We start from the raw sequence: 55,724 nt of genomic DNA on the forward strand, positions 1-55,724 counted from the left end.
GGAGGAAGCCACCCCGGCAGCCGAGGTCGACACCGACGCTGCTGCCGACGAGGCCGGCGACACGCCGCGCCGCGGCTGGTGGCAGCGCACCTTCGGCGCCTGATCCCCACTCCCCCTCCCTCCATGGGAGGGGGAGCGCAGATGACCATTTGAAGTTGCGCGACGGCATTTATATCTCCGTCATGCCGAACTTGATCCGGCATCCCGCTTCTCCGCACCGTCGGAAGAAGCGGGACCCCAGCGCAAGGCCGGGGTGACGGGGTGGTTTTGGAAAACCGTCCGAAGCATGCAGACGGCCATAGGCGATAGGCCTACCCCAGGAGGGATCAGATAGGGACGTAAGTGTAAGTCCCTCACGTTCCAAACCGCCCCGTCACCCCGGACTTGTTCCGGGGTCCACTCGGCGGCGAGGAGAAAGGCTCGATTTGACCATTCCCTCGCGGCCCGGTGGACCCCGGAACGAGTCCGGGGTGACGAACCTAGTGAGGAAATCGATCGAGCCTCATCACCATAGCCATAGGCGATAGCCCCGCCCGCCATGGAGGGAAGAACCCGTTCGGGGTAACCTCCAACATTCCCGTCACCCCGGCCTTGCGCCGGGGTCCCGCTTCTTCCCGCCACCACGAAAGGAACGGGACCGCGCACCAAGGCCCCGTGACGACCGCTAAACGGCCTGCCAGAGCCTCCAAACCACACCGCACCCGTACCGGACCAAATTGGACGTTTGACGAACACCGTCCGTCCCCCGATAGCGACCCTTCCACTCCGCTGAGGTCCGTGTCATTTCCGCCGTCGCTCCAGAACAGTCGGCGTCTCGCTGGCCGAGCCTGCTCCTCCTCACCCTCGCCGCCTTCGCCATCCGGGGATGGCAGTTCGGCAATCCGGTCATCCAGATCGACGAGCAATTCTATCTGCTGGTCGGCGATCGGCTCTGGCACGGCCTCGGCCTGCCCTTCATCGACTTCTGGGATCGCAAGCCGTTCGGCCTGTTCCTGATCTATGCCGCGATCCGCGCCTTCGGCGGTGACGGCATCCTCGCCTATCAGGTCGTCGCCACGGTCTTCGCCGCACTGACCGCATGGTGCGTCGCCCGTATCGCGCGCCACGTCGCGCCGCCCGGCGCGGCGATGCTCGCCGGCCTCGTCTACATCGTCTACCTCTCCGTCAACGCCGGCGACGGCGGCCAGAGCCCGGTCTTCTACAACCTGCCCGTCGCGCTCGCGGCATGGTGCGTCGTCGGCGCCTATCGCCGCCGCAGCTTCGACCGCGTCGCCTACGCCCGGTCGTGCCTTGCCATGGCCCTGCTCGGCATCGCGTTGCAGATCAAATATTCGGTGCTGTTCGAAGGCACGTTCTTCGGCCTCGCGCTCGTCGTCCGCGCGCTGCGCACCGGCGCAAGCCTGCCGGCCGCGGCGCTCGCGGCGCTGTCATGGTGCCTGATCGCCTTGCTGCCGACCGCCGCCGTCGTCGCCTTCTACTGGCATATCGGCGCGATCGACACGTTGTTGTTCGCCAATTTCCAATCGGTGTTCCTCCGCCAGCCCCCCGACGCCGCGCTGATGATCGCGCGGCTCGCGCTGATCGGCGCGCATCTCCTGCCGATCGCGATCGTCGCGGCGTTCGCGGTTCCGGGGTTATGCAGGATACGGCCGATCGGTCCGCTGCTCGCCGGCTGGACCGCCGCGGCGATCGTCGGCCTGCTCGTGTTCGGGACCTATTTCGATCATTACGCGCTCCCGCTCGTCCTGCCGCTGTCGATCCTCGCCGCGCCACTGCTCGCGCGACGGATCGGCAGGGTACCGGTCGTCGTGCCCGTGCTGCTGATCGGTCTCGCCTATGTCGCGATCAACACCGCGATCCTGCGCACCACCCGCGGCGATGGCGCGGGCGTCCGCCGCCTCGCGGCGCGGATCGGCCAGTCACCCGCGGGGTGCCTGTTCGTCTTCCAGGGCGATCCGATCCTCTACCAGCTCACCCGCTCCTGCGTCCCGACCGCTTATGCCTTCCCGACCTTCCTCAGCGAGCGGGGTGACAACCGGACGACCGGCATCGACCCGCACGCCGAACTGCGGCGGGTGATGGCGCGACGCCCGGCCTATGTCGTGATCAGCAGCGTCGATCCCGCCGTCACCGATCGCGCCGCCTATGAATTCATGGCGCGCGAACTCGATCGGCACTATCGGCTGGTCGACCGCTCGGTGCTGAGCGAGCGCGTCGACCGCCTCTACGCCCGCGCCATGGATTAGAGACGCACCAGCATCTTCCCCATGTTCCCGCCCGAGAACAGGCCGAGGAACGCCTCGGGCATCGTCTCCAGCCCTTCGAACACCGTCTCGTTGCGCTTGAGCTTGCCGTCCTTCAGCCAGCCGCCCATGTCGCGATAGAAGTCGGCGGAGCGATCCTTGAAGTCGCTGACGATGAACCCCTGGATGCGGATACGATTGCCGATCAGCCGCGCGAGGTAGCGCAATTCGGTCGGCTTGCTGCTGTTGTAGACGTCGATCATCCCGCACACCGCGAACCGTGCGTGCAAATTGGCATGCGCCAGCGCCGCATCGAGATGCTCGCCACCGACATTGTCGAAATAGACGTCGATCCCGTTCCGCGCGACCTCGCCGAGCGCCTTCACCACCGGCGTACCGCTCTTGTAATCGATCACCGCATCGGCGCCGAGCGACTCCACCCAGGCGCATTTCTCCGCGCCGCCCGCCGAGCCGATCACCCGCAGCCCCTTGGCCTTGGCGATCTGCACCACGGTCGATCCGACCGCACCCGCCGCGGCGGAGACGAACACCGTATCGCCCTCCTTCGCGCCGGCGACCTCGAGCAAGCCGAAATAGGCGGTCATCCCCGGCATGCCGAGCTGGCCAAGATAGGCCTGCGGATCGACGTCGAGTTCGGGCAGGGGCTGGACCTGGTCGGCGGGGAGCACCGCCTCGTCGCGCCAGCCGGCGAAATGCTGGACGGTGTCGCCTTCCTTGAACCGGTCCGAGCGGCTCTCGACCACCGTGCCGATCGCGCCGCCGTCCATCGGCTTGCCGATCTCGAACGGCGGCGTGTAGCTCTTCACGTCGTTCATCCGCCCGCGCATATACGGATCGACCGACAGCCAGCTATTGGCGATCCGCACCTCGCCCTCGCCAAGGTCGCGGCGATCGAGATCGATCAGCGCGAAATTGTCGCTGGTCGGCAGGCCCTGCGGCCGCGACGTCAGGCTCCACGCTCGTGCCATCGTTTCATTCTCCTCAAAATCCGGCCGACCAGTCTGGGCCGATCCGTTGCAGATCGCAACGCAAAAGGCCCGGGACAAGCCCGGGCCTTCGCGTGGGTCTTCGATCGGGCTCAATAGGTGCCCGAGAAGCTCCGGTTCAGCGTCTTGTCGCCGTCGGTGCCGGTCGTGCCGCTGCTGCTGGCGCTCGCCGACGAGGTCGAGCGCGTGCCGTCCGCCTGCGTCTGCGTCGCGGCCGAACGGCCCGTCGCATAGGGTTCGCGGCGCGCCCCGTCGTCATCGTCGCCGAACAGCGCCTGGTTGCGCTCCTCGTCGCGCCACGCTTTCTTGGCGTCCGCCGCAGTCTTGCCCAGCGTCACCTTGCCGTCGACCGACTGCAGCCAGCTCGACGGGATCGAGTGATGGCGACCGCCGGCGTCGGCGTCGTTCTTGGTCAGCACGATGCGGTCACCACGCACCTTGTCGACGGTGCCGACATGCTCGCCGTCCGAGCCGACGACGTCCGCATGCTCCTCGACCTTGTTGAGCAGGTCGCGCTGCGACTGGCGGTTGGTGCGCCACGAGCTGAACTCATTCTCGAACTTCGAGCGATGCTCGCGGCGATATTCGTCATAGTCGCGGTCGAGCGACTGGATCTGACCGCGACGCCAGCTGTGATAGTCGTTGTCGCGATCGTTATAGGCGCGCTCGTCGAGCCGCGAATCGAAGTCGCGACGGCGCTCCGCTTCCTCGTCGCCGAACCACGAGCGCACCTCGTCGCCGGCGCGTGCGAAGAAGCCGCGATCCTCATAGTCATAGCCCTGCGGCTGACGCCCATAGCCCTGCCGGCCCTGACCCTGATCCCGGCCGCCGCGGGCGCGATTGCGGTAATCGTCGTCGTCGGCATGACGATACGGGCCGAAATCCTCGAACCGGTGGCCGCCCGACCCGTAGCTGCCGTGATATTCGCGTTCGCCACGATCGCGGCCGGCGTCGGCGCCGTAGCGGCTGCGCTCGCCATAGCGATAGTCGGACTGCCGGTCCTGATCGGAGCGGCCGTGGCTGTCGCGCCCGTCGTTGGCGTAGCGATCATAGCCGCCGCGCGTCGCGCCGTACTCGTCGCGTCCGCGGCTCTGATCGTATCGATCGTAGCGCTGGTTACCATAGTCGCGCGCGCCATAGCCCTGGCGATCGCCATCGAGCCGGCCGGCCGCCTGATATTCGCGTGCGCTCGAATAGCTATAGTCCCGGCCCGAGCCATAGTCGCGGCCGTAGCCCTGACCGTCGTCGCGCCCGTACGTGTCACCCGGTGCGTTGCTGCGGGGATTGCGTTCGTAGACCATGATCGTCTCCTTGTAGGATAGCTCCTGCGGGTGCCGGTCGCGTCGTTGCTGCGCGACCGTGCTCCTGATCCAGATAAAGATCAGGTCTCGCCTTCGTTCCTGAAGTTACGGCAGGGCAACGATTTTGCGTCGCACGCAGAGATCGGTCCGTCGCATGGGAATTTTCGGATCGGTCGATCGGGCCTGTTGCATCGCCCGCAAGGGGCGGCTAATGGCGTCGCTCTCGGGCTCGCCCGAGCCGGGGTGCGGGGCTGTAGCTCAGATGGGAGAGCGCTGCAATCGCACTGCAGAGGTCAGGGGTTCGATTCCCCTCAGCTCCACCACCACCCCGCTATCCCTCCACCGATCCCCGACAGTGCCGGCGCTACCAACGGCCCGCTGCCGCGTTACACCGGTCTATGGCCAGTGCACCGATCCCCGCCGCGACGCTCGTCGTCTTCCGTGACCGTCGCGATGCGCCGCCGGACCTGCTGATGGTCGAGCGGGCCAAGGCGATGGTCTTCGCCGGCGGTGCGATGGTGTTTCCCGGCGGCCGGATCGATCCCGGCGACCACGCGCTCGCCGCGACGATCGGTGCGGGCGACGACGGCGCCGCGCGCATCGCCGCGATCCGCGAGACGATCGAGGAAGCCGGCCTCGCCATCGGCCTCCACCCCGTTCCCCCGGCGGCGACGCTGGCGGCGATCCGCGCGCGGCTGCACGGCGGCGCGCCATTCGCCGCGATCCTCGCCGACGCGGGGCTGACGCTCGACCTCGACGCCTTGGTGCCGTTCGCGCGCTGGCTGCCCGATCATCGGACGACGCGGATTTTTGATACGTTGTTCTTCCTCGCCCGTGCACCGGAAGGCGCCGCGGCGACCGTCGACGCGACCGAGAACGTCCGCCTCGTCTGGACCGGCGCCGCCGCTTTGCTCGGCGAGGCGGATGCCGGCCGCGCGACGATCATCTACCCCACGCGCCGCACGCTCGAACGGCTCGCGCTATTCGCCGATCACGACGCCGCGGTCGCGCAGGCGCGCGCCTATCCGATCCGCACCATCACGCCCTTCGTCGAGACGCGCGACGGCGTGCCGCACCTCTGCATTCCCGACGACCTCGGCTATCCCGTCACCGGCGAGGCGATGACGCGGGCGCAGCGCGGCTGATGCGTGCCTTGCGTCGGGCAATCGGCTGGATCGCGGCGCTGCTCGCGCTCGGCGCGGCGGCGCTGCTGCTGTGGGCGATCGCGCGCGGGCGGCCGCAGGACATGCCGTGGACCCCGCTCGACCTCGGTGCGCCGACCGGATTGTTCACCGGCCGCAAGCTCACCGCACTCACCCGCGACTTTCCGCAATGCCGCGCGCTGCTCGACCACGCCGGCGTCCGCTATACCGTGCTGCCGCCGCGTCGCGGCGCGGGGGATTGCGGGTATGACGACGGCATCCGCCTGACCGCGGGCGGCGCGCGGACGATCGGCTTCAGCCCCGCCGGCCTCGGCGTCGCCTGTCCGGTCGCCGCCGCGCTCGCCACGTGGGAATGGAACGTCGTCCAGCCCGCCGCACAACGCCATTTCGGTAGCCGCGTCGTGACGATCGACCATTTCGGCAGCTATTCCTGCCGCCGCATCTACGGCCGCGATGCCGGCACGTGGAGCGAACACGCGACTGCCGACGCGGTCGACGTCGCCGGCTTCCGCCTCGCCGACGGCCGCCGCATCACCGTCGTCGGCGACTGGCGCGGCGCGGGCGCGAAGGCTGCGTTCCTGCACGAGGTCCGCGACGGCGCCTGTCAGCTGTTCGCGACGACGCTGTCCCCCGATTACAATGCCGCCCACCGCGATCACCTCCACCTCGACCAGGCGGACCGGGCCGCGGGGTGGCGCGCCTGTCGATGACGCGGCGTCCCCCGCTCAGTGCGGCAGGGCCGCCCCGGTATCGACCTTCTCCACCCAATGCGGAAAGAACACCGGCTGCCGGTTCGACCAGCCCGACGCGGTCGCCGCCGCCTCGCTGATCGACTGGAGCAACTTGCGCCGTACCTCGGGGTGCAGGTGCGGCAGCGCCGCCGCCGCGCAGAATGCGCTCGGCAGCCACGGCCGCGCCGACGCGCCGATCAGCCGCTCGTACAGGAAGCGGAACGCCGAGAAGCTGGTCAGCCGCCCCTGCCCCAGATCGAACCCCACCAATGTCACCAGCGGCGCCAGAAACGGCTCGACCGCGGCGAGATCGGCATCGTCGGGTACCAATTGGCGCAGTTCGGGCAGCGCGCGATACAGCCGCGCCTGCGCGCGGATGCTCGCCGCCTCGACGATGTCGCGCGACCAGCGCGTCATCGCATCGTCGCGGTCGAGCCCGATATCGAGGCTGCGCCGGATGTACCGCTGCGTCGAGCTCGGAAACCCCGCGAATTCCTTCATTTCCGCCAGCGTCATCGCGCCTTCGGCCGGTCTGTTCTTGGCACCCATGATCGTCACCCACCCCGCCAGAGAAGTCGGGCCGATCCTGCGCCACGATGGTTAACAGCATCCTTAACGCGGGACCGTCCGACGTAACAAAAGCATCACGAAAGCTGTTGCAGCGCAACATCCGTTGCGACGAGCGGAGTGCATTTGGTCGCAAAGGCGCTCGCGGCGGCTATGGCGGTCGGCCGCCACATCCAATCCGTCACCCCGGACCCGTTCCGGGGTCCACCCCGCGGCGAGGAGAAAGGCTTAAGGCGAGACCGCACGCCTGCTGCCCCGTGGACCCCGGAACAAGTCCGGGGTGACGGGTCGTTCTAGGAACCGGAACGCCCGCATCCAGTCTCCACACAGCAAAACGGCGGCCCCTCGCGGAACCGCCGTTCGCTCCATTCCGCGCGAAGCCTCAACCCTGCCGGTTGCGCTCCGCATCCTCGTCATAGCCCGACGAGGGCGCCGGATCGTGATCGTGACCCGGCTGCGTCAGCGACGGCGGATCGCTAGCATCCATCGATTCGTCCAGACCGGCATCGAGCCGCGCATCCGCGCTGCCGGGGTTCTTCTCGAGACGCTTGTTGATCGACTTGTCCTGTCCGGCATCCTGGCGCGGGTCGCGCTCCTGGTTGCTGGCCGACGGCGCGACCGACAGGCTGTCCAGAGCCTTTTCGTCGATTCCGGTCATGTGACACCCTCCTGAGTTTACGAAGGAGCAACGATTGCTGGATCGTTTCCGTTCCTACCGGTCAGGCAATCAGCCCGCGGTCACCTGCACCCGCTGGTTGACGAACTGGGCGATGCCGAACACCGTCATGAAGGCGATGTCGGTTGCATCGCGGCCGACGCAGACGCGCGCGATCGTCTCGGCCGGCGCCATCCGCGTCGCGTCGATCATCCGCCACGCGCCGTCGAGCCACAATTCGGCGACCGCATGGAAATCGGGCGGATCGACGCCCGGCGCATAGGCAGCGACGCAGCGCGCCGGAATCTCCCCCGCCCGCGCCAGCGCGACCAGCAGATGCGCGTAATCGCGGCACACGCCCGAGCGGCTGGCGAAGGTATCGATCGCCGTCGTCTCGCCGCTGCTGGTATTGGCGCGATACTCCAACGCATCCGCCACCCAGTCGGTCAGCGCCACCGCCAGCGCGCCGCCGCCCATGCCGCCGAATTCGCGGCGCACGAAGCCCTCCAGCCGGTCCGACTGGCAATAGCGGCTCGGCAACAGATAGGGCACCAGCGCGCCGTCGAGCGCCCGCGCCGGCGTCGCCGGCAGGCGCGCGAGATCGACCGGCTGCCGGTCGATTTCGACGACCGCGCGATATTCCGCCTTCAGCCAGTTCTCGGCGCGGATCCAGCAGCGTTGGCCGATGCCCTCCTCGCCACGCACCGCGACCACCGGCGTGTCGCTCCACACCGTCAGCGCCTCCGAGACGATACGCTGGTCGGCCATCGCCGCCGCCTCGATCTGCAGCAAGACGTCGGTCGGCGGCCCCATGATGGCATAATCGAGGTCGACTTCGATCGAGATCCGCATCGGCCATTCCTTCGGGACAAACGAAAGAGCCCGGCGGCATCGGCCACCGGGCTCCCGATATGACGATCGAACGTCGGTCTTAGTTGCGCTGTGCGCCGAACAGGCGAAGCACGAACAGGAACATGTTGATGAAGTCGAGGTACAGCGACAGTGCCGACATGATCACGGCCTTGCCGACCATGTCCGACCCTGCGACCTGGAAGTACAGGCTCTTGGTGCGCTGCGTGTCATAAGCGGTGAGGCCCGCGAACAGCAGCACGCCGACGATGCTGATGACCAGCTCCATCACGCTCGACTGCAGGAACAGGTTGATCAGGCTCGCGACGATCAGGCCGACGAGGCCGATCAGCAGGAAGGTGCCGAACGCCGACAGGTCCTTCTTGGTCGTATAGCCGTAGAGGCTGAGACCGGCGAAACCCGCCGCGGTCGAGAAGAACGCACCCGCGATCGACGTACCGCTATAGACCAGGAAGATGGTCGACAGCGAGAGGCCCATCAACACCGCGAACGCCCAGAACAGCATCTGCAACGTCGAGGTCTGCATGCGCCCCTGTCCGAAGCTCATCGCGAAGACGACGCCGAGCGGCGCGAACATCAGCACGTAACGCAGGATGCCGCCACCCATGAACACCTGTGCGGCCGGCGACGACGCCCCGCCCCAGGCGAACAGCAGCGCGACGATGCCCGTCAGCAGCACGCCCGATCCCATATAATTGTAGACCGACAGCATGTACGAGCGCAGACCCGCGTCATAGGCACCGCTGCGCGCTGCGTCGGTGCGCGAGGCCCCGAACGGCGCGGCGCTCGGCCGGGGGTCAGACCAGTTAGCCATGGTATCCAAAACTCCTTTACCGACCAGATGTCGGATGACCGAAATATCGGCCTGCCGCGGTCCCTTTTCAAGCGAAACCGGCTAAGCCTCGGTTCCGAAGCAACAGAACTTTACAAAGAGCCGCCGGTCCCGCCATGCGCCTGTTCGTCGCCCTGCGTCCGCCCCCCGCGATCCGCGAATCGCTGCTCGCCGCGACCGGCGGGGTGCCGCACGCCCGCTGGCAGGACGACGCGCAACTTCACTGCACCCTGCGTTTCATCGGCGACGTCGACCGGCCGCAGGCGGAGGATGTCGCCGCCGCGCTCGCCGGCCTGTACGCACCCGCGCCGCTAGTCAGGATCGCCGGCGTCGGCCGCTTCGCGCACAAGGGCCGCACCGACACCCTGTGGGCCGGGCTCGCACCGGGCGACGCGCTCCACCATCTCGCCCGCAAGGTCGATCAGGCCTGCGTCCGCGCCGGCCTGCCGCCCGAACGGCGCGCCTATCGGCCGCACGTCACGCTCGCCCGCCTGCCGCGCAGCGCCGGCGCCGCGCCGGAGATCGACGGCTGGCTCGCGGTCCATGCCGGCCTCGCCAGCCCCGCCTTCACCATGCCGCATCTGATCCTCTACGAAAGCCATCTCGGCGGCGAGGGCGCCAGCTATGCGCCGGTGATGCGCTGGCCCCTTGCGCCGCCCGCGGAACCGCCGCAGGTCATGCCGGGTTCGTAAGGAAACCTCGGGAGACCTTTGATGCGCGCTATCCTCATCCTCGCCGGCCTGTCCTCGCTGGCGCTGGCCGCCTGCACCCAGAAGGAGGAGGTCGCAGTCGGCAGCCCCACCGCCGGCGGTGCCCGCGCCACCGCATCGCTGCGCACCGCCACCGGCCTCGACGCCGGCCGCGCCACCGCCACCGAAGTCGCCGGCGGCATCCGCTACACCGTCGACGTCAAGGGCCTCCCCGCCGGTACGCACGGCGCGCACATCCACACCACCGGCCGCTGCGACGCGCCCGACTTCACCACCGCCGGCGGCCATTGGAACCCGACGACGATGAAGCACGGCAGCATGAACCCGCAGGGTCCGCACGAGGGCGATCTGCCCAACCTGATCGTCGGCACCGACGGCCGCGGCACGCTCGGCGTGACGGTGCCCGGCGCGACGATGGCCGGTCTGCTCGACACCGACGGCGCCGCGATCGTCATCCACGCCGGCCCCGACGACCTGATGACCGACCCCGCCGGCAACAGCGGCGGCCGCATCGCCTGCGGCGTCTTCGGCGCCGCCTAAGCCGCGCCGTTCACGAAGGCCCGAGTGGGGAGCGCCCACTCCGGCATCGCCGGCAGGAGTCCCCCTAAACCACTTCCCCCACCGCCCGCGCCCGTGCCTCGCGCGAGGCCTCCGCCGCCGGCACCAGCCGGTATGCCGCCACCGCGCAGCCCAGGGTCAGCGGCACCACCGCGAGCAGCGACAGCATCCCCACCGACAAACTCCCCGACAGCGTCGAGATCCGCCCCGCCAGATACGGCCCCATCGCCAGCCCGAGCAATGTCGTCCCGATGAAGAAGGTCGCGGTCGCCGTCCCCCGCATCCGCGGCAGCACTAGATCCTGCGTCGTCGCCGCCGCCGAGCCCAGCGCGCCGCTGGCGGTGATCCCGGCGAGGAACAGGCACGGATAGAAGATCCAGACATCGCTCGCGGTGAACGCCGCGATGAGGAACGGCACCGGCACGCAGGCGCCGACCATCACCACGATCAGCCGCCCCGCCGGATTGCCCCGCCGCAGCCGGTCGGCGACCACCCCGCCGATCGTCACCCCCAGGAAGCCGGCGAGCGCGCCGCTGCTGCCGAGCAACAGCCCCGCCCGCGCCGGCGTCTCGCCGAGCGTACGCAAGGCATAAGGCGCCGCCCAGAAGTTCGCCGCATAGCTCAGGAAGGCGTTGAGCCCATAAGCCACCACCGTGCACAGGAACGCCGGCGTCCCGACGATCAGCGCGAAGGTCGCCGGATCGCGCCGCCGCAGCGCGCACCCCCACGAGAACACCGCATAGACGCCCGTCCCCACCGCCAGCCATTGCGGCTTCGGCTCGCCCAGCGCGATCAGCAGCGCCACCACGCCGACCACCACCGTCAGCCCGGCCAGATTGACGAGCAGCGCCCGCAGCCCGCCCCGCGCCGCACCGATCAGCGTCAGCGGCGGGATGATCGTCAGCAACTCCGCGAAGAAGGCTTGGAACGGCGCCGGATGCCGCTCCGGCTCGGGCAGCCCCTCGACCAGCCCGCGGACCGGCTCGCGCAGCGTCGCGATCCACCCGGCGACGACCAGCCCCGGCAGCCCGACGGCGAGGAACGCCGCCTGCCAGCCGACCAGTCCCAGCGGCCCGCCGCCCGGCCATGCCCGGTTCCAGCCCTGGACGATCAACCCGCCGATGAACAGCGACACGCCGCCACCGACGTACAGCCCCGCGGAATAGATCGACAGCGCCGTCGCGCGCAGCCGCTTGGGGAAATAGTCCGAGATCAGCGAGTAGGCCGACGGCGACGCGGTCGCCTCCCCGACCCCGACGCCGATCCGCGCCAGCGCCAATTGCCCGCCGGTACGCGAGAAGCCCGACAGCGCGGTCATCGTCGACCACAGGGCAAGCCCGACCGTCATCAGCCGCACCCGATGCCAGCTATCCGCCAGCCGCCCGAGCGGGATCCCGAACAGCGCATAGAAGACGCCGAACGCGGTCCCGTAGAGGAAGCCGAGATCCTCGTCCTTGAGGTGGAGATCGCGCTTGATGTCCTCGGCGAGGATCGAGATCACCTGCCGATCGATGAAGTTGAGCACGTAGACGACGAACAGGATACCGAGCACGTACCAGGCGTAGCGCGACGCCTGCTGCTCCCCACCGCCCGCTTCCGCCACCGTCCCGGCCATCGCCCTCTCCCGCGCGTTTCGCCGGAGGCTAACAGAGGCAGGACGGTTCGATAAGCCCGAAAACGATACCCGATATTCTAAGCGGCGCCGCAGCTAGGCGCGCAAGCGTCGCCGGGTGCTGCGCTCCAGCCGGTCGAGCAGCGACTCGATCGACGGCACTTCGATGGGTGCGGGCGGCGCTTCAGGCTCGGCCGCCGTCTCCGCGACGAGGTCCGGGGCTTCCGCGGGCTCCTCGACGGTCACCACCACCGGCGGCCGCAGCGGCAGCACCGGGCGCACCGGTTCGCGCGGCACTTCGGGCAAGGCGTCGGGGTGGAAGGCGGCGAGCGGCAGGTCGAGATCGGCCGGGATCGACCGCTCCTCGGGCAACGCCGCGTCGCTCGTCGACGCACCCTCCTGCGCCACCGTCGCCGCGTCGCTCGCCGGCGGTGCCGGCGGCGGCAGCGGCGTACCGAGGTCGGCGGCGGACATCGGCCGGCGTGCCGGCGCGTCGGGATGCGCGTCGGCCCGGCGCAGCACCGGTACGCCGCCGTCCGCCGCCGGCCTCGGTGCGAACAGTCCGCCTGCACCGAACAGCAGGAACAAGGCCGACCACGTCACCGCCGCCGCCAGCCCGCCGCCGGCCAGCGCGAGCACCGCACGCGCCGTGTCGCCGAGCGGCGGCGCCGCCACCGCGATCAGCGCGGGCAAGCCGCTCTGCCATACCCGATCCTCCAGCGTCGTCTGCGGCAGCAGCAGGAACAGCGCCGCTACGGCGAGCCCGGCGAGCGCGCCACCCGCGGGCGCGATCCATGCGGTGACGTGAGACCGCTTCATATACCGGCCGGGGAACGCTGCCATGATCCATCCACTGTCGCGGCCGCCGTCAGCCGCTGGTAAATCGGTTCGTAACGACAAATGTTTGACGACCAGTTACGCTCCTGCTCGACGAACGCCCGCGCCACCGCGCGGCGCCGGTCCCAGCCGCTGCGGTCGGCGAGCAGCCCGGCGAGCGCGCCAGCGATCGCCGCCGGATCGTCGGGCGCGAACAAGGTGCCCGTCTCGCCGTCGCGGATCAACTCGCGATGCCCGCCGACGTCCGAGGCGGCGACCAATTTGCCCTGCGCCATCGCCTCCAGCGGCTTGAGCGGCGTCACCAGCTCGGTCAGGCGCATCGCCTTGCGCGGATAGGCGAGCACGTCGACCAGCGCATAATAGCGCTCCACCTCGGTATGCGGCACGCGGCCGACGAAGCGGATCGCCGCCGCCGCGGGCGACGCCGCCGCCTGCGCGCGCAGTGCCGCCTCCATCGGGCCGCCGCCGACCAGCAGCAGCCGCGCACGGGGCCGTGCGGCGACCAGCGCCGGCATCGCCGCGATCAGATCGTCGAGGCCCTCGTAATCGTAGAAGCTGCCGATGAAACCGATCGTCTCCGCGTCGTCCAGCCCCAGTTCCGCCGCCAGCGCCGGATCGCGCGCCACCGGTGCGCCGAACACCGTCAGGTCGACGCCATTGGGCGATACGACGATCTTGTCGCCGTCGATGCCGCGCGCGATCAGATCGCCGCGCAGCCCCTCGCAGATCACCGCCACCGCATCGGCGCGCCGCACCGCCCAGGTCTCCAGCGCCCGCGTCGCGCGATACCGCGCCGATCCGTCGCGCCCAGTGCCGTTGCCGACCGCGGCATCCTCCCAGAAGGCGCGGATCTCATAGACCAGGGGCAATCCCCGCCGCCGCGCGACGCGCAGCGCCGCGAGCGCGTCGAGCACCGGCGAATGCGCGTGGAGCACGTCGGGCCGGAACGAATCGACCGCCGCCGCGATGCGCCGCGCGAACGCCGCAATCCCCGCCAGCTCGCCGACGACACCGCCTTTCAACGCCGCCTGCGTGCGATGGAAGGTGAGCCCGTCGACCGCCTCGACCGCATCCGCCACCGCACCCTGCCGCGGCCCGGTCACCGCCGCCACCTGCCAGCCGCGCTGCTCCTGCGCCTTCAGGATCGCGCGCGTACGGAAGGTATAGCCGCTCTGGAGCGGCAGACCGTGATCGAGGACGTGGAGGATACGCATCACCCGCGCTTATGCCACAGCGGCTTAAGGACGCGTCAATCCGCGTGGCGTCCCTTTGGGTTCGGGCGACCCCGCCGACACCTTCGTGTAAGAAGAAGATATGTTCGCGCAGAGGCGCGGAGGCGCGGAGATGGAGCGCGCGATGAGGCCCGGCCCGCTCTCTCGGCTGGATGGAGATCGCCACGGCGCCGACACACGCAACACCTCCGCGCCTCCGCGCCTCTGCGCGAACCACCCTTCTTCCCCTCGCCCGAAACGTGCCGCCGCCGCTCTGCTGCATACCCCGGCGCAGGCGAACTGTTGAAAAAGCCTTGGCACGCCTTTCACAGTGTTCCTGCGAACGCAGGAACCTAGAGCCAAGCAGAACAACGGCTTACAGCGTCCGGAACTCCTGGGCTCCTGCGTCCGCAGGAGCACTGGCAGAGTTTTGCATCAGGAACGCCGGCCTTTCCTAACCCACCCCCGTCACCCCGGACTTGTTCCGGGGTCCACGCCGCGGCGAGGAGAAAGGCTTGAGCCTCATGCCGTTTCCCTGCGGACCGGTGGACCCCGGAACGAGTCCGGGGTGACGAATACGATGGGGAAGCGGCTCGCACGCCATCATTGCAGCGATACAAAGCACCCCCGGCCGGCCGCCCGCCCCAAACCCGGCAACCCGCAACGCACTTAACGTGGCATCAACCCCCACCATCCCATAGGCTTGGCGGATGACCGCAGACGCCCCGACCCGATGATCGACAATCTGTCGCTGGCGCTCACCCATGGGCTGATGCTGCTCGCCGCATGGCTGCTGCTCAAGCGCACCGATCTCGATTCGGAAGCGCCGCCGCCCCGCCACTGGCGCGCCCGCGGCAATCCCCCCCAAAACCCGCCCGAGGACGACCGGCCCGGTGCGTGACCTCGTCTTCGTCGCCTTCCTCGCCGCGATCTTCGGCATGGGGCTGCGGCGGCCGTTCATCCTCGTCCTCGCCTACGTCTATATCGACATCGTCTCGCCGCAGCGACTGACCTACATCCTGCTCAACACCGTGCCGATCTCGCTGATCGCGGTGGCGCTGGCGGTCGGCGGCTGGCTGCTGATGGACGACAAAAGCGACAGCCGCTTCACGCCCCGGCAAGGATTGATCGTCGCGCTGCTGCTCTATTGCTGGGCGACCACGCTCGGCGCCGACTTTCCGCTCGATGCGAAGGACAAATGGGACTGGGTGTGGAAATGCCTCGCCTTCGCCGCCTTCCTGCCGCTGACGCTGCGCACGCGGCTCCGGATCGAGGCGTTGCTGCTGTTCATGATCCTGTCCGCCGCCTCGATCATCATCGTCGGCGGCATCAAGACCGCGGCGGGCGGCGGCGGCTATGGCCAGCTCGACCTCATGGTGAACAACAATTCGGGCCTCTACGAAGGCAGCACCATTTCCACCGTCGCGATCGCGATCGTGCCGCTGATCGCGTGGTTCATGCGCTACGGCACGATTTTCCGCCCCGACTGGAAGGTGAAGGGCTTCTGCCTGTGCCTGATCTTCGCCTGCCTGCTGATCCCGATCGGCACCTCGACGCGCACCGGGCTGCTCTGCATCGTGCTCGTCGCATTGCTGTCGCTGCGCAACGCGCGCCGCAAGGTGCTCTATCTGACGATGATCGCTGCCGCCGCGGTGATCGCGGTGCCGTTCCTGCCGGCGAGCTTCACCGACCGGATGAGCACGATCAAGAGCCACGACGCCGACGAATCCGCCTCGACCCGGCTCGCGGTGTGGCAATGGACGATCGACTACGCCAAGGCGCATCCGTTCGGCGGCGGCTTCGAGGCCTATCGCGGCAACCACATCCGCTATGAGATCAAGAAGACCGACGGCGCCGGCCCCGCGCCCGCGGTGTCCGACCAGGCGGTCACCGACAAGGCGCGCGGCTATCACAGCGCCTATTTCGAGATGCTCGGCGAACAGGGCTATCTCGGCCTTGCCTTGTGGCTGGGCATCAGCCTGATCGGCATCGTCCGCATGGAGGTGCTGCGCCGCCGCTACCGCGACCCCGCCGGGCCGTTCGGCTGGGCGGGACCGCTGGCGGCGGCCTTGCAGACCGCGCACCTCGTCTATCTGCTCGGTGCCGCCTTCATCGCGATCGCCTTCCAGCCCTTCGTCTACATGCTGATCGGCGCGCAGATCGGCCTCGATTCCTACCTCGCCCGGCGCCGCGCGGAGACGGCGCAGGCACCGATGCGGCGGCCGCGCGCGGCAGGGTCGGTGACGGCGTGACCCGTCCCCTGCGCTGGCCGGACCGAGCCCAATCCGTCATCCCGGACCCGTGCGAAACCTCGGTGAACGTCCCGACTACCGGCAGACCAACCCAGTGCTCCTGCGAAAGCAGGAGCCCAGGAGTCCCGAACGCCATAAGACGTTTCTTTGCTTGGCTCTGGGCTCCTGCTTGCGCAGGAGCACTGGGCGACTTTCGCGGAGGCCTCGATCATCTCCGGGGTGACGAACCCCGTGTCGCAGCCGCGCGCACCCCATCCCGCCGATGACCGAATTGCGCGCGCTCACCAGCGTCCGCGGCATCGCGGCGTGGCTGGTCGTCCTCTATCATATCCGCGGCGGCATCGCCGGCCTGCCGCCCGCCGTCGAGGCGGTACTCGCCAAAGGCTATCTCGCGGTCGATGTCTTCTTCCTGCTGTCGGGCTTCGTCATCTGGCTGAGCTGGCACGCGCGGCTGCGCGATCCCGCCGCCATCCCGCGCTTCCTGCAAAAGCGCATCGCCCGCATCTGGCCGCTGCACGCGGTGATGCTCGCCGCCGCGGTGGCGCTCGCGCTGCTGCTCCGCACGACCGGCCGCACCGACCCCGCCTTTCCCTTCGCCGAACTGCCGCTGCACCTGCTGCTCGTCGAGAATTGGGGGGTCACCGACGCGCTGCGCTGGAACGACCCCGCCTGGTCGATCAGCTGCGAACTCGCCGCCTATCTGCTGTTCCCGCTGCTCGCGCTGGCGGCCGACTGGCGCAAGCTGCCGAGCGTCGCGCTGCTCGCGCTGGCCACCGCGCTCCTGCTCGCCCTCCACACCGCGATGCACGGCGCCGCATCCTTGGGCGAGGACATTCCCCGCCACGGCCTCACCCGCTGCCTGACGGAATTCGGCACCGGCACGCTGCTCGCCGCGCTCTACCTGCGCCAGCCACGCGCGATCTGGCCGGCATCGGCGGCGCTCACGACCGCCACCGCATGGGCGGTCGGGACGCCGGAGACGCTCGTCGCGCCCGCGACCTTTGCCGCGCTCCTGCTGCTGCTGGCCCTCACCGCCGGCCGCCCCGGCCATCCGCTCGAGGGCCGCCGCCTCCACTGGCTCGGCGAGATCAGCTACGCGACCTATCTCTCGCACTTCCTGCTGTGGAAGGCGTTCAAGCTCCCGCTCGCCGCCGCCACGCTCGCCCCGCCGCTGATCGTGCTCTACCTGCTGCTGGTACTGATCGTGTCGGCCGCCTTGTACCGCTGGATCGAACGCCCCGCGCAACACCACGTCAACCGCCTGTTCCTCCCCCGCCAGGGGGAGGAATCGCGCTGACTCACGCCTCTTCGCTTTCCTCGGCGAGCTCTTCCGCCAGCGCATCGAGGATCGCCTGGTTGAACGCGGGGATATCGTCCGGCTTGCGGCTGGTGATCAGATTGCCGTCGACCACCACCTGCTCGTCGACCACGTCGGCACCGGCATTCTCCAGATCGGTGCGCACCGACGGCCAGCTCGTCACCCGGCGTCCGTCGACCACGTCCGCCTCGACCAGCAGCCACGGCGCGTGGCAGATCGCCGCGACGATCTTGTCGTCCTCCATGAATTCGGTGACGATCTCGATCGCCCGGTCCTGCAACCGCATCTTGTCGGGGTTGCCGACGCCGCCCGGCAGCAGCAGCGCGTCGTAATCGTCGGTGTCGACGTCGTCGAGCGTCAGGTCGGGGGTGATGCTTTCCCCCTTCTCGCTGTCGTTGACGACGCCCTGGATCGGATCGGTCTTGATCGAGGCGAGGCTGATCTGCACCCCCGCGTCGAGCAGCGCCTGGCGCGGCTTGAAGAGTTCGTCCTGCTCGAAACCGTCGGTGGCGAGGATCAGCACGCGCGCTTGGGCAAGGTCGGCCATGTCATGTCTCCTGTGGGGATGCGACGCACCAACAGTCGCGCCCGCCGCACGTTCCGGAACAGACGGCGACCCCCGCGCATTTTCGGACGACCCGCACACAAGGAGCAAAGGGTGGCAGCGCGAATAGTCTATTGCGACGACTCGAAACCCGGCATCACCCGCAAGAAGGTGCGCAACGGCTGGGCCTATTTCGCCCCCGACGGCACCCGCATCACCGACCGCGACGAGATCGACCGGCTCAACGCCGTCGGCCTGCCCCCCGCCTATCGCGACGCCTGGTATTGCCCGCGCGCCAACGGCCATATCCAGGGAATCGGCTGGGACGAGAAGGGCCGCAAGCAATATCGCTACCACACCGGCTTCCGCGAGGCGCAGGAGGCGGCGAAATACGAGAAATGCGCCGATTTCGGCCTTTGCCTGCCGAAAATCCGCAAGCGGGTGGACGCCGATCTGTCCGCACGGGGCCTGGGCAAGGACCGCGCGATCGCCGCGGTCGTCCGGCTGCTCGACATCGGCCATATCCGCGTCGGCAACGAAGCCTATGCCGAGGCGAACGAGAGCTACGGCGCGACCACGCTGCGCAAGGATCACGGCAGCGTCCGCGGCGACACGCTCAAGCTGCGCTACAAGGGCAAGTCGGGCAAGGAGCGCGACATGCAGGTGACCGACAAGCGCCTCGCCGCCACCGTCAAGAAGATGCAGGATCTCGACGAACAGCATCTGTTCGCCTGGGTCGACGATGCCGGCGAGGCGCATCCGGTGACCTCGTCCGACGTCAACGACTATATCCGCCGCGCCGGCGGCGGCGACTTCACCGCCAAGCATTTCCGTACCTGGGGCGCCAGCGTCACCGCGTTCGAGGCGCTCGCCTCGGCCGAGGCCGATCTCAGCCTCAAGGCGTTGCTCGAACCCGTCGTCGCGCGGCTCGGCAACACGCCGGCGATCGCGCGCAAGAGCTACGTTCACCCCTCGCTCATCGACCTCGTGAAAAAGGGACAGAGCGCCTTCCGCAAGGCGCTCCGCCTGCCGCGCTCGGCGCGTTATCTCAGCCGCGAGGAACGCGGCCTCATCGCGTTCCTCGAAGCGGGAACGCCCGCCGCGCTGCCCGTCCTCAAGGCCGCCGCCTGAAAAGGTCCGTCATGTCTGCCAATACCACCGCCGCGGCCAAGGCGCCGATCTTCGACGCCGACACCGTCCAGAACCAGATCGGCGAGTTCTACACCGCCAGCGAGATCTGGCTGCACACCCACTGGTTGCAGATCCTCATCGCCTTCGGGATCGGCGCGGTGATCGTCATCGCGCTGCACGGCCTGCGCCGGCTCGGCAGGAAATTGTGCGGCAAGGACGTCGGCCGCCGCGGCTGGGGCACGATCCTCGGCCGCGCGATCACCCGCACCAGCAATTTCTTCATCGTCATGCTCGCCGCCAAACTGGTCGTCGGCTACGCCGGCGCGCCGAGCCAGGTCGCCACCACGGTCAATTTCCTGTGGACCGTCGCCTCGGTCTTCCAGGCGGCGATCTGGGCGCGCGAGCTGATCCTCGGCGCGATCGAGCATCGCACCAGCAGCGAACATTACAGCGGCGAGGCCCTGCTCAGCGCGATGGGCCTCATCCGCCTGCTCGTCACCGTCGCTTTGTTCGCCGTGGCGCTCGTCGTCGTGCTCGACAATCTCGGCGTCAACGTCACCGGCCTCGTCGCGGGTCTCGGCGTCGGCGGCATCGCCATCGGCCTTGCCGCCCAGGGCATCTTCGGCGACCTGTTCGCGGCGCTGGCGATCATCTTCGACCGCCCGTTCCGCCGCGGCGACAAGATCAGCTACGGCACCACCAGCGGCGTCATCGAATCGATCGGCCTCAAGAGCACCCGCATCCGCGCCTTCACCGGCGAACTCCGCGTCATCAGCAACAAGCAATTGCTGGACAAGGAGATCCAGAACACCAGCGTGCGCGACCACATCCGCATCGGCTTCACCATCGGCGCGGCTTACGAAACCCCGCCCGAAACGCTCGCGCGCATCCCGGCCCTGCTCCGCGAGATCGTCGAGGCGGAGGGCGGCACCGTCGCCCGCTCCGGCTTCGAGACGTTCGGCGCCTCCAGCCTCGACTTCGCGCTGCAATTCGACATCCCCGGCGACGATTGGGCCACCGCCCACCCGATGCGCGACCGCATCATGGTCGGCATCATGACCCGCTTCGCCGCGGAGGGGATCTCCATCCCCTATCCGACGCAGACCAACTACACTGCCGCCCCCGACGGCACATTGGTGATGCCCTATGCGGCGGCGACGGATGCGCCGGTCAGTTCGCCGGCAGCCAATCCTCGCAACGCAGACCATCCACCCTCATGAATTCGCCGAGGTTGCCGGTGACGACGATCAGGCCACGGCTGCGGGCATGGCCGGCAATCAACACGTCAAAGCTGCCGATCGACCGCCCCTCACGTTCGAGCGTGGCGCGGATATCGCCAGCGTGCGCCGCGGCCTCGGCATCGAACGCCAAGACCTCAAGTCGCGCCGCAAATCGCTCCACCGCGCGGCGGTTCTCGGCCGGACGCGCCGACTTGGCCGCGCCGTGCAGCAATTCCGTCAACACGATCGTCGAGATCGACAAGCCATCCGCTTCGGCATTGAACCGTTCGCCAACCGCCTGCGGCCGATCGCGGAGCACCCGGATGCACAAATTGGTATCGAGCATGTACCGCAGCATCACAGCGCCTCGCGCGTCTGATCCTCCGGCTGCTCGCGCTCGCCTAATTCCACCCCCGGCGCGGCGAAAAAATCGTCCCACGCCCGATCCGCCGGCACGATCACGCGCCGGACCCCGTCACGCAGGATCGTCACTTCCCGAACGCCTTCGGGAAACGCAACATCCTTGGGGAGGCGCACGGCCTGCGACCGGTTCGACTGGAACAGGGACGTACGGGTCATGCTGTATTCTCCGCCGCATACATGGGATATGCCGCAGGGATATACCACGCCGAGCGGCACCACGCGATACGTCTCGGCGCCTCCGCGTGACAAATTCTTTGTAGCTCGTTCGACCTCTGCAAAACAGCCGATGTACCCCGCCGGATGCCGGGGCCCAGTTGGGAAAGCCATCGTAAGTCATTACGAACCTTCGCCCGACAGGGCCCCGGCCTTCGCCGAGTTGCATCAGCAGGCAGGCGTCCCTCCCGTAGCGACCATCGCTATCGCGGATACATCCGGGCTCGGGGCAACCTGTTCCCGCACCCACCCCGTCACCCCGGACTCGTTCCGGGGTCCACCCCGCGGCGAGGAGGGGGGCCGGAGACGGCGCCATGCCTGTGCGGCTCGGTGGACTCCGGAACCAGTCCGGGGTGACGAACCTGATGAGAAAACCAGTCGAGCCTCATCGCCGCAGCCATATGCGATAGCTCTGCAATCCGTGGTAACGGCTCTCTCCGGCAACACCCCGCCCCTCAAATCCCCCCTTCGTCCAGCGACAGCAGCGTCGCATTCCCGCCGGCCGAGGTGGTGTCCACCGACACCGCCCGCTCCGCGCAGAAGCGGTAGAGGTAATGCGGCCCGCCCGCCTTCGGCCCGGTACCCGACAGCCCCTCGCCGCCGAACGGCTGCGACCCCACCACCGCGCCGATCATCGAGCGGTTGATGTACAGGTTGCCGACCGCCGCCGCCGCCTCGGTCACCTCGGCGGCGCGGGCGATGCGGCTGTGCAGGCCCATCGTCAGGCCATAACCCTTGGCATTGACCCGAGCGATCGTCTCCTCGAGCTTGCCCGCCTCCCAGGTCGCGACGTGCAGGATCGGCCCGAACCACTCGCGATCCAGATCCTCGATCGCATCGAGCCGCACCAGCGTCGGCGGCACGAACAATCCGTCGGCCGGCGCCGCCAGCGTCTTGACCGTCCGCTCGGTCACGCTCGCCCGATAGGCCATCAATTTGTCGTAGGAGGCGCGATCGATCACCGGCCCGACATCCGTCGCCGGATCGGCGGGATCGCCCAGCCGCAGCGTGTCCATCGCGCCGCTCAGCATCTCGATCACCGCCTCGGCGACATCCGCCTGCACCAGCAGCAGCCGCAGCGCCGAACAGCGCTGCCCCGCCGAGCGGAACGACGAGGTGACGACATCCGCCACCACCTGTTCGGGCAAGGCCGTGCTGTCGACGATCATCGCGTTGATCCCGCCCGTCTCGGCGATCAGCGGCACGATCGGCCGGTCGTCGTCGGCCACCAGCGTCCGCGCGATCCGCTTGGCGGTCGCGGTCGATCCGGTGAAGGCGACGCCGGCGACGCGCACGTCCGCGGTCAGCGCCGCGCCGACCTCCGGCCCGCCGGTCACCAGCACCAGCGCATCCTCGGGCACCCCGGCGCGATGCGCCAGTTCCACCGCGAAGCGCGCGATCTCGGGCGTCTGCGGCGCGGGCTTGGCGACGACGGTGTTGCCGGCGACCAGCGCCGCCACCGTCTGGCCGAGGAAGATCGCCAGCGGGAAGTTCCACGGCGCCACCGTCGCCCACACGCCCCGTCCCTCGATGTGCAGCGTATTGCGCTCGCCGGTCGGCCCGGGCAGGTCGACCGCGCGCAACCGGCTGCGCGCCTCGCCCGCATAATAGCGGCAGAAATCGGCGGCTTCGCGCACCTCGCCGATCGCATCGGGGATCGTCTTGAACGCCTCCTGCACGCAGATCGCCATCAACCGGTCGCGATTCTCCTCGAGCAAATCGGCGAGCCGTTCGAGGCAGGCGGCACGCGCGTCCACCGGGGTCCGCGACCATATCGGGAACGCCGCCTGCGCGCGTCCGACCGCTGCCGCTACCGCGGCACCCGCCTCCGCCGCGATCGCGGCCGGCGTATCGCCGAGCGCGAGCGGCTGCCTGACCGCCCGCACCGTCGCGTCCAGCGTCGCGACGTCGCTCAGGTCCAGCCCGCGCGAATTGCGATGCCCCGGCGCGAACAGGTCCTTGGGCAATGGGATGCTCGGATGCCGCGCGCCGCCGACCGCGGCGATCTTCGCCACCGGATCGGCGAGGATCTCGTCTTCGCTCAGCCGTGCATCGGCGAGCTGGTGGACGAAGCTCGAATTCGCGCCATTCTCCAGCAGCCGTCGCACCAGATAGGCCAGCAGATCGCGATGCCCGCCGACCGGCGCATAGATACGGCAATGATAGCCGTTCTCGCGTACCAGCCGCTCGTACAGGCCGTCACCCATGCCGTGCAGCCGCTGGAACTCGAAATCGCGCGAATTGCCCGCCCATTCGAGGATCGTCGCGACGGTCAGCGCATTGTGGCTGGCGAAGGCGGGACGGATGTTCTCCGCCGCCAGCATGTCCTTGGCCACCGCAAGATACGACACGTCGGTCGCCGCCTTGCGGGTGAACAGCGGATAGTCGGCCAGCCCCTCGACCTGCGTGCGCTTGATCTCGCTGTCCCAATAGGCGCCCTTGACCAGCCGCACGTTCATCACCCGGTCGAGCGCGTTCGCCCAGGCGACCACCGGCCGCGCGCGCTTGCCATAGGCCTGCACCGCCATGCCGAACCCGTCCCAGCCCTTCAGGCTCGGCAGCGCCGCGACCGACCCGATGATGTCGAGGCTCATCTCCAGCCGCTCGGATTCCTCGGCGTCGACGGTCAGCGGGATGCCCTTGCCCGCCGCCTGCACCGCCAGCGCCTCCAGCATCTCGGTCAGCGCCGGCACGCATTCGCTCCACCGCGCCACTTCGTAGCGGGGATGCAGCGCCGACAGCTTCACCGAGATCGAATGGCCCGCGGCCGGGTCGTTGCCCACCGCGTCGATCGCGCCGACATAGGCGTCGAAATAGCGACGGCCGTCGGCGAAGGTGCGCGCCGCCTCGCCGAGCATGTCGAAGCTCGCGGTGAAGCCCTTGTTGTCGGGCTTGCGCATCCGCCGCATCGCCTCGTCGATGGTCCGGCCCATCACGAAGATCTCGCCCATCTTCTTCATCGCCGTGCCCACCGCCTGGCGGACGAACGGCTCGCCCGCGCGGCTGATCAGCCGGCGCAGCGGCCCCGACGGCCCCTCGCCGACCAGCACGCGGCCGACGACGAGACCCCAGGTCGCGGTATTGACCAACTTGCTGTTCGACTGGCCCGCGTGCGCGCGCCAGTCGGCGTCGCCCAGTTTGTCCGCGATCAGCAGATCGGCGGTCTCCGGATCGGGCACACGCAGGAACGCCTCGGCGAGGCTGAGCAGCGCGACGCCCTCCGACGAATTGAGCCGATATTCCTGCAGGAACTGGTTCACCCAGCCGCGGTTCTGCGCCGCGCGCAGGTCGGCGAGCAGGCCAGAGGCGTGGTCGATGATCCGCCCACGCGAATCAGGCGAGGTCGCGGCGCGGTCGAGCAACGGTTTTAGAACATCGGGTTCGCTCGCCCGATACAGTTGCGACATGGTTTTGCGGGCATCGGACGTTACGGCAGAGGACATGTTCAAGCTTTCGGTCGGCCAAGGCTTGCGAGAGACACCCTCCCGCGCCTAGAGAATGCGTCGCATCTAGCGCCAAATGTCGGGCGCCAAAAGGCGGCGCTGGAAACCAACGGAGGAATTGCCGTGACGACGATCAGCGCCGACCAGATGCGGGACCGGATCGGCACCGAGACCGTCTCCGACTGGGTCGAGGTCAGCCAGGCGATGATCGACCGGTTCGCCGAGGCGACCGGCGATCGCCAGTTCATCCACGTCGATCCCGTCGCCGCCGCCGCGACGCCGTTCGGCGGCACCATCGCGCACGGCTTCCTGACGCTGTCGCTGATGCCGCTGCTCGCCGCGAGCGTGCCCGACGCGCCGCAGCTTGCGGGCGTGAAGATGGGCGTCAATTACGGGGGCAACAAGGTCCGCTTCCTCACCCCCGTCCGCTCGGGCAGCCGCGTGCGCGGCCGCTTCCGCCTGCTCGCCTTCGACGAAAAGCGGCCCGGCCAATATCAACAGACGACCGAATTCACCGTCGAGATCGAAGGCGCGGACAAGCCCGCGCTGATCGCCGAATGGATCAGCCAAGCCTTTGTTTAATATCAGTTTTCTGGATATCCACCCCACGCTTTATGCGTGAAGTTAGGGAAGTTAGCCCATGCGCTCCGCCGTCATCGTCTCCACCGCCCGCACCCCGATCGGCCGCGCCTATCGCGGCGCCTTCAACGACACCACGCCGCAGGCGCTCGCCGCCCATGCGATCAGCCACGCGGTCCAGCGCGCCGGCCTCGACGGCGCCGAAGTCGAGGACGTGGTGATCGGCGCCGCACTCCAGCAGGGCCATCAGGCCGGCAACATCGCCCGCCAGTCGGCCTTGCGCGCCGGCCTGCCGATCTCGGTGCCGGGCATGTCGCTCGACCGCCAATGCGCCAGCGGCCTGATGGCGATCGCCACCGCCGCCAAGCAGATCGTGCTCGACGGCATGGACATCGCGGTCGGCGGCGGCGTCGAGAGCGTCAGCCTCGTACAGACCCCGCAGATGCGCGTCGCCCCCGACAAGCAGCTGATCGCGATGCACGGCGACATCTACATGCCGATGCTTCAGACCGCCGAGGTCGTCGCCAAGCGCTACGGCATCAGCCGCGAGGCGCAGGACGCCTATGGCCTCCAGTCGCAGCAGCGCACCGCGGCGGCCCAGGCCGCCGGCCGCTTCGACGCCGAGATCGTGCCGCTGTCGGCGACGATGAACGTGGTCGACAAGGCGACCAAGGCGGTCAGCACCAAGGACGTCACTTTGTCGAAGGACGAGGGCAACCGTGCCGACACGACGCTGGAAGGCTTGCAGGCGCTGCAACCCGTCGTCGGCCCCGACGGCGTCATCACCGCCGGCAACGCCAGCCAGCTGTCCGACGGCGCCTCGGCCGCGGTGCTGATGGAGGAGAGCATCGCCGCCGCACGCGGCCTCACCCCGCTCGGCCGCTATGTCGGCATGGCGGTCGCCGGCACCAAGCCCGACGAAATGGGCATCGGCCCGGTCTACGCCGTCCCCAAACTGCTCGAAAAGAACGGCCTGACGATGGCCGACATCGGCCTGTGGGAACTCAACGAGGCGTTCGCAGTGCAGGTCCTCTACTGCCGCGACACGCTCGGCATCCCCGACGAACTGCTCAACGTCAACGGCGGCGCGATCTCGATCGGCCATCCCTACGGCATGTCGGGCGCGCGCATGACCGGCCATGCGCTGATCGAAGGCAAGCGCCGCGGCGCTAAGTATGTCGTCGTGACGATGTGCGTCGGCGGCGGCATGGGCGCCGCGGGCCTGTTCGAGGTGCTGTGAGGTTGAAACTCGACATCCGAAACGGTAAATAGACGTCGGCAACTTCATGGGCTGCCCTCTGTTGGAGCCCCGACCGCTGCTACGGTCGGGGCTCAATCGTTTGGGGTCCGGGCTGCCACCCGAACCCCGCCCGGCACCTTACCTTTGGCGCGCCACTTCGATGATCTTCAGGACCAAGGTCCCGAAGCTGAAGAGCACGCCTAGGATCAGGCACAGATCGGCAAGCTTCATGGGCTCACTCCTCTGTCGTGACGGCAGGAGCGCCGCCGCGGGCGATCATGACCACACCGGCCCTATCGCGCAACCAACCCCAGCGATGCTCGTTCTCCCGCCGACCCCATAGGAGAAGACGCATGGCCGATCAGCACAGCCCGCAGGAAATCGCTGCCAAGTTCCTCGAGAAGCTGCGCAGCAGCCCGTTCGTGATGATCGGCCTGATCGACGGCGAGCATTCCGAACCGATGACCGCACAGATCGACGACGATCAGCCCAACACGCTGTTCTTCTTCGCCGGTCGCGACAATCGCATCGCCAAGGGCGGCGATGCCATGGCGCAGTTCGTCGGCAAGGGGCATGATTTCTTCGCCTGCCTCGCCGGCTCGGTGACCACCGACAACGATCCCGCACAGATCGACAAGCTCTGGAACAACCAAGTCGACGCGTGGTTTCCGGGCGGTAAGCAGGACCCGAACCTGACGCTGCTGCGCTTCGACATCGACAGCGCCGAATTGTGGGAAACCGACATCTCGATCTCCGGCCGCGTCAAGATGCTCTTCGGCGGCACCATTCATGGCGATGAATCCAGCAGCCACGCCGTGGTCGGCTCGGTCGCCTGATCGAAGCCGGGGCGGCCGCGCGCCGCCCCGTCATCGCGGTCAGCCGTTGGCCGCGATCCATTCCTCGACCACCGGCGCCACCCGGCTGCGCCACTTCGAACCGTTGAAGATGCCGTAATGGCCGGCACCTTCCGCCATGTAATACCGCTTCTTCTCGTCCGGCAGGTTGGTCGCCAGCGTCAGCGCCGCCTTGGTCTGTCCCAGACCGGAAATGTCGTCGCGCTCTCCCTCGATCGCCAGGATCGCGACGTCGGTGATCGCCGCCGGATCGACCCGCCGCCCGCGGTGCATCATCTCGCCCTTCGGCAAGGCATGCTTCTGGAACACCAGCTCGACCGTCTGCAGGTAGAATTCCGCGGTCATGTCGCAGACCGAGCGATATTCCTCGTAGAAGCCTTTGGTGGCGTCGGCGCTTTCCTCGTCGCCCTGGACGAGATGTTTGAACATCTCCCAATGCGACATCATGTGGTTGCCGAGGTTCATCGACATGAAGCCGGCAAGCTGGAGAAAGCCCGGATAGACCTTCCGTCCGCCGCCCGGATACATCATCGGCACGGTCACCACCGCATTCTGCTCGAACCAGGCATGCGGCCGTTCGGTGGCCAGCGTGTTGACCGCGGTCGGCGCCTCGCGCGTGTCGACCGGACCGCCCATCATCGTCAGTGTGCGCGGACGGCTCGGGTTCCGGTCGGCGCTCATCAGCGCAACGGCGGCATAGCAGGGCACGGACGGCTGGCAGACCGCGAGCATATGCGTGCCGCCCCGTCCGTCGTTGGGCCCCATCGTCTCCAGGAACGCGATGAGATAATCGATATAATCGTCGAGATCGAAGCGGCCTTCGCTCAACGGCACCAGCTTCGCATCGCGCCAGTCGGTAATGTAGACGTCGGCGCTCGGCAGCATCCGTTCCACCGTACCGCGCAGCAACGTCGCGAAATGGCCCGACATCGGGGCGACGATCAGCAGCTTCGGTCCACCCTCGACGCCTTCGCGGCGGAAGTGCTTGAGCTGACCGAACGGCTTCTGCAGCACGATCTCCTCGGTCACCGCGACCTCGCGGCCGTCAACGGTCGTGTGCGTCAATCCGAACGCCGGCTTGCCGCGCGTCGCCGAGGCATGGGCGAACACCTCGAGCGCCGAACTGACCACCGATCCGCCATCCATATACGACCACGGATTGGCGGGATTGCGCATCCAGTCGGCACCGAAGCTGGCCATGGCACTCGCCCCGGCCAGAAGGGAGCGCTGCATTTCATAGGCATCATAGAGCATGCTGATATCTTCGCCCAAAAAGGTTGCCGTATACGTAATCCGTATCACGTTCGATGCAATCGGACCAACGATACGCTCCGATCAGTCTGAACGCCCGAGATCGCCGACGAGGCCCCTGTCCGCATCGGCCGGTGCCGTTGAGCCGCTCCCCCACGCCTGCTAGGCGCGGTAAGGATGGCCAAACCTCCGCTACCGACCACCCGCCGCCTCGGCGACCTGCGCCTCGTGTGGGATCGCGTCCTCGCCTATCCGCGCCAGCTCGCCATCGCGCTCGCCGCGCTCACCACCACGTCGGCGGCGACGATCGGAATCCCTTATGGCTTCAAGCGGGTGATCGACCGCGGCTTCACGCCCGGCGGCGAGGGCTCGGTGGCGTCCTCCTTCCATTATCTGCTGATGATCGTCGCGGTGCTCGCCATCGCCACCGCGATCCGCTTCTATTTCGTCTCATGGCTCGGCGAGCGCGTCGTCGCCGACATCCGCACGCAGGTGCAGGCGCATCTGCTCGGCCTGACGCCGCGCTTCTTCGAGGAGAACCGCCCATCGGAGATCGCGTCGCGCCTCACCTCGGACACCACGCTGATCGAGGGCGTCGTCGGCAGCACCGTGTCGATCGCGCTGCGCAACACCTTCACCGGCGTCGGCGGCATGATCTACCTGTTCGCCTTGTCGCCGAAACTCGCGGGCATGCTGCTGCTCGGCATCCCGCTCATCATCCTGCCGGTGACCGTGCTCGGCCGCCGCATCCGCAACCTGTCGCGCGCGTCGCAGGACCGCGTCGCCGACGTCGGCTCGCTCGCGACCGAGACGCTGGGCGCGATGAAGATCGTCCAGGCCTTCGGCCAGGAACCGCGCGAGGCGCAGCGCTTCACTGCCGCGGTCGACGCCACCTTCGCCGCGGCCAAGCGCCGCATCGGCCTGCGCGCGGTGATGACCGCGATCATGATCTTCCTGATCTTCGGCTCGATCACTCTGGTGCTGTGGGAGGGCGCGACCGACGTCGCCGCAGGCCGCATCACCGGCGGCGCGATCGCCGCCTTCGTGCTGACCGGCGGCATCGTCGCCGGCGCGTTCGGCGCGCTCACCGAAGTCTATGGCGATCTGCTGCGCGGCGCCGGTGCCGCCGGCCGGCTCGCCGAGCTGCTGCGCGAACAGCCCGAGATCACCCGCCCCGCCGCGCCGATCCCGCTGCCGGTGCCGGTCAGCGGCGCGCTGACCTTCGATCATGTCCGCTTCCATTATCCGACGCGGCCGGACGTCGCGGCGCTCGAGGATTTCACGCTGGCGATCCGCGCCGGCGAGACGGTGGCGGTGGTCGGTCCGTCGGGTGCGGGCAAGTCGACGCTGTTCCAGCTCGCCGAGCGCTTCTACGATCCGGCCGAGGGCCGCATCCTGCTCGACGGCGTCGACCTGCGCGAGGCCGATCCCGCCGCGGTGCGCGCCCAGATCGCGATGGTGCCGCAGGACACGGTGATCTTCGGCGCCAGCGCACGCGACAATCTGCGCTACGGCCATTGGGAGGCGACCGACGACGAGCTCTGGGCCGCCGCCGAGGTCGCCAATGCCGCCGACTTCCTGCGCGCGCTGCCTCAGGGGCTCGACACCAACCTCGGCGAGGGCGGCGCGCGGCTGTCGGGCGGCCAGCGCCAGCGCGTCACGATCGCTCGCGCGCTGCTGCGCAACGCGCCGATCCTGCTGCTCGACGAGGCGACCAGCGCGCTCGATGCGGAGAGCGAGCGGCTGGTGCAGCAGGCGCTCGACCGGCTGATGGAGAATCGCACGACGCTGGTGATCGCGCACCGGCTCGCGACCGTCCGCGCCGCGCAGCGGATCGTGGTGATGGATCAGGGCCGCATCGTCGAGGAAGGCAACCACGCCTCGCTGATCGGCCGCGGCGGGCTATATGCCCGGCTGGCGAGTTTGCAGTTCAGCGAGGCGGCGTAGCCCTCGCCTTGACCGTCATCCCCGCCTTCGCGGTGATGACGATGTGGGTGGGACAGGTCACAGTGCTCCTGCGCAAGCAGGAGCCCAGAGCCAAGCAGAACAACCGCGTATGGCGTGCGGGACTCCTGGGCTCCTGCTTTCGCAGGAGCACTGGGCGCTTTCGCAAAGGTTTCGCTTTTGCCGGCATGACGGGAGGGCGGTGAGCGAGGACGGCGGCATCTTGATCCCGCGCGCGTCCACGCCCATCACCGGTACGGACAGCAGAACAGGAGAGACCCATGCGCGACCATGACATCATCGTCTATGGCGCGACCGGCTTTACCGGCCGCCTCGTCGCCGAATATCTCGTTCAGCAGCAGGTCACGCGCTGGGCGATGGCGGGGCGCAGCCGCGCCAAGCTGGAGGAGGTGCGCGATCTGATCGGCGCGCCCGCCGACACGCCGCTGATCGTCGCCGACGCCGACGATCCCGCCTCGCTCAAGGCGATGGCCGAATCGACCCGCGTCGTCGTCACCACCGTCGGCCCCTACCAGCTCTATGGCGCAGCCCTGGTCGCCGCCTGCGTCGCCGCCGGCACCGCTTATGTCGATCTGTGCGGCGAGCCCGCGTGGATGCGCCAGATGATCGACGCGCATCACGCCGCCGCGCAGGCGAGCGGTGCGCGCATCGTCTTCTCCTGCGGTTTCGATTCGATCCCCTTCGATCTCGGGGTGCTCACCTTGCAGGAATGCGCGCGGGCGAAATACGGCCACCCCGCGCCGCGGGTGAAGGGCCGCGTCCGCGCGATGCAGGGCGGTTTCTCCGGCGGCACGGCGGCCAGCCTCAAGGCGACGCTCGCCGCAGCGGCGCGCGATCCGTCGATCCTCGGGCAGCTCGCCAACCCCTTCGCACTGACGCCGGGGTTCAGCGGCCCGCACCAGCCGACCGGACTGTTCCCCGAATTCGACGCGACGCTCAACACCTGGGTCGCGCCGTTCATCATGGCGGCGATCAACACCAAGAACGTCCATCGCACCAATTTCCTGCTCGGCCACCGCTACGGCACCGATTTCGTCTACGACGAGATGATGGTCGCCGGCCTCGGCGAGATGGGCAAGGCCGCCGCAGAGGCGATCGCCAAGCTCAATCCGCTCGCCAGCGACAAGGGCCCCAAACCCGGCGAGGGCCCGAGCAAGGCGGAGCGCGACGCGGGCCATTACGACCTGCTGTTCGTCGGCCTGATGCCGGACGGCGCACGCTTCGACGCGGTGGTCACCGGCGATCGCGATCCCGGCTACGGCTCGACCAGCAAGATGATCGCCGAGACCGCGCGCTGCCTGCTCGAGACCGAAGGCGCGGGCGGCGTGTGGACGCCGGGCGCGCTGCTCGGCACGACGCTGCGCGACCGGTTGCAGGACAAGGCAGGCCTGACTTTCACCGCCGGGTGATCGAAACCTTCACAAAAGGTCGCATCATCCGTGGTTCACCATAGTGCTCCTGCGCACGCAGGAGCCCAGGGCCAAGCAACCCGACGCCTTGTGGGGTGTGGAACTCCTGGGCTCCTGCGTTCGCAGGAGCACCGGGGGGCGTTTCCAGAGGCTTCGACTAGCTCCCGGGTGACAAAAGGGCGACGCTTCGGCGAGCATCACCCTCCCGGAATCGAAAGGATACCGAATATCGATCCGGCCTAGCGCACCAAGGTAACAAAACTATAGGCCGGTCGCTCGCCTTCGGCGGCGACGTCCTCCCGCGCCACCTCGCGCCAGTTGTCGAAGCCCGGCATCGTCACGTCGCCCTCGGCGGCGCAATGCACCTCGGTCAGCTCGATCCGGTCCGCCCGCTCGCGGAACAGCGCGAACACCTCCGCGCCGCCGATCACCGCGACGTCGTCCCCCGCCAGTGCCAGCGCGGCATCGACGTCGTGAACCACCTCGGCGCCGGCCGCCGACCAGTTGCGGTCCCGCGTCAGCACGATATGCCGCCGCCCCGGCAAGGGTGCGGGAAAGCTCTCGAACGTCTTGCGCCCCATCACCATCGGCCGCCCCAGCGTCATCGCCTTGAAGCGCTTGAGATCGGCGGGCAGCCGCCACGGCAAGCCGCCGTCGCGACCGATCACGCCATTGTCGGCGCGCGCCAGGTGGAAGCTGATCACACCGACACCGCCGCCTTGATATGCGGCTGCGCGGCATAATCGTGCAGCACGAAATCCTCATAGGCATAGGCGTCGATCGATTCGGGCCGGCGCAGGATCTCCAGCCGCGGCAGCGGCCCCGGCGTCCGCGTCAGTTGCAGCCGCGCCTGATCGAGGTGATTGGTGTAGAGATGGCAGTCGCCGCCCGTCCAGATGAACTCCCCGACCTCGAGCCCGCATTGCTGCGCAAGGATGTGGGTCAGCAACGCGTAGCTGGCGATGTTGAACGGCACGCCGAGGAAGATATCCGCCGACCGTTGATAGAGTTGCAGCGACAGCCGGCCGTTGGCGACATGCGTCTGGAACAGGCAGTGGCAGGGCGCCAGCGCCATCGCGTGGAGGTCGCCGGGGTTCCAGGCGGAGACGATCTGGCGGCGCGAGGCGGGCTGCGTCTTGATCTGCTCGACCAGTTCCGCGATCTGGTCGATGTGCCGACCGTCCGCCGCCACCCAGTCCCGCCATTGCTTGCCGTAAACGGGGCCGAGGTCGCCCGCCGCGTCTGCCCATTCGTCCCAGATGCGGACCTGCTGCTCCTGCAACCAGCGCACGTTGGTGTCACCGCGCAGGAACCAGAGCAATTCGATGATGATCGAGCGCAGGTGCAGCTTTTTGGTGGTGAGCACCGGAAAGCCCTGCGCCAGATCGAAGCGCATCTGCGCGCCGAAGACGGACAAGGTGCCGGTGCCGGTCCGGTCCATCTGCTCCGCGCCGCTGGTCAGCACGCGGTCCATGAGATCGAGATATTGCCGCATGCGCGACGCGTACCGCCTGCGGCCGATTTGGGCGAGCTTTTTGCTGCGTAGCGCGGGTGGCTGCGGCAAGGATCGCTGGTGCCGGATCTCTCTGCTCCGATCGTGATCGCCGATGCGCGCGCGGCTGCCGTCCTGCTCACCGGGCTGGCGGACGCGGCGATCGAGCGCGCGGTGGTGCTCTATCTTGATCCGCAATGGACGCTTCTCGGCCGGTCCGACTTCGTCGGGTCCGCCGATACGGTAACGCCGCCGCTGCGCACGATCATCGCCGAGGCGCTGCGACTCGACGCGACGGCGCTGGTTTTGGCGCACAACCATCCGCGCGGCAGCACCCGGCCGAGCGCCGCGGACATGGCCTATACGCGCGCGCTCGCACGGGTGGCGGACGCGCTCGATCTGGTGCTGGCGGACCATCTGATCGTCGCGGGCGCCGAGGTAATGAGCCTGCGCGACGCAGGACTGATTTAGGCGGATTCGACCGCAGGGCTTTGCGGGACAAGTCCTCCCCCTAGTAGGGCAGGGCAATCGCATATGGACGCTCGTGTGAGCCTGTCGTCTTCCAAGCCCACTCCGTCACCCCGGACTCGTTCCGGGGTCCACCCTGCGGCGAGGAGAAAGGCTTGATTCGACACCGTTCTCTCGCGGCCCGGTGGACCCCGGAACGAGTCCGGGGTGACGAGTCTAATGGGGAAATTGATTGAGCCTCATCACTGCAGCCATATGCGATAGCCCTCCCCCTGACGGGGAGGAATTCGACTGAACACGATCCCGCTCGATTCGTCCCCGCCTAGCGGAGGACGCAGGGCTTGATCGCTTCCGGCTCGGGCCGCGGGCCGACCGCGCGGAAGGTCGCCAGATAGCCGCCGGCGGAGGGCATCTCCGTCATCGACACCTGGCGATAGCCGACCGCTTCGAACTCGCAGCGGAGCAGCGCCGGCGGGGTGCCGTGGTTCTGCGTCTGGCGATTGGCGTCGACGACGACGACCAACCCGTCGGGCTTCAGCGCCGGCCGCAGCCGCCACAGGAACTCATAGGGCTGCTCGATCTCATGGTACATGTGGACCATCAGCACGCGGTCGAAGCTCGCATCGGGCAGCTTGGGGTCGGCGGGCGCGCCCAGCCGGACCGAGACGTTCTCCAGATCCTCGCGCGCGACGCGCTCGGCGAGCATGTCGCGTACGCTGGCGACGATATCCTCCGCCAGCACGCGCCCCGCCTTGCCGACGCGGCTCGCCAGACGGATCGTGTAATAGCCTTCGCCCGCACCGATGTCGGCGACGGTCATGCCCTTGGCGATACCCGCCTTGTTCATCACCTCGCTCGCCTCGTTGAGCCGGTCGCGCGCTTCCTCGTTCGACCAGCGCGCCGAGACGATATGCGCCACCGGCCGATCCGCCACGGGAAAGAGCATCGGCTGTTCGTCGCGCTTGATCAGCGGCTTGGACCCGTCGCACGCGGCCAGCGCCAGCACGGACGCGACGATCAGGGTCCGGCGCAGGCTCAATCCACGTCCTCCACCTCGACCTTTTCGCCGGTCACGCGCTGCGACAGCGCCGCCGCCATGAACGGATCGAGCGCGCCGTCGAGCACGTCGCTTGGCGCGGTCGAGGTCGTGCCGGTACGTAGGTCCTTCACCAGCTGATACGGCTGGAGCACGTAGCTGCGGATCTGATGCCCCCAGCCGATATCGGTCTTGGTCGCATTCTCGGCATTGGCCGCCTGTTCGCGGATCGCGAGTTCGCGCTCGTACAGGCGGGCGCGCAACTGGTTGTACGCCTCCGCCTTGTTCTTGTGCTGCGATCGCTGGTTTTGGCACTGGACGACGATGCCGGTCGGAATGTGCGTGATGCGCACCGCCGAATCGGTCGTGTTGATGTGCTGGCCGCCGGCGCCGCTCGCGCGATAGGTGTCGATGCGCAGGTCGCTTTCGTTATATTCGACCTGGATGTCGTCATCGATGACCGGATAGACCCAGACGCTCGAGAAACTGGTGTGGCGCCGCGCCGCGCTGTCATAGGGGCTGATCCGGACCAGCCGGTGCACGCCGCTCTCGGTCTTGGCATAGCCGTAGGCGTTCTCGCCCTTGACCAGCAACGTCGCCGACTTGATCCCCGCCTGTTCGCCGGCGTGATAGTCGATCAGCTCGACCTTCATGCCGCGGCGTTCCGCCCAGCGCGTGTACATGCGCTGCAGCATGCCCGCCCAGTCCTGGCTCTCGGTGCCGCCGGCGCCCGAGTTGATCTCGATATAGGTGTCGTTCGCGTCGGCCTCGCCGGCGAGCAGCGCCTGGATCTTGTCGCGATCGGCGCGTTCCGCCAGCGCGGCGAGCGCCTCGACGCCCTCCGCCTCCATCGCGGTGTCGCCCTCGGCCTCGGCCATCTCGATCAGCTCGACCGTGTCGTCGAGTTCGGACTGGATCGCGCGCGTCGCGGTGATCGCCTCGTCGAGGCGCCGCCGCTCGCGCATCACCTCCTGCGCGGCCTTGGGGTCGTTCCACAGCGCCTGGTCCTCGACGCGGGCGTTGAGTTCGTCGAGACGGCGGAGCGCACGGTCCCAATCGAGGAACCGGCGCAGCAATGCCAGTGCCTCTTTGATGCTGTCGACGTGGGACTGCGCTTCGGCGCGCATGGGAACTCTCCGGGTAAGCTGAATGGCGATGGAAGCGCCTATGTAGGAGCAGGCGCTAGTAGATTCCGCCTTGTCTTTGCAAGAAATCGCTGTCGCGGGGCGTATTCGCCGCGCGGGTGGGTGCGCTGGCCGCCGCCGCGGCGGCCGGTGACGGCCCGCGATGGATCGCGCGGCGCGGCTCGCTCTGCGGTTTGAACGCCTCCCAGATCACCGCCGCCTTGGGATCGGCATCGGTCGGGAAGGTACCGTAGACCGGCCGCCCGCTCGCCCGGTCGATGCGCACCATGCGGATGCCGGCGGGGGCGCGGAACGGGATCTTCTCGAGTCCCTCATACGCCTTGACCGCGAACTCCTTGAAGATCGGCGCGGCGAAGGTGCCGCCCTGCGCATAGCCGCCGAGATTGGTCGGCGTGTCGTAGCCGACGTACAGCCCGCCGATGAACTGCGGCGTACCGCCGACGAACCAGACGTCGGTCGGCCCGGTCGTCGTGCCGGTCTTGCCGAACATCGGCCGGTCGAGATCGCGCAGCACGACCGCGGTACCGCGCTGGATCACGCCCTCGGTGATATGGACCATCTGATAGGCGGTCATCGCGTCGATCACCTGCCGCGCGCGGTCGCCGGGGCGCGGCATCGCCTTGCCGTCCCAGTCGCGCGCGTTGCAGCCGTCGCAGGCGCGCCAATTCTCGGGCAGGATGACCTTGCCGTGGCGATCCTGGACGAAGTCGATCAGCGTCGGCGCGTGCGCACGGCCGTTGTTGGCCAGCGTCGCATAAGCGTTGACCATGCGGCTGACCGTGGTGACGCCGGCGCCGAGCGCATTGGCGAGATAGGGCTGATAGTCGCCCACCCCCATCCGCTTCATCACGTCGACCACCTTCGGCATGCCGGTGGTCGCGGCGGCGCGCACGGTCATCAGGTTGCGCGACTGTTCGATGCCCCAGCGCATCGTATGCGGCCCGGCGGCGCGCATATTGCCGAAGTTGCGGAAGCATTTCTGCCCGAGCCGCGCGCCCTGGTAGACGCAGAACGGCCCGTCGATGATGATCGACGCCGGCGTCATGCCATTCTCCAGCGCGGCGGAATAGACGATCGGCTTGATCGTCGAGCCGGGCTGGCGCAGCGCCTGCGTCGCGCGGTTGAACGCCTGCAACCGGCTGTCGAAGCCGCCCTGCATCGCCAGCACCCGCCCGGTCGCCGGCTCCTCGACGACGAAGCCGCCGGAGACCTTGGGGACCGAGCGCAGGCTGTATTCGCCACCCGCCGGCGCCACCGCGATGATGTCGCCCGGCTCGATCGCGCCGAAGCTCGTACCGCCCTTGCCGCGCACCGGCATTTGGGCGTTGCCGCGCGGCAGACGACCGGTCTGGCCGTCGCTGAACCCGATCTGCCACGCGTCGCCGTCGCGCGCGATCACGATGCCGGCACGCCAGTCGCTATAGTCGAGCCCGATATTGGTGTTGAGCAACGTCTGGAGCCAGTTGTCGCCGTCGACCTCCTTGTGCGCGATCGGCCCGGCCCAGCCGCGGCCGCGTTCGTAGCGCAACAGGCCATCGCGCAGCGCCTCCGCGGCAAGATCCTGCAACCGCGTGTCGAGCGAGGTGCGCACCCACAGCCCGCCCTGATAGACGCCATAGGGCCCGTCGCGCGCGGTCTCGCCGAACCTGCCGATCAGCTGGCGGCGTACCTCCTCGACGAAATAGCCGCCGACCCGCTCGAATTTCGGCGTGCGGCGCAGGATCGTGCCGAGCGGCTCGCCCGCCGCCTGGTCGTGCTGTGCCTGGGTGATGAAGCCGTTGCGCAGCATCTCGCCGAGCACGTAATTGCGCCGCGTCATCGCGCGGTCGGCGTGGCGGACGGGATCGTAGTTCGACGGCCCCTTGGGCAGGATCGCCAGATAGGCGAGCTGCGCGAGGTCGAGCTCGTCGAGCTCCTTGTCGAAATAGGCGTGGCTCGCCGCCTCGACGCCGAAGGCGTTCCGCCCCAGCGCGATCTGGTTGAGATAGAGTTCGAGGATCTGCGGCTTGGTCAGCGTATCCTCGATCTTATAGGCGAGGATCGCCTCCTTGAGCTTGCGCGTCGGCGAATAGGCGTTGCCGATCAACAGGTTCTTGGCGACCTGCTGGGTGATGGTCGAGCCGCCCTTGGCGCGCCGGCCGGTGCCGAACTTGCGCGCATAATCGATCACCGCACCGCCGAGGCCGGGATAGTCGACGCCGTGATGCTCGAAGAAGGTCTTGTCCTCCGCGGCGAGGAAGGCGCGGACGAGCATCGGCGGATATTCGGCGAAGCTCAGTTCGACGCGCCGTTCGCGGGCATAGGACTGGATCGGCGTCCCGTCGATGCCGCGCACGTTGGTGGGCAGCGGCGGTTCGTAGGTGCGCAGCTGGTCGACCGAGGGCAGGTCGCGCAGGATCGTCACCCACAGCACGCCATAGCCGATCGCGGCAAGCAGCGCGAGGATCGCCAGCCCCTTGACCCACCAGCGCCGCCAGACGCGACGCACGAGGCCGCGCAACCCGCCTTGATCGCGGAATGCGGTGAATCGGGAGGTGCGGGGAGCTTCGGACGCCATGGTTCAGGCGCCGGCGTGTAGCAGGTTCGCGCCCGGTTGCCACCCTCACCCCACCTGCCCCGTCATTCCGGCGCACGCCGGGATGGCGGGGAGAGTCGGTCGACAATTCCTCGCCCTCCACCACTCGGCATGCGCCGAGCGGTCCCCATCCCCCTTGCAGGCAGGGCTATCGCATTTGCCTAGGTTGATGAGGTTCAATCGGTTTCATCATTGGATCCGTCACCCCGGACTTGTTCCGGGGTCCACCCAGCCGCAAGAGAATGGTGTCGACTTAAGCCTTTCTCCTCGCCGCAGAGTAGACCCCGGAACCAGTCCGGGGTGACGGGGTGGGCTTGGATGTCGGCGGGTTTGGATCAAGGTTCATGTGCGATAGCCGTGCCATTGCGGGGAAGGAATTTACCGCCACTCATCCCCCGTTCAGCCCGAGGCGCGCACCGCTTTCGCCGTGACCTCCCCACGCCGCCCGCCTATACTCACGCCGTGATCTTCCGGACCGTCCCCAGCATGAAACGTCTCGCCTGCTTCGCCGCCGTCGCGGCGCTCGTCTCCGCTGCGCCCGTGCAGGCGCAATCGATCCTGCGCGATGCCGAAACCGAGTCGATGTTCAGCGACATGGCGGTGCCGCTGGTCAAGGCCGCCGGCCTGTCGCCGCGCGACGTCAAGGTCGTGCTGATCAACGACGAATCGATCAACGCCTTCGTCGCCGGCGGGCAGACGGTCTACGTCCACTCCGGCCTGTTGCAGGCGGCGGTCAACGCCAATCAGGTGCAGGGCGTCATCGCGCACGAACTCGGCCATATCGCCGACGGTCACGTCGTCCTCGCCGACAACGGCATCAAGCCGGCGATGCACATCACCTTGCTCTCGATGGTGCTCGGCCTCGCCGCGGTCGCCGCCGGCGCGGGCGAGGCCGGCGCAGGATTGATGGCGCTCGGCCAGTCCGCCGGCATGGCCAAATATCTCTCGTTCAGTCGGACGCAGGAAAACTCCGCCGACGCCGCCGGTGCGCGCTTCCTCAACGCCGCGGGGGTCACCGGCAAGGGCATGCTGAGCTTCTTCAAGACGCTACAGCAGCAGGAATATCGTTACGGCGTCGAGAATATCGATCCGTTCATGCAGACCCACCCGCTGTCCGGCGAGCGGATCGCCAATCTCACCGCGGTGCTGCAGAATTCGCCGGCGTGGAGCAAGCCGTCCGACCCGGCGCTGGAGGAGCGCTTCCGGCGCGTGAAGGCGAAACTGGAGGGCTATGTGATGACGCCCGACCGGACGCTGAAGGATTTCCCCGAGAGCGACGGCAGCATCTACGCGCATTATGCCCGCGCTTATGCCTGGCATAAGGCCGGCTATCCCGACAAGGCGGACGCCGAATCGGTCGCGCTGATCAAGGCCAAACCCGACGATCCCTATTTCCAGGAAATCCGTGGCCAGATCCTGCTCGAGGCCGGCCGCCCCGTCGACGCGATTCCGCCGCTACGCGCCGCCACCGAAGGCTCGCGCAACAATCCGTTGATCGCCACCACCTTCGGCCACGCGCTGATCGCGACCGAGAACAAGGCCAATTATCCCGAAGCGATCAAGGTGCTGCGCGTCGCGGTCGGTCGCGACGACGAGAATCCGTTCGCCTGGTATCAGCTCGGCACCGTCTATGAGTTGACCGGCGACACGCCGCGCGCCGCGCTCGCCACCGCCGAGCGTGCCAGCATGGAGGGCGACCACCGCACCGCCGCGCAGAGCGCGCGCTATGCGCTCGCCAACCTTCCCGCCAACACGTCCGATTGGATCCGCGCGCAAGACATTGCGATGGCCGCGCAGAACGACATGGACGACAATCCGAAGAAATATAAGAAACGATGAGCCGTTATACCCTGCCGCTGGTCGCGGTGCTCGGCGGCCTGATCGGCGCCGGCGCCGTGTGGAGTTCCGAGCGTTTCACCTCACCGGGGGGCGCCGATCAGGCGCGGATCGAGCGCGTTGTCCACGATTACGTTCTCTCCCATCCGGAGATCATCCCGCAGGCGATGCAGGCGTTGCAGGAGCGCCAGTCGGGCGAGACGGTCGCCGCCAATCGCGACGCGATCCTGACGCCGTTCGGCAGCGCCTGGGCTGGCAATCCCAAGGGCGACGTCACTTTGGTCGAATATTTCGATTACAATTGCGGCTATTGCCGTGCGTCGCTGCCGATGATCGCCGACCTGCTCAAGCGCGATCCGAACCTGCGCATCGTCTATCGCGACCTGCCGATCCTGTCCGAGGCGAGCCGCACCGCGGCACGCGCCAGCCTCGCAGCGGCACAGCAGGGCAAGTTCCTCGGCTTCCACGACGCGCTTTACGCGGGCGGGCCGGTGAGCGACGCCTCGATCAAGGGCGCGGCGGCGAAGGCGGGCGTGACGCTGGCGGCGCTCGACACCGGCACGATCGATGGCGAGATCGCCAAGAACATGGCGACCGCCGCCAAGCTCGGCATGAACGGCACGCCGAGCTGGGTGGTCGGCAACCGCGTACTGTCCGGCGCGCTGCCGGTCGAGGAACTGGAAAAGGCGATCGCCGCCGCGCGGGGGAAATAGGCCCCCGCTTCCCACACACTGTCATCCCCGCGAAGGCGGGGATCCATACGCGCAGGCCTCACGGCAAGAACCGCATCGTCAGCGTCTATGGATTCCCGCCTTCGCGGGAATGACAATGGTCGAGGAGGGTATCGCCACCCTTCGTCATCACTTTCGCCGGGATGACGAAAATGAACAGCAACCCCAAGGATATCACCCCCTTACCAACCGACACCCCCCGCCCTATCTCCGGCCCACTCCGGGGGACCCCAATGCCAGAACCGATTCTCGCCATCGCCGGCGTCTCCAAGACGTACAAGGGCGGTTTCACCGCGCTCCATCACGTCGACCTGACGATCAACAAGGGCGAAATCTTCGCGCTGCTCGGCCCCAATGGCGCCGGCAAGACGACGCTGATCAGCATCATCTGCGGCATCGTCACCCCCTCGACCGGCACGATCCAGGTCGCCGGTCACGACGCGATCACCGACTATAAGGCGGCCCGCCGCCGCATCGGCCTCGTGCCGCAGGAACTGTCGGTCGACATGTTCGAGACGGTGCTCGCCACCGTCACCTTCTCGCGCCGGCTGTTCGGCCGCTCGGGCCACAGCGCCTATATCGAACAGGTGCTGCGCGACCTCTCCCTGTGGGACAAGCGCGATTCCAAGATTATGGAACTCTCGGGCGGGATGAAGCGCCGCGTGCTCATCGCCAAGGCGCTGGCACACGAGCCGGAGGTCCTGTTCCTCGACGAACCCACCGCGGGCGTCGACGTCGCGCTCCGCCGCGACATGTGGAAGCTGGTCCACGGCCTGCGCGAACGCGGCGTGACGATCATCCTCACCACCCATTATATCGAGGAGGCCGAGGAGATGGCCGACCGCGTCGGCGTGATTGACAAGGGCCGGCTGCTGCTCGTCGAGGAGAAGGCGGCGCTGATGCACAAGCTCGGCAAGCGCGAGCTCGACCTGACGCTGGTCGAGCCGCTCGCCGCCGTCCCAGCGGGCCTCGAACGCTGGCAGCTCAGCCTGCAGAGCGACGGCAAGGTGCTCCGCTACGTCTTCGACGCGACCGAGGAACATACCGGCATCCCGTCGCTGCTGCGCGAACTCGCCGAGCGGCATATCGGCTTCAAGGATCTGGAGACCTCCAAATCCAGCCTCGAGGATATTTTCGTCGATCTGGTGGGACAACGCGTATGAACCTCCACGGCGTCTGGGCGATCTATCGCTTCGAAATGGCGCGCTCGCTGCGCACCCTGTGGCAGAGCCTCGTCGGGCCGGTGCTGACCACCAGCCTGTATTTCATCGTCTTCGGCGGCGCGATCGGCAGCCGCATGCAGAGCGTCGACGGCGTCGGCTACGGCAGTTTCATCGTACCGGGACTCATCATGCTGTCGCTGCTCACGCAAAGCGTCGGCAATGCCTCGATCGGCATCTATTTCCCCAAATTCACCGGCACGATCTTCGAATTGCTCTCCGCGCCGGTGTCGGCGATGGAGATGGTGCTCGGCTATGTCGGCGCGGCGGCGACCAAGTCGGTCGTGCTTGGCGTCATCATCCTCGCCACCTCGGCCTTCTTCGTGCCGATCCGCGTGCTCCATCCCGGCGCGATGATCGCCTTCCTGCTGCTCACCGCGATCGCCTTCAGCCTGTTCGGCTTCATCCTCGGCATCTGGGCGAAGAGCTTCGAACAGCTCAATTTCGTGCCGATGCTGCTGATCACGCCGCTGACCTTCCTCGGCGGCAGCTTCTATTCGATCGACATGCTGCCGCAGCCATGGCGGACGGTCAGCCTGTTCAACCCGGTCGTCTATCTGGTCAGCGGCTTCCGCTGGAGCTTCTTCGGCAAGGGCGACGTCGATATCGCGGTCAGCCTCGGCGTGACGCTCGGCTTCCTCGTCGTCTGCCTCGGCATCATCGCCTGGATCTTCAAGAGCGGCTGGCGGCTGAAGAACTGAGCCGCCGCCGCACCCGCGCCGACAGCGCCGGGCGCAGCACGAGCGCGTTGAGATCGACGAGCACGTGGACGCCCATCGGCACCCAGAGCGCGCCGGTCCCCATGTAGAGCGCGGTCAGCAGCCCGCCACCGACGAAGGTTGCCGCCATGCCTACCCGCCCCTGATAGCGGTGCATCGCGGCAAAGGCGGCAGTGGCGACGATCACCCCGGCGAGCCCCGAGCCGGTCGCCATCGCGACGATCAGCGGCAGCCAGAGGCGGTAGAACAATTCCTCCGCCGTCCCGGCGGCCAGCGCCAGCACTGCGGCGGGCCAGAGGTCGGCGTCGCTGGTCGGCATCACCGAGCGGGCGTCGCCCGCGGTCCACGGCGCCCGCCCGCGCCGCGCCCGCCACCAGGTGAGGATCAGCCCGAGCAGGCTCCCCGCGCCGAGCCCGATCGCGACGGTCTGCGCATCGATCGTGCCGGGCGGCATGCCGAGATAGAAAGCGAGCGGCAGGAATTCCGCGGGAAGCGTGCCGATACCCGACAGACGCTGCACGACGAGCAAGCCGACAAGCGCGGTAACGCCATAGCCGAGCCACAGCGTCGCCGCCCAGCGCAGATGACGCGCGCCGAACGCGATACGCCGCCACGCGAACATCCGCCCGCGTCGCAACAAGACGAGCTGATAGCCGACGGTAAGGACGAGGAGGATGGCGAGCATTCAGATCACTTCGTCACCCCGGACTTGTTCCGGGGTCCACTCCGCGGCGAGGAGAAGGGTTGGAGGCGGCACCGCTCGCCTGCGGCACTGTGGACCCCGGAACAAGTCCGGGGTGACGACCGCCTAGGATAACCGCACTCCCCGCCCCGGATCAATCCGTGCGATGTTCGCCCTTCACCCAGCGGACCGTGCCGGTCGAGGCGCGCATCACGACGCTCTCGGTGGTCATCTTGCCCTTGCGGCGCTTGACCCCCTCCAGCAGCGATCCGTCCGTGACGCCGGTCGCGGCGAAGATGCAGTCGCCCTTGGCCAGCTCTTCGAGGTCGTATTGCTTGTCGAGGTCGGCGATGCCCCATTTGCGCGCCCGCGCGCGCTCGTCGTCGTTGCGGAACAGCAGCCGGCCCTTGAATTGGCCGCCGACGCAGCGCAGCGCCGCGCAGGCCAGCACGCCCTCCGGCGCGCCGCCCGAGCCCATATAGACGTCGATCGTCGTATCGGGATCGGCCGTCGCGATCACCCCCGCGACGTCGCCGTCGCCAATTAGCATCACGCCGCAACCGATGCTGCGCAGCTCGGCGATCAGCGCCTCGTGACGCGGCCGGTCGAGTACGCAGGCGATGATCTCGTGCGGCGCGACGCCCTTGGCGGCGGCGATCGCATGGACGTTCTCCGTCGGCGTCCTGTCGAGATCGATGACGCCGGCGGGCAGGTTCGGGCCGACCGCGATCTTGTCCATATAGACGTCGGGCGCATTGAGCAGGCCGCCCTTTTCGGCGATCGCCAGCACCGCGAGGCTGTTCGGTCCCGCCTTGGCGCAGATCGTCGTGCCCTCCAGCGGATCGAGCGCGATGTCGATCGCCGGACCGTTGCCGGTGCCGACCTTCTCGCCGATGAACAGCATCGGCGCCTCGTCGCGCTCGCCTTCGCCGATCACCACGGTGCCGTCGATGTCGAGTTCGTTAAGCGCCGCGCGCATCGCCTCGACCGCGGCGGCGTCGGCGGCCTTCTCGTCGCCGCGCCCGGTCAGCGTCGAGGCGGAGATCGCCGCCGCTTCGGTGACGCGCACCATCTCGAGGACGAGGACGCGATCGAGGACCTGGCTGGCGGCTTGCATGCTATACCTCTGTTTAACGTGTATAACAGCGGTGTACCCCGGCGGAGCGGCAACGACAAGCGCCAACGCGTCTCGCGCCGGGGCGTCTTGAAGGCCGGCGTGGCTCGGCACATCAATATCCCACATACCGTCACCCCGGACTTGTTCCGGGGTCCACCGGGCCGCAGGCGCGGGCCCACGGCTCTGGTCAGTCTCCTCGCCGCGGAGTGGACCCCGGAACAAGTCCGGGGTGACGTGTTAGGGTGGAAGGGTCGCCCCCACCCCTCACAGCGTGATCGCCGCCTTCATCCCCAATACGCCGACGTCATGCGCCTCGCGCACCCCGCCGGGATGGTGGATATATTGCAGGTTGGGCCTGAGCTCGAGCCAGTCGGCGGGGTGGATGCTGTAATAGACCTCCGCGGCATATTCGGCGTGGCGCACCGGCGTTCCCGGTATCAGCCGGTCGGCGGTCGCGGCGCGGCCGTTGACGTTGGTCCGCGCCGCGGCGACACCGAGCACGTCGCCCGGCACCGCCGGCACCAGCCCCTTGTAGAACACCCCCAGCGACACCTGATTGTCTGTTACCGAAGTCGCCCGGTCCGCCTGCGTGACATTGGCGAACATCGACAGGCCGGTCAGCGCCTTGCCGTCCTTCGACGTACCGGTGAGCTGCTGCTGCATCGTCCCGTAGACGCCGTAGCGACTCGTATGCTGGAGCGGCGACAGGCCGGTGACGACGCTGGGATTGCGATTGACGTCGAGCAGCACGTCGTCGCCCCGCGCAGTGCCGAGCCATGCGCCGACCTTGTACGAACCGACCTGCCCGTCGTCACCGCCGCGCGTCCAGCCGACCTCGACCGGGATCAGCGCGCCGGTTGCACCGTGGAAGCGCCAGACGAAGAAGTCGTTGTCGAGATTGCGCGGATTGATCTCGTAGACGCCGCCCTGCACGTACAGGTCGCGCGGCAGGTCGACCCGGACCCGCGCACCCCATTGGCCGACGGGCCAATTCTGCCAATAATCGCCGACGAGATTGCCCGGCTGCGCGCCGCAGAAGCTCAAATTCATGAAATGGCACGAGAAGACCGCGAAATCCTCGCCCGGATTGGTGCGGCCGAGCTTGATCTCGACGCGCGGGCCGATCCGCTGCTCATACCATAATTGCGTCACGCGCACCGTCTGGCCGCGACCATAGACCTCCTGCACCTGCTGCAGCGAATCGATGCCGGCATCCGCGGTCAAGTTGCGCCCGCGCCGCCACGTCACCGTCGCCTGGAACGCGCCGCCCGTCAGCCCGGCGAGCTTGTCGAGGTCGAGCAGGACGCCGGCGTCGAACTGGCCGGTCTCGCGGAACAGCTTCCGGTCGCCGCCCGCGACATTGTAGCCGCTTTCCGAGGCATAACGCGCGGTGACGCCGATCCCGCGCTGGCCGAGCCGGGTGCGGATTTCCTGCCAGTCGCCGATCAGGCCCGGCGGCGGCGCACTCTGCGTGTCGCCGATCAGTGCCGAGGGCGAGGTATCGCGGGTGCGGGCGATCGCGGTGCGAGGCCGGTGCTGGGTATCGCCCTGACTGCTGTCGGGGGTCGCCTCGGCGGTGTCGGGCGGCGGCGCGGAGGCGCCGACATCGACCTGTTGGGCGTGCGCGGTGCCGGTGAGCAACATGGCAATGGAAAGGCTGGCGAATACGAAGCGTAGCGTCATCGAAGGTCCGTCAGAGCAACGCGGAGACCCGCCCCCGCAGGGTCGACAACGGACCGAACCGCCATTGGTTCGCCAGCCGAAACGATTTTGGCGATTGTGGCGGATCGGCAACGCTCGCCGCGTCGGGCCTCAGCTGCGACAGCCGATCAGGCCTGCGACCGGCACCGCGATCGCATCCTGCCCCGGCCGCTCGATCTGCATCGACCCGCTCGGCACCCGCGCCCCCGCGGTCAGCCCGTCCTGCTGGACGATCTCCATCGCCAGCCGCACGCTGAGATCGCCGCCGCGATAGTCGATCGCCTCGGCGAAGCCGAGCCGCCCCGCCCCCTCGCCGTCGCCGCTTCGTACCAGGTCGATCGTCTTGCCGCCGATCGACAGGCGCAGCGTCGCCGGATCGGCGACCGCCATCGCCACCAATTGCCGGTCCGCAGGGTTCCACAGATAGGCGGCACAGCCCTTGACCGGCAGCCGCTGCTGACCGATCGGTCCGAGTACGGACGGCGCGGCGGGGGCCGCGGGCGCGGCGGTCTGGGCGACGACGGCGAGGAACAGCGCGATCATGGCGCGATCGTTACCATGGCCAGCCACGCCGGGTAAGCCGCCACGCCGAGCAATGCGCCGAACGGCATCGCGGTGTCGCGTGCCATGCGCCGCCCGCTGAGATGCGCGAACACTGCGACCCCCAGCCCGACCAGGCTCGCGATCACCAACACCGCCGGCAGCATCCGCCAGCCGAGCCACAATCCGATCGCCCCCATCAGCTTGGGATCGCCGCCGCCCATCCCCTCGCGGCCCCGCCACGCTTTATAGCCCAGCGCGATCCCGGCGAGCGCCGCATAGCCGGCGATGCCGCCGATCAGCCGATCCGCCAGCGCGGGCGCCAGCCCCACCGCGCCGCTCGCCAGCCCGGCCAGTGCGAGCAGCGTGGTCAGCCGGTCGGGCAGCCAGAAGGCGACGATATCGAGCGCCGCGAGCGCCAGCAGCAGCCAGCCGAACACCGCCCCCGCCACGCCGGCCCAACCGGGCGCGACCGCCCCGGCCAGCAAGCCGATCGCCAGCGCCGCCAGTTCGATCCACAGATGGCCGGGATCGATCCGCGCGTCGCAGCCCCGGCACCGCCCGCGTTGCGCCACGAAACTGACGATCGGCACCAGCTCGACCGGTGCGAGCGTCCGCCCGCACGCGTCGCACGCCGACCGTCCGTCCGCGATCGACCGCCCCGCCGGCCAGCGGATCACCAGCGCCGCGATGAAGCTGCCGAAGATCGCCCCCAGCCCGCCGAGCAGCGCCGCCCAGCCGACGGCGCTCACGTCATGCCCCTTCGGTTTGCGGGTCGGGATCGCGGATCAGATAGCGGTAGACACCGAGCAGATCGATCAGCAGCAGCACGATGTTCTGCGATCCCAGCGCCCAGTCGCGCATCACCGCCGCACCGACCAGCCACGCGACCGCCGACAGGCAGAACAGCACCATCGCCCATCCGGTATCGCGCCGCCCCCAGTCCAACGCCACGACGGTCGCTGCAATCATCCCGCTGATCGACGCAAACCACCGTATAGGCTCGATAAATTCTTCCATGACGGCTGAGCGAGCGGGCGTGGAATTGTATCCCGCCGATCAATTCCTCCCCCGCCAGGGGGAGGCCTATCGCATATGGCTGCGGTGTTGAGGATCGAGCCGCTTGCCCATGTTCTTCGTCACCCCGGACTCGTTCCGGGGTCCACCGGGCCGCAAGAGAATGGTGTCGGATCATGCCTTTCTCCTCGCCGCAGAGTGGACCCCCGAACGAGTCCGGGGTGACGAGGTGGATTTGGCAGACGGCGGACCCATACAGATCTTCATATGCGATAGCCCTGCCGCCAGGGGGAGGATTGAGAACGGCCTTTCCTCCCGCGACCATTATGCCGACCGGCAGCAACGCTGGACCTGCCGTATCCCGTCATTGCCCCGCCCCCTGCCACACCCTAGATCGCCCTCAACTAGAAACACCGGAGAGCGTATGTCCACCGATCCCGTCGTCATCGTCAGTTACGCCCGCACGCCGATGGGCTCGTTCCAGGGTGCGCTCGCCGGCGCCTCGGCGACCGAGCTCGGCGCCGCCGCGGTCAAGGCCGCGGTCGACCGTGCCGGAGCCTCGGCGGAGGCGATCGAGCGTATCTACATGGGCTGCGTCCTGCCCGCCGGCCTCGGCCAGGCCCCCGCCCGCCAGGCGGCGATCGGCGCGGGTCTCGGCACGCATGTCGAGGCGACGACGGTCAACAAGATGTGCGGATCGGGCATGCAGGCGGCGATCATGGCCGCCGATGCGCTCGCCGCGGGGTCGGTCGACCTGCTCGTCGCCGGCGGGATGGAGAGCATGACCAACGCCCCCTATCTCTCGCGCAAGCATCGCGGCGGCGCGCGCATCGGCCACGATACCTTCTACGACCATATGTATCTCGACGGGCTCGAGGATGCCTATGAGCCCGGCAAGCTGATGGGCAATTTCGCCGAGGATACCGCCGCCGACTATCAGTTCACCCGCAAGGCGATGGACGATTATGCGATCGAGTCGCTGCACCGCGCGCAGCGCGCGCAGGGGTCGGGCGCGTTCGATCGCGAGATTGTGCCGGTCGAGGTGAAGGGCCGCAAGGGTTCGACCACCGTCGCGCTCGACGAACAGCCGGCCAAGGGCGACGTCGCCAAGATCCCGACGCTCAAGCCCGCTTTCTCGCGCGAGGGCACGATCACCGCCGCCAACGCCTCGTCGATCTCCGACGGTGCGGCGGCGCTGGTGATGACCCGCGCCAGCGTCGCCGAGCGGCTCGGCCTCACCCCGATCGCCCGCGTCGTCGCGCATGCCGCGCACGCGCACGATCCGGCCAAATTCACCACCGCGCCGGTGTTCGCGGTGCGCAAGGCGATGGACCGCGCCGGCTGGAGCCGCGACGACATCGACCTGTTCGAGGTCAACGAGGCGTTCGCGGTGGTGTCGATGATCGCGATCCACGATCTCGGCATCGACCCCGCCCGCCTCAACGTCCACGGCGGCGCCTGCGCTCTCGGCCATCCGATCGGCGCGAGCGGCGCGCGCATCCTCGCGACCCTGCTGTCGGCGCTCGAAACGAACGGCCAGCGCCGCGGCATGGCGTCGCTGTGCATCGGCGGCGGCGAGGCGACCGCGATGGCGGTCGAACTGATGAACTGACGCGCCTCCCCTCCCTGCACGGGAGGCTAGCGCATATGGATGCTCGATTGAGCCCGCCGTGTCCCAGGCCTACCCCGTCACCCCGGACTTGTTCCGGGGTCCACCCTGCGGCGAGGAGAAAGGCTTGATTCGTTACCGTTCTCCTGTGGCCTGGTGGACCCCGGAACGAGTCCGGGGTGACAAATCTGATGAGGCCACCGATCGAACCTCATTACCGCAGCCATATGCGATAGCCCTGCCCTGCATGGGAGGGGAGCGCCTAGCGCATCACGGCAGCCGCTCGGTCGGCTCGACACCCCACAGGCTTCCGACCTCGACGAAGCCCGCCTGCCCGCGCACGTCGAAGCGGCACCAGCCGCCGCCGCAGGCGCTCAGCCGCCCGACGACGCCCGGTGCGGCACGCCACAGCAGCTTCGCGCCGCTCGACGCGCGTTCGTGCATCTCGACCGGCTGCGCGCCGCGGACGATCGCCGTCCGCCGTTCGCTCAGCAGCGCGGCGAGCATCCAGCCCTGCGTGCCGTCGGGATCCTCGACCTTGCGCCATTGCTTGAACGTCGCGACGACGCGCACCGGCAGATCGGCGCGCTGGTACAGCCAGCTCGCCGGATAGGTCTTGTCGGGGCCGGTGCGCATCCGCGCGCGACCGGCGTTGATCGACGCATAATAAGGCAACGTCTTCTTCGCCTCGGCGGCCAGCGCGCCGCCGTCGACCGCCAGCATCGCCAGTCCCGCGACCGCTAAAGCCCAATGGCGCATCATAACATTCCTCAATCTGGATGCCCCTCTCTAGCGCGGACGCGGGCAGGAGCAACGATCCGTTGACGCGACCCACGCGCTCCGCCAAGCCGATGCCGCGATGCCAGAGCCCCGCAAGACCCCCAGGGTGATCGTCACCCGCGAGCTCGCCGACACGGTGATGGACCGGCTCGAGGCGCTGTTCGACACCACCAACAATCGCGGCGACGCGGCGATGACGCGCGACCAGCTCGCCGCGGCGATGGCGGATTGCGACGTGCTCGTCCCCACCGTCACCGACGAGATCGACGCCGCGCTGATCGAAGGCGCGGGCGAGCGGCTGCGGCTGATCGCCAATTACGGTGCCGGCGTGAACCATATCGCGCTCAAGGCCGCGCGCGCGCGCGGCATCATCGTCACCAACACGCCCGGCGTGCTGACCGAGGATACCGCCGACATGGCGATGGCGCTGATCGTCTCGGTGCCGCGCCGGCTCGCCGAGGGCGAGAAACTGGTGCGCTCGGGCGAATGGCACGGCTGGAGCCCCGGCGGCATGCTCGGCCACCGGATCGGCGGCAAGGCGCTCGGCATCGTCGGCATGGGCCGCATCGGCCAGGCGGTGGCGCGGCGCGCGCGCGCCTTCGGCCTGTCGATCCATTACCACAATCGCCGCCGCCTGCCCGCCGTCGTCGAGGCGGAGCTGGGCGCGACCTTCCATGCCGATCTCGACGACCTGCTCGGCCTCGCTGATATCGTCAGCATCCACACGCCGCTCAACGCCGACAGCCGCGACCTGATCGACCGCCGCCGCATCGGCCTGATGCGTACCCACGTCTATGTCATCAACACCTCGCGCGGCGGCATCCTCGACGAAGGCGCGCTGGTCGACGCGCTCGAGGCGGGCCGCCTCGCCGGCGCCGGGCTCGACGTGTGGGAGCACGAACCGCGCATCGATCCGCGGCTGCTCGCGCTGCCCAATGTGGTGATGACGCCGCATATGGGTTCGGCGACGCTCGAAGGCCGGCAGGCGTCGGGCGAGCGCGTCATCCAGAACATCCGCATGTGGGCGGACGGCCATCGCCCGCCCGATCAGGTGCTCGAAGGCTGGGCCTGATCGCCCCGCCGCCCGGTGACAAAATGTTGCCGGCCGGAACATCTTGCTGCGCAGCACCATTTATGCCGCTTCAGATCAGCAAGGGAAATCAACGATGAAGATCAAGCCGCTCGCCGTCTCCGCGCTCCTGCTCGGCTCCGCGATCAGCCTGTCGGCCTGTTCGACGCTCAAGGGTGCCGGCATCGGCGCCGCGGGTGGCGCGGGCGTCGCCGCGGCGACCGGCGGCAGCGTCGAAAAGGGTGCGGCGGTCGGCGGCGCCGGCGGTGCGGTCGTCGGCACCGTCGCCGACTAAACGAGGTTCGGGAGCGTCGAGCGCCTCAACCCGGCGCTCCCGTACACCGGGCAAGCAGTCGCGCCCGCACCCGGTCCTTGTCCCGCCCGAAGCGGCCGAGGATCGAGATCATCTCGTCCCGCGCCGGCACGAACAGGGTTTCGCCACCGACGGCGACCGCCACCCGCGTCGCCGGCACCAGCGCCGTCCAGCCCGCGCCTTCGGCGAGCATCAGCCCGCCCATGATCTCGACGTCGTGATCGCTCCGCTGCCAGCGCGCGAACACCTTTGATCGGAAGCGCGGATGCGCATCGCTCGCCACCAGCGCAACGCCCAATCGCGCCGCCAGCGCCCGGCCGTCGCGCTCGCCGGTCAGCAGATCGATATCGGCCACCGCGGTCTCGCCGCCGAGCAGCACCACCGCCGCGCTGCCGATGATCCACCACGGTGCAGCCGCGGCGCGCATCGCCTGCGCCACCGCGACCAATGCCGTCTCGACCGCCGCGTCCATCGCGCCGACGGTCCGCTCAGTCCCCGGTCAGGATTCGATCGACCAATTGCTTCACCGTCGGCACGAAGCCGTTCGAGTAAAACGGATCGCGCTTGAAATTATACGCCGCATGGCCGGCGAACATCAGATTCTGGTCGATGTCGCCGCCATGCGCGATATCCTGCAGCGTCTTCTGGATGCAGAAGCTGCGCGGGTCGGCGAGCCGCCCGGTCGAATTGGTGTCGGTATCCGCCCAGCTCGAGAACGAGCATTGCGACAGGCAGCCCATGCAATCCGCCTGATCCTTGCGGATGATGCCCTTCTCGACCGGCGTCACGAAAACCAACGTATTGTCCGGCGTCTTCAGCGCATCGGTATAGCCTTCGCCGAACCACTGGCGCGCGCGCAGCAGGTCGTTGCGCGTCACCCAGAAATTCTTGCCCTTCACGCCGACGTCGAGCTGGAAGACGTGATCGCCCGCCTCCTGCGTCGAAAAGGCGATCTGCCGCTCGGACCGCGCTTCCAGATTGCGCAGGAACGGATTGCGCACCGCCGACGAATAGAAGCCGGTCGGCGAAAAGCGGTGCAGCAGCACCTCGCCTTCCTCGATCTCGGTCAGCTTGGCCTTCCAGTCCTGCGGGATCGGGCTTTCCTGCGTCAGCAGCGGCCGCGTGCCATATTGGAAGGCGATCGTGCCGAGTTCCGGATTGTCGATCCAGTCGTTCCAGTCGCGCAGATACCAGACGCCGCCCGCCATCACGATCGGCGTGCTGTCGGGGATGCCGCCCTCGCGCATCACCGCGCGCAATTCGGCGACGCGCGGGAACGGGTCCTGCGGCTTCAGCGGGTCCTCGGCATTCGACAGCCCGTTGTGGCCGCCGGCGAGCCAGGGGTCTTCGTAGACCACCGCCGCCAGCCATTCCGCCGCCTTCGAATAGGCACGCTTCCACAAGGCGCGGAACGCCCGGCCCGACGACACGATCGGCAGATAGGACACGCCGTAGGAGGCGGTGATCTCGGACAGCTTGTAGGGCATGCCGGCGCCGCAGGTGACGCCCGCGACCATGCCGCGCGTCCGCTCCAGCACGCCGTGCAGGATGCGCTGGGCGCCGCCCATCTCCCACAGCACGTTGATGTTGACCGCACCCTTGCCGCCGGCGATCTCATAGGCGCGATGCACCTGCTGCACCGCGCCCTCGATGGCATATTCGACCAGCTCTTCATGCCGTTCGCGGCGGGTCAGCGCGCGATAGACCTGCGGGATGATCTTGCCTTCGGGATCGTAGCTGTCGGCATTGACCGCGGAAACCGTACCGATGCCACCGGCGGCGGCCCATGCTCCGGCAGAGGCATGGTTGGTCGCGGCAACGCCCTTGCCGCCCTCGACGAGCGGCCAGACCTCGCGGCCATTGTAGACAATCGGCTTCAGGCCCTTGAACACGGAAAAATGCACCTCATCCGGGGGTAAATACGACCGGCTATACAAGAAGGATGCCCGGAAGCGAAGAAATTGCGCGCCCGCCGCGGCCGTCCGTCCGGGCTTAGGCCGCGGTTAACCCCGTTGCGCCACACAGGCGCGATCGACGCGTCACGCGAGGGGAAGGCAATACCGATGGGGGTCCTCAATCACCTGATCGCGCCGCGGCGGGCGCCGGGCGCCTTGCTGCCGGTGCAGCCCCAGTCGCCGCTCGGCACGCTGCTGCTGCCGCAATTCGCGCAACTCGGCTGCGTCGCTGGCGCATTGCCCGATCACGGCCCAACCGGCTCGGCCTGGTCGCGCGCCTATGTCCTCGGTGCGGCCTGCGCCTCGCTCCAGCAGCATGGCGCCGCTCCGGTCAGCGATCACGCCTGTTTCGCCGCCGCACTCGACGCATTCGCGCTGACCTATGGCGAAACCGACGCCCGCGCGATCCTCGCCGCGACCATCGCCGCCGCCGAGGCGCAGGAACCCGAGGTCGAGGACGGCCTGCTGCAAGGCGCCGCCGACCTTGCGCTGGCGACCTCCGGCGGCGCCGCCGCCGCGCTCCACTTCGCCACACGGCTCGGCGAGGAACTCGCCGAGGAGGCGTGAGCCCGACGGCAGGGCCCGTGCTCCCGCGCCGGCTGAAGTACCGCGAAAGCCGCTCAGCAGGTAAAGAGCGGATTTTTTTGCAGAAGGCTCGCCTTGAGCCGAAGTGTGGCTTGGTCCCCGCAGCCCGAGAGCCCGGAGCTATCGCATATGGCTACGCCGATGAGGCTCGATCGGTTTCCCCAAGAGATTCGTCACCCCGGACTTGTTCCGGGGTCCACCCAGCCGCAAGAGAAGGGTATCCAATCCAGCCTTTCTCCCCGCCGCAGGGTGGACCCCGGAACAAGTCCGGGGTGACGGGGTGGGTTTGGGACCCGGCCGGGACAAATGAGGGTTCATAACCGACAGCCCGGCCCCGGCGACGAAGCCGCGAAACGAACGCCGGCCCCTATCCCAGCACCCCCGGCCGTCCCATCGCCGCGCCGTACAGCGCCTTGTACCGCGCGATCATCGTGGCCTCGTCGAACGCGGCGCGCGCCTGCGCCCGGTTCGCCGCGCCCACCCGCGACCGCAGCGCCGCATCGGACACCAGCGTCTGCAACGCATCGCGCAGCAGCACCTCGTCGCCGCCGGTGACAAACGGCGCATTCTCCACCGACACCATCCGCGGCACGTCGCCGACCGGCGTGCTCACCACCGGCAGGCCCGCCGCCATGCCCTCGACGACGCTGATCGGAAATTGCTCGCTCGCCGAGGACAGCGCGATGATGTCGAAATGGCCGACGAAGCGATGCGGCTCGCCGAGGAACCCCGGCATCACCACGCGATCGGCGATGCCCATCGCGCGCGCGGTCGATTCGATCGCCGCACGCTCGGGCCCCTCGCCGACGATCACCAGCCGGAACCGGCCGGCGATGCCGCCGCAGGCGCGCACCAGCAGCGGCAGGTTCTTGACCTCGCGCAGGCCGGCGAGCGCGCCGATCACCACCTCCTTGCCGTTCGGCACGAAGCCGGGGATCGCGCGCAGCTCGGGCTTCTGCGCGTAACGGGCGGTGTCGATGCCGTTGGCGATACGA

54 protein-coding genes and 1 tRNA gene (1 of these 55 running past the window's edge) are annotated in these 55,724 nt (G+C 68.3%); 25 read left to right on the forward strand and 30 right to left on the reverse strand.

Annotation, left to right across the window (positions count from 1 at the left end; translation table 11 throughout):
- Window positions 1-479 precede the first annotated feature (479 nt).
- Window positions 480-1,106 (reverse strand): hypothetical protein, encoded by a 627-nt coding sequence (locus tag FFS23_RS11625; RefSeq protein WP_137898720.1) that lies wholly within the window; start codon window positions 1,104-1,106, stop codon window positions 480-482.
- Between the two features lie 21 nt (window positions 1,107-1,127).
- On the opposite strand from FFS23_RS11625, the gene FFS23_RS11630 reads away from it, so the two are divergent.
- A complete protein-coding gene (locus FFS23_RS11630; protein ID WP_137898721.1) occupies window positions 1,128-2,246 on the forward strand; it encodes a hypothetical protein in 1,119 nt (372 codons plus the stop codon).
- On the opposite strand, the gene FFS23_RS11635 is transcribed toward FFS23_RS11630, so the two are convergent.
- Both FFS23_RS11635 and FFS23_RS11640 read right to left on the reverse strand, forming a co-directional pair.
- Complete coding sequence (locus FFS23_RS11635) at window positions 2,243-3,232, reverse strand: NADP-dependent oxidoreductase (protein ID WP_137898722.1); 990 nt, start codon at window positions 3,230-3,232, stop codon at window positions 2,243-2,245. The genes FFS23_RS11630 and FFS23_RS11635 overlap by 4 nt on opposite strands.
- A gap of 110 nt (window positions 3,233-3,342) precedes the next feature.
- Complete coding sequence (locus FFS23_RS11640) at window positions 3,343-4,551, reverse strand: DUF2171 domain-containing protein (RefSeq protein WP_137898723.1); 1,209 nt, start codon at window positions 4,549-4,551, stop codon at window positions 3,343-3,345.
- A gap of 247 nt (window positions 4,552-4,798) precedes the next feature.
- On the opposite strand from FFS23_RS11640, the gene FFS23_RS11645 reads away from it, so the two are divergent.
- The 3 genes from FFS23_RS11645 to FFS23_RS11655 all read left to right on the forward strand — a co-directional run bounded on the left by FFS23_RS11645 (window position 4,799) and on the right by FFS23_RS11655 (window position 6,424).
- A tRNA-Ala gene (locus tag FFS23_RS11645) sits at window positions 4,799-4,874 on the forward strand.
- A 75-nt stretch (window positions 4,875-4,949) separates the two neighbouring features.
- Window positions 4,950-5,696, forward strand: coding sequence for an NUDIX hydrolase (locus FFS23_RS11650; protein WP_137898724.1), 747 nt, complete (start codon window positions 4,950-4,952; stop codon window positions 5,694-5,696).
- On the forward strand, window positions 5,696-6,424 hold the full coding sequence (locus tag FFS23_RS11655; RefSeq protein ID WP_137898725.1) for an extensin-like domain-containing protein: 729 nt from the start codon (window positions 5,696-5,698) through the stop codon (window positions 6,422-6,424). The genes FFS23_RS11650 and FFS23_RS11655 overlap by 1 nt, the downstream gene beginning before the upstream one ends.
- Before the next feature lie 15 nt (window positions 6,425-6,439).
- Here the strand turns inward: FFS23_RS11655 and FFS23_RS11660 are convergent, their stop codons facing one another.
- The 4 genes from FFS23_RS11660 to FFS23_RS11675 all read right to left on the reverse strand — a co-directional run bounded on the left by FFS23_RS11660 (window position 6,440) and on the right by FFS23_RS11675 (window position 9,351).
- A complete protein-coding gene (locus FFS23_RS11660) occupies window positions 6,440-6,994 on the reverse strand; it encodes a hypothetical protein (RefSeq protein WP_038661102.1) in 555 nt (184 codons plus the stop codon).
- Between the two features lie 400 nt (window positions 6,995-7,394).
- On the reverse strand, window positions 7,395-7,670 hold the full coding sequence (locus FFS23_RS11665) for a hypothetical protein (protein ID WP_137898726.1): 276 nt from the start codon (window positions 7,668-7,670) through the stop codon (window positions 7,395-7,397).
- Between the two features lie 69 nt (window positions 7,671-7,739).
- Window positions 7,740-8,519: a transglutaminase-like domain-containing protein gene (locus FFS23_RS11670; protein WP_038661108.1), complete on the reverse strand. Its 780-nt coding sequence runs from the start codon at window positions 8,517-8,519 to the stop codon at window positions 7,740-7,742.
- 79 nt (window positions 8,520-8,598) lie between these two features.
- Window positions 8,599-9,351 carry a Bax inhibitor-1/YccA family protein gene (locus tag FFS23_RS11675; protein ID WP_038661111.1) on the reverse strand — a complete coding sequence of 251 codons (753 nt, stop codon included), beginning with the start codon at window positions 9,349-9,351 and terminating at the stop codon, window positions 8,599-8,601.
- 134 nt (window positions 9,352-9,485) lie between these two features.
- Here FFS23_RS11675 and thpR point away from each other — a divergent pair, with 134 nt between their 5' ends.
- On the forward strand, window positions 9,486-10,061 hold the full coding sequence (thpR, locus tag FFS23_RS11680) for an RNA 2',3'-cyclic phosphodiesterase (protein WP_137898727.1): 576 nt from the start codon (window positions 9,486-9,488) through the stop codon (window positions 10,059-10,061).
- A gap of 21 nt (window positions 10,062-10,082) precedes the next feature.
- On the forward strand, window positions 10,083-10,619 hold the full coding sequence (locus FFS23_RS11685; RefSeq protein ID WP_137898728.1) for a superoxide dismutase family protein: 537 nt from the start codon (window positions 10,083-10,085) through the stop codon (window positions 10,617-10,619).
- Window positions 10,620-10,683: 64 nt separating this feature from the next.
- On the opposite strand, the gene FFS23_RS11690 is transcribed toward FFS23_RS11685, so the two are convergent.
- From FFS23_RS11690 to FFS23_RS11700, 3 genes are all read right to left on the reverse strand, one after another.
- On the reverse strand, window positions 10,684-12,252 hold the full coding sequence (locus FFS23_RS11690; RefSeq protein WP_137898729.1) for a spinster family MFS transporter: 1,569 nt from the start codon (window positions 12,250-12,252) through the stop codon (window positions 10,684-10,686).
- Between the two features lie 93 nt (window positions 12,253-12,345).
- On the reverse strand, window positions 12,346-13,068 hold the full coding sequence (locus FFS23_RS11695) for a hypothetical protein (RefSeq protein WP_137898758.1): 723 nt from the start codon (window positions 13,066-13,068) through the stop codon (window positions 12,346-12,348).
- Window positions 13,065-14,300 (reverse strand): TIGR04063 family PEP-CTERM/XrtA system glycosyltransferase, encoded by a 1,236-nt coding sequence (locus FFS23_RS11700; RefSeq protein WP_137898730.1) that lies wholly within the window; start codon window positions 14,298-14,300, stop codon window positions 13,065-13,067. Before FFS23_RS11700 ends, FFS23_RS11695 begins: the two co-directional genes overlap by 4 nt.
- A gap of 730 nt (window positions 14,301-15,030) precedes the next feature.
- Between FFS23_RS11700 and FFS23_RS20110 the strand changes: the two genes are divergently transcribed.
- The 3 genes from FFS23_RS20110 to FFS23_RS11710 all read left to right on the forward strand — a co-directional run bounded on the left by FFS23_RS20110 (window position 15,031) and on the right by FFS23_RS11710 (window position 17,846).
- Window positions 15,031-15,198, forward strand: a complete 168-nt coding sequence (locus tag FFS23_RS20110) for a hypothetical protein (RefSeq protein WP_171009463.1) — start codon at window positions 15,031-15,033, stop codon at window positions 15,196-15,198.
- On the forward strand, window positions 15,191-16,549 hold the full coding sequence (locus FFS23_RS11705) for a putative O-glycosylation ligase, exosortase A system-associated (protein WP_137898731.1): 1,359 nt from the start codon (window positions 15,191-15,193) through the stop codon (window positions 16,547-16,549). The genes FFS23_RS20110 and FFS23_RS11705 overlap by 8 nt, the downstream gene beginning before the upstream one ends.
- 262 nt (window positions 16,550-16,811) lie before the next feature.
- A complete protein-coding gene (locus tag FFS23_RS11710) occupies window positions 16,812-17,846 on the forward strand; it encodes an acyltransferase family protein (RefSeq protein WP_038661128.1) in 1,035 nt (344 codons plus the stop codon).
- A 1-nt stretch (window position 17,847) separates the two neighbouring features.
- On the opposite strand, the gene FFS23_RS11715 is transcribed toward FFS23_RS11710, so the two are convergent.
- Window positions 17,848-18,414, reverse strand: coding sequence for a DJ-1/PfpI/YhbO family deglycase/protease (locus FFS23_RS11715; RefSeq protein WP_038661131.1), 567 nt, complete (start codon window positions 18,412-18,414; stop codon window positions 17,848-17,850).
- A 111-nt stretch (window positions 18,415-18,525) separates the two neighbouring features.
- Between FFS23_RS11715 and FFS23_RS11720 the strand changes: the two genes are divergently transcribed.
- Window positions 18,526-19,542: a DNA topoisomerase IB gene (locus tag FFS23_RS11720; RefSeq protein ID WP_137898732.1), complete on the forward strand. Its 1,017-nt coding sequence runs from the start codon at window positions 18,526-18,528 to the stop codon at window positions 19,540-19,542.
- Window positions 19,543-19,553: 11 nt separating this feature from the next.
- Window positions 19,554-20,762, forward strand: coding sequence for a mechanosensitive ion channel family protein (locus tag FFS23_RS11725; protein ID WP_137898733.1), 1,209 nt, complete (start codon window positions 19,554-19,556; stop codon window positions 20,760-20,762).
- Here FFS23_RS11725 and vapC read toward each other — a convergent pair.
- From vapC to putA, 3 genes are all read right to left on the reverse strand, one after another.
- Complete coding sequence (vapC, locus tag FFS23_RS11730) at window positions 20,713-21,108, reverse strand: type II toxin-antitoxin system tRNA(fMet)-specific endonuclease VapC (RefSeq protein WP_283214454.1); 396 nt, start codon at window positions 21,106-21,108, stop codon at window positions 20,713-20,715. The two genes, FFS23_RS11725 and vapC, sit on opposite strands and share 50 nt — an antisense overlap.
- Before the next feature lie 11 nt (window positions 21,109-21,119).
- Entirely contained in the window at window positions 21,120-21,341 is a 222-nt protein-coding gene (vapB, locus tag FFS23_RS11735) for a type II toxin-antitoxin system VapB family antitoxin (RefSeq protein WP_038661140.1), read from the reverse strand.
- 512 nt (window positions 21,342-21,853) lie between these two features.
- Window positions 21,854-24,805 carry a bifunctional proline dehydrogenase/L-glutamate gamma-semialdehyde dehydrogenase PutA gene (gene putA, locus FFS23_RS11740; RefSeq protein ID WP_249340643.1) on the reverse strand — a complete coding sequence of 984 codons (2,952 nt, stop codon included), beginning with the start codon at window positions 24,803-24,805 and terminating at the stop codon, window positions 21,854-21,856.
- 183 nt (window positions 24,806-24,988) lie between these two features.
- Here putA and FFS23_RS11745 point away from each other — a divergent pair, with 183 nt between their 5' ends.
- The 3 genes from FFS23_RS11745 (at window position 24,989) to FFS23_RS11755 (ending at window position 27,496) form a co-directional block, all read left to right on the forward strand.
- Window positions 24,989-25,423 carry a MaoC family dehydratase gene (locus tag FFS23_RS11745; RefSeq protein ID WP_169742563.1) on the forward strand — a complete coding sequence of 145 codons (435 nt, stop codon included), beginning with the start codon at window positions 24,989-24,991 and terminating at the stop codon, window positions 25,421-25,423.
- 58 nt (window positions 25,424-25,481) lie between these two features.
- Window positions 25,482-26,660, forward strand: a complete 1,179-nt coding sequence (locus tag FFS23_RS11750; RefSeq protein ID WP_137898736.1) for an acetyl-CoA C-acyltransferase — start codon at window positions 25,482-25,484, stop codon at window positions 26,658-26,660.
- Window positions 26,661-27,013: 353 nt separating this feature from the next.
- Window positions 27,014-27,496, forward strand: coding sequence for a pyridoxamine 5'-phosphate oxidase family protein (locus tag FFS23_RS11755; RefSeq protein ID WP_137898737.1), 483 nt, complete (start codon window positions 27,014-27,016; stop codon window positions 27,494-27,496).
- A gap of 39 nt (window positions 27,497-27,535) precedes the next feature.
- On the opposite strand, the gene FFS23_RS11760 is transcribed toward FFS23_RS11755, so the two are convergent.
- Window positions 27,536-28,768 (reverse strand): polyhydroxyalkanoate depolymerase, encoded by a 1,233-nt coding sequence (locus FFS23_RS11760; protein ID WP_137898738.1) that lies wholly within the window; start codon window positions 28,766-28,768, stop codon window positions 27,536-27,538.
- A 174-nt stretch (window positions 28,769-28,942) separates the two neighbouring features.
- On the opposite strand from FFS23_RS11760, the gene FFS23_RS11765 reads away from it, so the two are divergent.
- Window positions 28,943-30,712: an ABC transporter transmembrane domain-containing protein gene (locus FFS23_RS11765; RefSeq protein WP_137898739.1), complete on the forward strand. Its 1,770-nt coding sequence runs from the start codon at window positions 28,943-28,945 to the stop codon at window positions 30,710-30,712.
- 278 nt (window positions 30,713-30,990) lie between these two features.
- Window positions 30,991-32,139 (forward strand): saccharopine dehydrogenase family protein, encoded by a 1,149-nt coding sequence (locus FFS23_RS11770; protein WP_137898740.1) that lies wholly within the window; start codon window positions 30,991-30,993, stop codon window positions 32,137-32,139.
- Window positions 32,140-32,378: 239 nt separating this feature from the next.
- Here FFS23_RS11770 and FFS23_RS11775 read toward each other — a convergent pair whose 3' ends face one another.
- Both FFS23_RS11775 and FFS23_RS11780 read right to left on the reverse strand, forming a co-directional pair.
- Window positions 32,379-32,843, reverse strand: a complete 465-nt coding sequence (locus tag FFS23_RS11775) for a dihydrofolate reductase (RefSeq protein ID WP_137898741.1) — start codon at window positions 32,841-32,843, stop codon at window positions 32,379-32,381.
- A complete protein-coding gene (locus tag FFS23_RS11780) occupies window positions 32,840-33,634 on the reverse strand; it encodes a thymidylate synthase (protein WP_137898742.1) in 795 nt (264 codons plus the stop codon). Before FFS23_RS11780 ends, FFS23_RS11775 begins: the two co-directional genes overlap by 4 nt.
- Before the next feature lie 78 nt (window positions 33,635-33,712).
- Between FFS23_RS11780 and FFS23_RS11785 the strand changes: the two genes are divergently transcribed.
- A complete protein-coding gene (locus tag FFS23_RS11785) occupies window positions 33,713-34,102 on the forward strand; it encodes a JAB domain-containing protein (protein ID WP_249340644.1) in 390 nt (129 codons plus the stop codon).
- A 319-nt stretch (window positions 34,103-34,421) separates the two neighbouring features.
- Here the strand turns inward: FFS23_RS11785 and FFS23_RS11790 are convergent, their stop codons facing one another.
- Genes FFS23_RS11790 through FFS23_RS11800 form a run of 3 tightly spaced genes read right to left on the reverse strand, consistent with a single transcriptional unit; the run spans window position 34,422 to window position 38,837 of the window.
- Window positions 34,422-35,138: a class I SAM-dependent methyltransferase gene (locus FFS23_RS11790; protein WP_052075548.1), complete on the reverse strand. Its 717-nt coding sequence runs from the start codon at window positions 35,136-35,138 to the stop codon at window positions 34,422-34,424.
- Window positions 35,135-36,262: a peptide chain release factor 2 gene (gene prfB / locus FFS23_RS11795; RefSeq protein ID WP_038661167.1), complete on the reverse strand. Its 1,128-nt coding sequence runs from the start codon at window positions 36,260-36,262 to the stop codon at window positions 35,135-35,137. Before prfB ends, FFS23_RS11790 begins: the two co-directional genes overlap by 4 nt.
- 55 nt (window positions 36,263-36,317) lie before the next feature.
- Window positions 36,318-38,837: a penicillin-binding protein 1A gene (locus tag FFS23_RS11800; RefSeq protein WP_137898744.1), complete on the reverse strand. Its 2,520-nt coding sequence runs from the start codon at window positions 38,835-38,837 to the stop codon at window positions 36,318-36,320.
- Window positions 38,838-39,341: 504 nt separating this feature from the next.
- On the opposite strand from FFS23_RS11800, the gene FFS23_RS11805 reads away from it, so the two are divergent.
- From FFS23_RS11805 to FFS23_RS11820, 4 genes are all read left to right on the forward strand, one after another.
- Window positions 39,342-40,694, forward strand: a complete 1,353-nt coding sequence (locus tag FFS23_RS11805) for a M48 family metalloprotease (RefSeq protein WP_038661173.1) — start codon at window positions 39,342-39,344, stop codon at window positions 40,692-40,694.
- On the forward strand, window positions 40,691-41,404 hold the full coding sequence (locus FFS23_RS11810; protein ID WP_137898745.1) for a DsbA family protein: 714 nt from the start codon (window positions 40,691-40,693) through the stop codon (window positions 41,402-41,404). Before FFS23_RS11805 ends, FFS23_RS11810 begins: the two co-directional genes overlap by 4 nt.
- A 251-nt stretch (window positions 41,405-41,655) precedes the next feature.
- Entirely contained in the window at window positions 41,656-42,585 is a 930-nt protein-coding gene (locus tag FFS23_RS11815) for an ABC transporter ATP-binding protein (RefSeq protein ID WP_137898746.1), read from the forward strand.
- Window positions 42,582-43,343 (forward strand): ABC transporter permease, encoded by a 762-nt coding sequence (locus FFS23_RS11820; protein ID WP_038661182.1) that lies wholly within the window; start codon window positions 42,582-42,584, stop codon window positions 43,341-43,343. Before FFS23_RS11815 ends, FFS23_RS11820 begins: the two co-directional genes overlap by 4 nt.
- On the opposite strand, the gene FFS23_RS11825 is transcribed toward FFS23_RS11820, so the two are convergent.
- The 6 genes from FFS23_RS11825 to FFS23_RS11850 form a co-directional block, all read right to left on the reverse strand.
- The gene (locus FFS23_RS11825; RefSeq protein WP_137898747.1) at window positions 43,315-44,046 is read right to left on the reverse strand and encodes a CPBP family intramembrane glutamic endopeptidase; all 732 of its coding nucleotides are present in this window, start codon (window positions 44,044-44,046) and stop codon (window positions 43,315-43,317) included. The two genes, FFS23_RS11820 and FFS23_RS11825, sit on opposite strands and share 29 nt — an antisense overlap.
- Window positions 44,047-44,197: 151 nt before the next feature.
- Window positions 44,198-45,160, reverse strand: a complete 963-nt coding sequence (gene glpX, locus FFS23_RS11830; RefSeq protein ID WP_137898748.1) for a class II fructose-bisphosphatase — start codon at window positions 45,158-45,160, stop codon at window positions 44,198-44,200.
- A gap of 264 nt (window positions 45,161-45,424) precedes the next feature.
- Window positions 45,425-46,843, reverse strand: coding sequence for a carbohydrate porin (locus FFS23_RS11835; RefSeq protein ID WP_249340645.1), 1,419 nt, complete (start codon window positions 46,841-46,843; stop codon window positions 45,425-45,427).
- A 129-nt stretch (window positions 46,844-46,972) separates the two neighbouring features.
- On the reverse strand, window positions 46,973-47,404 hold the full coding sequence (locus FFS23_RS11840; protein WP_137898749.1) for a hypothetical protein: 432 nt from the start codon (window positions 47,402-47,404) through the stop codon (window positions 46,973-46,975).
- Window positions 47,401-48,153: a prepilin peptidase gene (locus tag FFS23_RS11845; RefSeq protein WP_137898750.1), complete on the reverse strand. Its 753-nt coding sequence runs from the start codon at window positions 48,151-48,153 to the stop codon at window positions 47,401-47,403. Before FFS23_RS11845 ends, FFS23_RS11840 begins: the two co-directional genes overlap by 4 nt.
- 1 nt (window position 48,154) lies before the next feature.
- Window positions 48,155-48,373 (reverse strand): hypothetical protein, encoded by a 219-nt coding sequence (locus FFS23_RS11850; RefSeq protein WP_137898751.1) that lies wholly within the window; start codon window positions 48,371-48,373, stop codon window positions 48,155-48,157.
- A 469-nt stretch (window positions 48,374-48,842) separates the two neighbouring features.
- On the opposite strand from FFS23_RS11850, the gene FFS23_RS11855 reads away from it, so the two are divergent.
- Window positions 48,843-50,030 (forward strand): acetyl-CoA C-acyltransferase, encoded by a 1,188-nt coding sequence (locus FFS23_RS11855; protein ID WP_137898752.1) that lies wholly within the window; start codon window positions 48,843-48,845, stop codon window positions 50,028-50,030.
- 267 nt (window positions 50,031-50,297) lie between these two features.
- Here FFS23_RS11855 and FFS23_RS11860 read toward each other — a convergent pair whose 3' ends face one another.
- Window positions 50,298-50,786, reverse strand: coding sequence for an SH3 domain-containing protein (locus tag FFS23_RS11860; protein WP_038666721.1), 489 nt, complete (start codon window positions 50,784-50,786; stop codon window positions 50,298-50,300).
- 100 nt (window positions 50,787-50,886) lie between these two features.
- Here FFS23_RS11860 and FFS23_RS11865 point away from each other — a divergent pair, with 100 nt between their 5' ends.
- Together FFS23_RS11865 and FFS23_RS11870 are read left to right on the forward strand one after the other, a co-directional pair.
- Entirely contained in the window at window positions 50,887-51,879 is a 993-nt protein-coding gene (locus FFS23_RS11865; RefSeq protein WP_137898753.1) for a 2-hydroxyacid dehydrogenase, read from the forward strand.
- Window positions 51,880-51,973: 94 nt separating this feature from the next.
- Entirely contained in the window at window positions 51,974-52,171 is a 198-nt protein-coding gene (locus FFS23_RS11870; protein ID WP_038661201.1) for a YMGG-like glycine zipper-containing protein, read from the forward strand.
- A gap of 25 nt (window positions 52,172-52,196) precedes the next feature.
- Here FFS23_RS11870 and FFS23_RS11875 read toward each other — a convergent pair whose 3' ends face one another.
- Both FFS23_RS11875 and FFS23_RS11880 read right to left on the reverse strand, forming a co-directional pair.
- Window positions 52,197-52,661, reverse strand: a complete 465-nt coding sequence (locus tag FFS23_RS11875) for a hypothetical protein (protein WP_249340646.1) — start codon at window positions 52,659-52,661, stop codon at window positions 52,197-52,199.
- A gap of 16 nt (window positions 52,662-52,677) precedes the next feature.
- Window positions 52,678-54,081, reverse strand: coding sequence for an NAD(P)H-dependent flavin oxidoreductase (locus FFS23_RS11880; protein WP_038661204.1), 1,404 nt, complete (start codon window positions 54,079-54,081; stop codon window positions 52,678-52,680).
- 171 nt (window positions 54,082-54,252) lie between these two features.
- Between FFS23_RS11880 and FFS23_RS11885 the strand changes: the two genes are divergently transcribed.
- The gene (locus FFS23_RS11885; RefSeq protein ID WP_137898754.1) at window positions 54,253-54,711 is read left to right on the forward strand and encodes a hypothetical protein; all 459 of its coding nucleotides are present in this window, start codon (window positions 54,253-54,255) and stop codon (window positions 54,709-54,711) included.
- A gap of 385 nt (window positions 54,712-55,096) precedes the next feature.
- On the opposite strand, the gene FFS23_RS11890 is transcribed toward FFS23_RS11885, so the two are convergent.
- Window positions 55,097-55,724 carry the 3' portion of a glycosyltransferase gene (locus tag FFS23_RS11890; protein WP_137898755.1) on the reverse strand. It continues 506 nt past the right edge of the window, so 628 of the gene's 1,134 nt are visible here — the last part of the coding sequence; the start codon falls outside the window, past its right edge; the stop codon is at window positions 55,097-55,099.

Source organism: Sphingomonas sp. 2SG (assembly GCF_005503285.1).
GTDB classification, from domain to species: Bacteria; Pseudomonadota; Alphaproteobacteria; order Sphingomonadales; family Sphingomonadaceae; genus Sphingomonas; species Sphingomonas taxi.

Coding starts and splice junctions, on each gene's coding strand:
- FFS23_RS11630 (WP_137898721.1), top strand. CDS start 1,128: ATGCTCGCCGGCCTCGTCTACATCGTCTACCTCTCCGTCAACGCCGGC.
- FFS23_RS11635 (WP_137898722.1), bottom strand. CDS start 3,232: ATGGCACGAGCGTGGAGCCTGACGTCGCGGCCGCAGGGCCTGCCGACC.
- FFS23_RS11640 (WP_137898723.1), bottom strand. CDS start 4,551: ATGGTCTACGAACGCAATCCCCGCAGCAACGCACCGGGTGACACGTAC.
- FFS23_RS11650 (WP_137898724.1), top strand. CDS start 4,950: ATGGCCAGTGCACCGATCCCCGCCGCGACGCTCGTCGTCTTCCGTGAC.
- FFS23_RS11655 (WP_137898725.1), top strand. CDS start 5,696: ATGCGTGCCTTGCGTCGGGCAATCGGCTGGATCGCGGCGCTGCTCGCG.
- FFS23_RS11660 (WP_038661102.1), bottom strand. CDS start 6,994: ATGGGTGCCAAGAACAGACCGGCCGAAGGCGCGATGACGCTGGCGGAA.
- FFS23_RS11665 (WP_137898726.1), bottom strand. CDS start 7,670: ATGACCGGAATCGACGAAAAGGCTCTGGACAGCCTGTCGGTCGCGCCG.
- FFS23_RS11670 (WP_038661108.1), bottom strand. CDS start 8,519: ATGCGGATCTCGATCGAAGTCGACCTCGATTATGCCATCATGGGGCCG.
- FFS23_RS11675 (WP_038661111.1), bottom strand. CDS start 9,351: ATGGCTAACTGGTCTGACCCCCGGCCGAGCGCCGCGCCGTTCGGGGCC.
- thpR (WP_137898727.1), top strand. CDS start 9,486: ATGCGCCTGTTCGTCGCCCTGCGTCCGCCCCCCGCGATCCGCGAATCG.
- FFS23_RS11685 (WP_137898728.1), top strand. CDS start 10,083: ATGCGCGCTATCCTCATCCTCGCCGGCCTGTCCTCGCTGGCGCTGGCC.
- FFS23_RS11690 (WP_137898729.1), bottom strand. CDS start 12,252: ATGGCCGGGACGGTGGCGGAAGCGGGCGGTGGGGAGCAGCAGGCGTCG.
- FFS23_RS11695 (WP_137898758.1), bottom strand. CDS start 13,068: ATGAAGCGGTCTCACGTCACCGCATGGATCGCGCCCGCGGGTGGCGCG.
- FFS23_RS11700 (WP_137898730.1), bottom strand. CDS start 14,300: ATGCGTATCCTCCACGTCCTCGATCACGGTCTGCCGCTCCAGAGCGGC.
- FFS23_RS20110 (WP_171009463.1), top strand. CDS start 15,031: ATGATCGACAATCTGTCGCTGGCGCTCACCCATGGGCTGATGCTGCTC.
- FFS23_RS11710 (WP_038661128.1), top strand. CDS start 16,812: ATGACCGAATTGCGCGCGCTCACCAGCGTCCGCGGCATCGCGGCGTGG.
- FFS23_RS11715 (WP_038661131.1), bottom strand. CDS start 18,414: ATGGCCGACCTTGCCCAAGCGCGCGTGCTGATCCTCGCCACCGACGGT.
- FFS23_RS11725 (WP_137898733.1), top strand. CDS start 19,554: ATGTCTGCCAATACCACCGCCGCGGCCAAGGCGCCGATCTTCGACGCC.
- vapC (WP_283214454.1), bottom strand. CDS start 21,108: ATGCTCGATACCAATTTGTGCATCCGGGTGCTCCGCGATCGGCCGCAG.
- vapB (WP_038661140.1), bottom strand. CDS start 21,341: ATGACCCGTACGTCCCTGTTCCAGTCGAACCGGTCGCAGGCCGTGCGC.
- putA (WP_249340643.1), bottom strand. CDS start 24,805: ATGTCGCAACTGTATCGGGCGAGCGAACCCGATGTTCTAAAACCGTTG.
- FFS23_RS11745 (WP_169742563.1), top strand. CDS start 24,989: ATGCGGGACCGGATCGGCACCGAGACCGTCTCCGACTGGGTCGAGGTC.
- FFS23_RS11750 (WP_137898736.1), top strand. CDS start 25,482: ATGCGCTCCGCCGTCATCGTCTCCACCGCCCGCACCCCGATCGGCCGC.
- FFS23_RS11755 (WP_137898737.1), top strand. CDS start 27,014: ATGGCCGATCAGCACAGCCCGCAGGAAATCGCTGCCAAGTTCCTCGAG.
- FFS23_RS11760 (WP_137898738.1), bottom strand. CDS start 28,768: ATGCTCTATGATGCCTATGAAATGCAGCGCTCCCTTCTGGCCGGGGCG.
- FFS23_RS11765 (WP_137898739.1), top strand. CDS start 28,943: ATGGCCAAACCTCCGCTACCGACCACCCGCCGCCTCGGCGACCTGCGC.
- FFS23_RS11770 (WP_137898740.1), top strand. CDS start 30,991: ATGCGCGACCATGACATCATCGTCTATGGCGCGACCGGCTTTACCGGC.
- FFS23_RS11780 (WP_137898742.1), bottom strand. CDS start 33,634: ATGCGGCAATATCTCGATCTCATGGACCGCGTGCTGACCAGCGGCGCG.
- prfB (WP_038661167.1), bottom strand. CDS start 36,262: ATGCGCGCCGAAGCGCAGTCCCACGTCGACAGCATCAAAGAGGCACTG.
- FFS23_RS11800 (WP_137898744.1), bottom strand. CDS start 38,837: ATGGCGTCCGAAGCTCCCCGCACCTCCCGATTCACCGCATTCCGCGAT.
- FFS23_RS11805 (WP_038661173.1), top strand. CDS start 39,342: ATGAAACGTCTCGCCTGCTTCGCCGCCGTCGCGGCGCTCGTCTCCGCT.
- FFS23_RS11810 (WP_137898745.1), top strand. CDS start 40,691: ATGAGCCGTTATACCCTGCCGCTGGTCGCGGTGCTCGGCGGCCTGATC.
- FFS23_RS11815 (WP_137898746.1), top strand. CDS start 41,656: ATGCCAGAACCGATTCTCGCCATCGCCGGCGTCTCCAAGACGTACAAG.
- FFS23_RS11820 (WP_038661182.1), top strand. CDS start 42,582: ATGAACCTCCACGGCGTCTGGGCGATCTATCGCTTCGAAATGGCGCGC.
- FFS23_RS11825 (WP_137898747.1), bottom strand. CDS start 44,046: ATGCTCGCCATCCTCCTCGTCCTTACCGTCGGCTATCAGCTCGTCTTG.
- glpX (WP_137898748.1), bottom strand. CDS start 45,160: ATGCAAGCCGCCAGCCAGGTCCTCGATCGCGTCCTCGTCCTCGAGATG.
- FFS23_RS11835 (WP_249340645.1), bottom strand. CDS start 46,843: ATGACGCTACGCTTCGTATTCGCCAGCCTTTCCATTGCCATGTTGCTC.
- FFS23_RS11840 (WP_137898749.1), bottom strand. CDS start 47,404: ATGATCGCGCTGTTCCTCGCCGTCGTCGCCCAGACCGCCGCGCCCGCG.
- FFS23_RS11850 (WP_137898751.1), bottom strand. CDS start 48,373: ATGATTGCAGCGACCGTCGTGGCGTTGGACTGGGGGCGGCGCGATACC.
- FFS23_RS11855 (WP_137898752.1), top strand. CDS start 48,843: ATGTCCACCGATCCCGTCGTCATCGTCAGTTACGCCCGCACGCCGATG.
- FFS23_RS11860 (WP_038666721.1), bottom strand. CDS start 50,786: ATGCGCCATTGGGCTTTAGCGGTCGCGGGACTGGCGATGCTGGCGGTC.
- FFS23_RS11865 (WP_137898753.1), top strand. CDS start 50,887: ATGCCAGAGCCCCGCAAGACCCCCAGGGTGATCGTCACCCGCGAGCTC.
- FFS23_RS11870 (WP_038661201.1), top strand. CDS start 51,974: ATGAAGATCAAGCCGCTCGCCGTCTCCGCGCTCCTGCTCGGCTCCGCG.
- FFS23_RS11875 (WP_249340646.1), bottom strand. CDS start 52,661: ATGGACGCGGCGGTCGAGACGGCATTGGTCGCGGTGGCGCAGGCGATG.
- FFS23_RS11885 (WP_137898754.1), top strand. CDS start 54,253: ATGGGGGTCCTCAATCACCTGATCGCGCCGCGGCGGGCGCCGGGCGCC.